Annotated in this window: 42 protein-coding genes and 1 pseudogene; 18 read left to right on the forward strand and 25 right to left on the reverse strand. The window is 61.4% G+C overall.

What is annotated here, in order from left to right; all coding sequences use genetic code 11:
- The 7 genes and pseudogenes from AAC126_RS07465 to AAC126_RS07495 all read left to right on the forward strand — a co-directional run.
- Positions 1-2,195 (forward strand): annotated as a pseudogene (locus tag AAC126_RS07465) (chromosome partitioning protein ParA); the annotation flags it as partial.
- Between the two features lie 181 nt (positions 2,196-2,376).
- On the forward strand, positions 2,377-2,748 hold the full coding sequence (locus AAC126_RS07470; RefSeq protein ID WP_339851687.1) for an AtpZ/AtpI family protein: 372 nt from the start codon (positions 2,377-2,379) through the stop codon (positions 2,746-2,748).
- Positions 2,749-2,759: 11 nt separating this feature from the next.
- On the forward strand, positions 2,760-3,494 hold the full coding sequence (locus AAC126_RS07475; RefSeq protein ID WP_339851689.1) for a F0F1 ATP synthase subunit A: 735 nt from the start codon (positions 2,760-2,762) through the stop codon (positions 3,492-3,494).
- 77 nt (positions 3,495-3,571) lie between these two features.
- On the forward strand, positions 3,572-3,796 hold the full coding sequence (locus AAC126_RS07480) for an ATP synthase subunit C family protein (protein ID WP_028466437.1): 225 nt from the start codon (positions 3,572-3,574) through the stop codon (positions 3,794-3,796).
- 88 nt (positions 3,797-3,884) lie between these two features.
- The gene (locus AAC126_RS07485; RefSeq protein WP_339851697.1) at positions 3,885-4,478 is read left to right on the forward strand and encodes a F0F1 ATP synthase subunit B'; all 594 of its coding nucleotides are present in this window, start codon (positions 3,885-3,887) and stop codon (positions 4,476-4,478) included.
- Positions 4,478-4,981 carry a F0F1 ATP synthase subunit B gene (locus AAC126_RS07490; RefSeq protein WP_339851700.1) on the forward strand — a complete coding sequence of 168 codons (504 nt, stop codon included), beginning with the start codon at positions 4,478-4,480 and terminating at the stop codon, positions 4,979-4,981. The genes AAC126_RS07485 and AAC126_RS07490 overlap by 1 nt, the downstream gene beginning before the upstream one ends.
- A 252-nt stretch (positions 4,982-5,233) precedes the next feature.
- On the forward strand, positions 5,234-7,078 hold the full coding sequence (locus tag AAC126_RS07495; RefSeq protein ID WP_339851702.1) for a methyl-accepting chemotaxis protein: 1,845 nt from the start codon (positions 5,234-5,236) through the stop codon (positions 7,076-7,078).
- 13 nt (positions 7,079-7,091) lie between these two features.
- Here the strand turns inward: AAC126_RS07495 and AAC126_RS07500 are convergent, their stop codons facing one another.
- The 5 genes from AAC126_RS07500 to AAC126_RS07520 are packed head-to-tail and all read right to left on the reverse strand — an operon-like array spanning position 7,092 to position 14,186.
- Positions 7,092-9,107 (reverse strand): CocE/NonD family hydrolase, encoded by a 2,016-nt coding sequence (locus AAC126_RS07500; RefSeq protein ID WP_339851703.1) that lies wholly within the window; start codon positions 9,105-9,107, stop codon positions 7,092-7,094.
- 22 nt (positions 9,108-9,129) lie between these two features.
- Positions 9,130-10,794 (reverse strand): ABC transporter ATP-binding protein, encoded by a 1,665-nt coding sequence (locus AAC126_RS07505; RefSeq protein WP_339851706.1) that lies wholly within the window; start codon positions 10,792-10,794, stop codon positions 9,130-9,132.
- On the reverse strand, positions 10,791-11,618 hold the full coding sequence (locus AAC126_RS07510) for an ABC transporter permease (protein ID WP_339851709.1): 828 nt from the start codon (positions 11,616-11,618) through the stop codon (positions 10,791-10,793). The genes AAC126_RS07505 and AAC126_RS07510 overlap by 4 nt, the downstream gene beginning before the upstream one ends.
- A 13-nt stretch (positions 11,619-11,631) precedes the next feature.
- Positions 11,632-12,588, reverse strand: a complete 957-nt coding sequence (locus AAC126_RS07515; protein WP_339851711.1) for an ABC transporter permease — start codon at positions 12,586-12,588, stop codon at positions 11,632-11,634.
- A 14-nt stretch (positions 12,589-12,602) separates the two neighbouring features.
- Positions 12,603-14,186 (reverse strand): ABC transporter substrate-binding protein, encoded by a 1,584-nt coding sequence (locus AAC126_RS07520; RefSeq protein WP_339851713.1) that lies wholly within the window; start codon positions 14,184-14,186, stop codon positions 12,603-12,605.
- Between the two features lie 236 nt (positions 14,187-14,422).
- Here AAC126_RS07520 and AAC126_RS07525 point away from each other — a divergent pair, with 236 nt between their 5' ends.
- From AAC126_RS07525 to AAC126_RS07535, 3 genes are all read left to right on the forward strand, one after another.
- On the forward strand, positions 14,423-16,255 hold the full coding sequence (locus AAC126_RS07525) for an ABC transporter transmembrane domain-containing protein (RefSeq protein WP_339851716.1): 1,833 nt from the start codon (positions 14,423-14,425) through the stop codon (positions 16,253-16,255).
- Positions 16,256-16,462: 207 nt separating this feature from the next.
- A complete protein-coding gene (locus tag AAC126_RS07530; protein ID WP_339851718.1) occupies positions 16,463-17,362 on the forward strand; it encodes an NrtA/SsuA/CpmA family ABC transporter substrate-binding protein in 900 nt (299 codons plus the stop codon).
- A gap of 42 nt (positions 17,363-17,404) precedes the next feature.
- Positions 17,405-19,318, forward strand: coding sequence for an ATP-binding protein (locus AAC126_RS07535; protein ID WP_339851720.1), 1,914 nt, complete (start codon positions 17,405-17,407; stop codon positions 19,316-19,318).
- Between the two features lie 12 nt (positions 19,319-19,330).
- On the opposite strand, the gene AAC126_RS07540 is transcribed toward AAC126_RS07535, so the two are convergent.
- The 4 genes from AAC126_RS07540 to AAC126_RS07555 all read right to left on the reverse strand — a co-directional run bounded on the left by AAC126_RS07540 (position 19,331) and on the right by AAC126_RS07555 (position 22,314).
- The gene (locus AAC126_RS07540; protein WP_339851722.1) at positions 19,331-20,215 is read right to left on the reverse strand and encodes a lipid A biosynthesis lauroyl acyltransferase; all 885 of its coding nucleotides are present in this window, start codon (positions 20,213-20,215) and stop codon (positions 19,331-19,333) included.
- Positions 20,216-20,307: 92 nt separating this feature from the next.
- The gene (locus AAC126_RS07545; protein ID WP_339851724.1) at positions 20,308-20,874 is read right to left on the reverse strand and encodes a peroxiredoxin-like family protein; all 567 of its coding nucleotides are present in this window, start codon (positions 20,872-20,874) and stop codon (positions 20,308-20,310) included.
- Positions 20,875-21,014: 140 nt separating this feature from the next.
- Entirely contained in the window at positions 21,015-21,629 is a 615-nt protein-coding gene (locus tag AAC126_RS07550; protein WP_339851726.1) for a TetR/AcrR family transcriptional regulator, read from the reverse strand.
- Between the two features lie 193 nt (positions 21,630-21,822).
- Positions 21,823-22,314 (reverse strand): tRNA (cytidine(34)-2'-O)-methyltransferase, encoded by a 492-nt coding sequence (locus tag AAC126_RS07555; RefSeq protein ID WP_339851728.1) that lies wholly within the window; start codon positions 22,312-22,314, stop codon positions 21,823-21,825.
- Positions 22,315-22,511: 197 nt separating this feature from the next.
- Between AAC126_RS07555 and petA the strand changes: the two genes are divergently transcribed.
- From petA to AAC126_RS07570, 3 genes are read left to right on the forward strand one after another with little or no spacing between them, the layout of a single operon-like run.
- On the forward strand, positions 22,512-23,042 hold the full coding sequence (gene petA, locus AAC126_RS07560; protein WP_339851729.1) for a ubiquinol-cytochrome c reductase iron-sulfur subunit: 531 nt from the start codon (positions 22,512-22,514) through the stop codon (positions 23,040-23,042).
- 12 nt (positions 23,043-23,054) lie between these two features.
- Positions 23,055-24,311: a cytochrome b/b6 gene (locus AAC126_RS07565; protein WP_339851731.1), complete on the forward strand. Its 1,257-nt coding sequence runs from the start codon at positions 23,055-23,057 to the stop codon at positions 24,309-24,311.
- A 5-nt stretch (positions 24,312-24,316) separates the two neighbouring features.
- Positions 24,317-25,081 (forward strand): cytochrome c1, encoded by a 765-nt coding sequence (locus AAC126_RS07570; protein ID WP_339851787.1) that lies wholly within the window; start codon positions 24,317-24,319, stop codon positions 25,079-25,081.
- A gap of 103 nt (positions 25,082-25,184) precedes the next feature.
- Here AAC126_RS07570 and AAC126_RS07575 read toward each other — a convergent pair whose 3' ends face one another.
- Positions 25,185-26,285 carry a two-component system response regulator gene (locus AAC126_RS07575; protein ID WP_339851732.1) on the reverse strand — a complete coding sequence of 367 codons (1,101 nt, stop codon included), beginning with the start codon at positions 26,283-26,285 and terminating at the stop codon, positions 25,185-25,187.
- Between the two features lie 8 nt (positions 26,286-26,293).
- Positions 26,294-29,758 carry a response regulator gene (locus AAC126_RS07580; protein WP_339851734.1) on the reverse strand — a complete coding sequence of 1,155 codons (3,465 nt, stop codon included), beginning with the start codon at positions 29,756-29,758 and terminating at the stop codon, positions 26,294-26,296.
- Between the two features lie 461 nt (positions 29,759-30,219).
- On the opposite strand from AAC126_RS07580, the gene AAC126_RS07585 reads away from it, so the two are divergent.
- Entirely contained in the window at positions 30,220-31,107 is an 888-nt protein-coding gene (locus tag AAC126_RS07585) for an S-methyl-5'-thioadenosine phosphorylase (RefSeq protein WP_339851736.1), read from the forward strand.
- Positions 31,108-31,155: 48 nt separating this feature from the next.
- Positions 31,156-31,614, forward strand: coding sequence for a tetratricopeptide repeat protein (locus AAC126_RS07590; RefSeq protein ID WP_339851739.1), 459 nt, complete (start codon positions 31,156-31,158; stop codon positions 31,612-31,614).
- A 195-nt stretch (positions 31,615-31,809) separates the two neighbouring features.
- On the opposite strand, the gene AAC126_RS07595 is transcribed toward AAC126_RS07590, so the two are convergent.
- The 12 genes from AAC126_RS07595 to AAC126_RS07650 all read right to left on the reverse strand — a co-directional run bounded on the left by AAC126_RS07595 (position 31,810) and on the right by AAC126_RS07650 (position 41,286).
- Positions 31,810-32,094 carry a GIY-YIG nuclease family protein gene (locus tag AAC126_RS07595; protein ID WP_339851742.1) on the reverse strand — a complete coding sequence of 95 codons (285 nt, stop codon included), beginning with the start codon at positions 32,092-32,094 and terminating at the stop codon, positions 31,810-31,812.
- 191 nt (positions 32,095-32,285) lie between these two features.
- On the reverse strand, positions 32,286-32,948 hold the full coding sequence (locus AAC126_RS07600; protein WP_339851746.1) for an HAD family phosphatase: 663 nt from the start codon (positions 32,946-32,948) through the stop codon (positions 32,286-32,288).
- Between the two features lie 255 nt (positions 32,949-33,203).
- A complete protein-coding gene (locus tag AAC126_RS07605) occupies positions 33,204-34,346 on the reverse strand; it encodes an acyl-CoA dehydrogenase family protein (protein WP_339851748.1) in 1,143 nt (380 codons plus the stop codon).
- Between the two features lie 12 nt (positions 34,347-34,358).
- Positions 34,359-35,558, reverse strand: coding sequence for an acyl-CoA dehydrogenase family protein (locus AAC126_RS07610; RefSeq protein WP_339851750.1), 1,200 nt, complete (start codon positions 35,556-35,558; stop codon positions 34,359-34,361).
- Between the two features lie 12 nt (positions 35,559-35,570).
- The gene (locus AAC126_RS07615; protein WP_339851753.1) at positions 35,571-36,752 is read right to left on the reverse strand and encodes an acetyl-CoA C-acyltransferase; all 1,182 of its coding nucleotides are present in this window, start codon (positions 36,750-36,752) and stop codon (positions 35,571-35,573) included.
- A gap of 101 nt (positions 36,753-36,853) precedes the next feature.
- A complete protein-coding gene (ppk2, locus tag AAC126_RS07620; protein WP_339851755.1) occupies positions 36,854-37,645 on the reverse strand; it encodes a polyphosphate kinase 2 in 792 nt (263 codons plus the stop codon).
- 82 nt (positions 37,646-37,727) lie between these two features.
- Complete coding sequence (locus AAC126_RS07625; RefSeq protein ID WP_339851757.1) at positions 37,728-38,000, reverse strand: hypothetical protein; 273 nt, start codon at positions 37,998-38,000, stop codon at positions 37,728-37,730.
- On the reverse strand, positions 38,000-38,761 hold the full coding sequence (locus AAC126_RS07630) for a hypothetical protein (protein ID WP_339851760.1): 762 nt from the start codon (positions 38,759-38,761) through the stop codon (positions 38,000-38,002). The genes AAC126_RS07625 and AAC126_RS07630 overlap by 1 nt, the downstream gene beginning before the upstream one ends.
- On the reverse strand, positions 38,758-39,813 hold the full coding sequence (locus AAC126_RS07635; RefSeq protein WP_339851763.1) for a Rieske 2Fe-2S domain-containing protein: 1,056 nt from the start codon (positions 39,811-39,813) through the stop codon (positions 38,758-38,760). Before AAC126_RS07635 ends, AAC126_RS07630 begins: the two co-directional genes overlap by 4 nt.
- Positions 39,810-39,956: a hypothetical protein gene (locus tag AAC126_RS07640; protein ID WP_339851766.1), complete on the reverse strand. Its 147-nt coding sequence runs from the start codon at positions 39,954-39,956 to the stop codon at positions 39,810-39,812. The genes AAC126_RS07635 and AAC126_RS07640 overlap by 4 nt, the downstream gene beginning before the upstream one ends.
- Entirely contained in the window at positions 39,953-40,189 is a 237-nt protein-coding gene (locus AAC126_RS07645) for a hypothetical protein (RefSeq protein ID WP_339851768.1), read from the reverse strand. The genes AAC126_RS07640 and AAC126_RS07645 overlap by 4 nt, the downstream gene beginning before the upstream one ends.
- Before the next feature lie 26 nt (positions 40,190-40,215).
- Positions 40,216-41,286, reverse strand: a complete 1,071-nt coding sequence (locus AAC126_RS07650; RefSeq protein WP_339851771.1) for a methyl-accepting chemotaxis protein — start codon at positions 41,284-41,286, stop codon at positions 40,216-40,218.
- 361 nt (positions 41,287-41,647) lie between these two features.
- On the opposite strand from AAC126_RS07650, the gene AAC126_RS07655 reads away from it, so the two are divergent.
- The gene (locus AAC126_RS07655; protein WP_339851774.1) at positions 41,648-41,875 is read left to right on the forward strand and encodes a hypothetical protein; all 228 of its coding nucleotides are present in this window, start codon (positions 41,648-41,650) and stop codon (positions 41,873-41,875) included.
- A 108-nt stretch (positions 41,876-41,983) separates the two neighbouring features.
- Here AAC126_RS07655 and AAC126_RS07660 read toward each other — a convergent pair whose 3' ends face one another.
- Both AAC126_RS07660 and AAC126_RS07665 read right to left on the reverse strand, forming a co-directional pair.
- Positions 41,984-44,155, reverse strand: coding sequence for a malate synthase G (locus AAC126_RS07660; RefSeq protein WP_339851777.1), 2,172 nt, complete (start codon positions 44,153-44,155; stop codon positions 41,984-41,986).
- A gap of 125 nt (positions 44,156-44,280) precedes the next feature.
- Positions 44,281-44,796, reverse strand: coding sequence for an HAD family hydrolase (locus AAC126_RS07665; RefSeq protein WP_339851779.1), 516 nt, complete (start codon positions 44,794-44,796; stop codon positions 44,281-44,283).
- Positions 44,797-45,354: 558 nt separating this feature from the next.
- Between AAC126_RS07665 and AAC126_RS07670 the strand changes: the two genes are divergently transcribed.
- Together AAC126_RS07670 and phaZ are read left to right on the forward strand one after the other, a co-directional pair.
- Entirely contained in the window at positions 45,355-46,311 is a 957-nt protein-coding gene (locus AAC126_RS07670) for a S1C family serine protease (RefSeq protein ID WP_339851781.1), read from the forward strand.
- A gap of 158 nt (positions 46,312-46,469) precedes the next feature.
- Positions 46,470-47,610 (forward strand): polyhydroxyalkanoate depolymerase (phaZ, locus tag AAC126_RS07675; protein WP_339851784.1); only part of this gene is annotated, 1,141 nt, incomplete at its 3' end.

Genomic DNA, 47,610 nt, shown 5'->3' on the forward strand with positions numbered 1-47,610 from the left:
CGGCGGGGCCGGGGGAAGTCGAGGCGGCGGAGCAGGCGGTGACGGCGGCCGAAGCGGCGCTGGAGGCGGCACGTGCGGCGGCAGACGGATCGGAAGCCGCCCGGGAAGCGGCTTCGGAAGCCGAAAGCGCCGCCCGGGAGGCCTTGCAGCAGATCGAAGCCGGGCTGGCGAAACTCACGGCGGAGGCCGGTGCACTCGAGCAATTGCTCTCCGGTGACGGTGAAGACGGGGGGGCAGCGCCGATTCTCGATTCCGTTTCGGCGGAACCCGGCTATGAAACCGCGCTCGGCGCGGCGCTGGGCGACGACCTGACAGCTCCGCTGGCCGAATCGGGCGGCGATCATGTGCGTTACTGGAGCGGGAAGATGGGGGCGGATGCCGCAAGCGCGTTGCCGGCCGGAAACTCACTGCCGGAGAGTGTGGAGCCTCTGGCAAAGCGTGTGACGGGACCGGCCGCATTGGCGCGCCGTCTCGCGGCAACCGGCGTGGTTGTGGATTACGAGAGCGCAAAGGCGCTGCAACCCGCTTTGAAGGATGGCCAGCGTCTGGTCAGCCGGGATGGCGGGCTGTGCCGCTGGGACGGGTTCGTTGTCGCGCCCGGTGCGCCGAGCAGTGCGGCCGTGCGGCTGCAGCAACGCAACCGGCTTGGTGCCCTGCAGTCTGAAATCGCGGTGGTGGAAAAGGACCGGGCCGGAGCGAGCGAGCGATTCGATGCCGCCCGCACTTCCCAGCGCGAAGCCGTGGAGGCCGAGAAGGCCGCGCGCGAAGCCATGCGGGCAGCCTTCACGGAAAGCGAGGTAGCCCGGACCCGGCGCTCCAAGCTGGCGGCTCTGCTGGCCGAGATCGACTCGAAGCTCTCCGCCATCGACGATACCAGGGCGCGGTACGAGGGCGAGATCGAGGAAGCCGAGCGCCAGCGTGTGTCCGCCGAGGCGGCGGAGGTCGAGCTGGACGATGTTGCCACCCTGCGGGCCGAGAGTGCCGCGCTGCGGCAGGAGCTGGCGGAGACCCGCAACGCCCTGGCGGAAGCCCGAAGCGCCCATGATCATCTGGTTCGGGAAGCGGAAGTCCGGCGCACCCGGCTGTCCGCCATCGAAGGCGAACTCCGTTCCTGGTCGGACCGGAACGAACGGGCGGCCTCACGCAAGGAAGAGCTGACCGAGCGGCAGATCGCGGAACGGACGGATATCGCCCGGCTGGACGCGCGCCCGGCGGAAATCGAGACCCAGCGCAAGGCGCTGATCGACCAGATCACCCAGTCCGAGGCCAAGCGGAAGCAGGCGGCGGATGTGTTGAGCGAGGCGGAGATCCGTCAGCGCTCGGCCGATGAGGTGGCGCGTCAGGCGGAGCGGGAACTGGCGGAAGCGCGTGAGACGCACATCCGGGCCGAGGGCGCGCTGGAGCAGATCAATCAGGCGACCAATGCCCTGCGGGAGAGGATTGCCGAGCGCCTGAAATGCCGTCCGGACGAGATTCTGACGAAAGCCGGGATCGATCCCGAGGGCCCGTTGCCGGACGCGGACGAGGTCAGCAACCGGCTGGAACGCCTCACCCGGGAGCGGGATCGGATCGGGGCTGTGAACCTGCGGGCGGAGCAGGAAGTCGAGGAGCTGGAGCAGAGAATCGCCGGGATGGAGAGCGAGCGGGACGATCTGATCCAGGCGATCTCCCGGCTGCGCGGCGCGATCCAGACCCTGAACCGGGAAGGCCGGGAGCGGTTGCTCGAATCCTTCGAGCGGGTGAACGCCCATTTCAAGGATCTGTTCAGCCGGCTGTTCGGTGGCGGGCAGGCGCATCTGAAGATGGTCGAGGATGACGATCCGCTCGATGCCGGGCTGGAAATCATGGCCAGCCCGCCGGGCAAGAAGATGCAGGTCATGTCCCTGCTGTCCGGCGGCGAGCAGGCCTTGACCGCGGTGGCCCTGGTTTTCGCGGCATTCCTGACCAATCCGTCGCCGATCTGCGTGCTCGACGAGGTCGACGCGCCGCTCGACGACACGAACGTGGACCGGTTCTGCACCCTGCTGCAGGAAATCAGCAAGACCACGGGGACCCGGTTTCTGGTCATTACCCACCACCGGCTGACCATGGCGCGGATGGACCGGCTGTTCGGAGTCACCATGGCTGAACGAGGTGTCAGCCAGCTCGTTTCCGTCGATTTGGCGGGCGCGGTGGAGCTTCGCGACGCGGTTTAGAAGAGCTCTTCATCGTCGCAATTGGAAAAATATATATAAATCAACAAATTAAGCGTGTTTTCGCAGTGCGGCTTCCGCCTTGACAGCGAAAGGACCCCTCCGTATGTTTGCGGCGCTTTCGCGGGCCTTGGCTGGCGGAGGTGGGGTACATCAACTGGCTTCGGCCAATCGGGCTCGCTTCATGACAGGTGACAAGCCTAGCGATCCTCCCTCACTCGACGATCTGGACACCAGATTAAGGCGAGCGCGTGGCGAGGATAAAAATGAAGGTGGTCCGAAAGGCAGTCGCGGTTCCATGGCTTCCGAAGGTCTCGGAATGGCGATGCGGATCGGGGTGGAGCTGGTTGCCGGAGTCGGTGTTGGCGCCGGTATCGGGTACTTCTTGGACAGATGGCTTGGGACCGGTCCCTGGCTGCTCATCCTGTTCTTCTTTCTGGGCGCTGCCGGCGGCATGATGAATGTCTACCGCGCCGCGACGGGAGAAGGATTGCAGATGGGTTACCGCCGGTCTCCGACAGACAAACGGCCCGATGATCGGGCCGGTGACGAATAGGGGAACGAGTCGTGGCATCACCGGTCGCACAGTTTGAGCTGAAATCTTACGGCCCCCAGATCGAGGTCGGCGGGATTGATCTCTCCTTCACCAATTCCGCGGCCATGATGGTCGTCGCGATTGTCGGCATTGTCGGATTCCTGACCCTGTCGATGAGCAGCCGGAAGTTGGTGCCGGGTCGCTGGCAGCTGATGGCCGAGCTCTCCTACGAATTCGTCGCCAACATGGTGAAAGAGAATGTCGGCAGCGAGGGACGCAAGTACTTCCCCTTCATTTTCTCCCTCTTCATGTTCATCCTGGCCTGTAACCTGTTCGGCATGATCCCGTTCCCCGGCATTCACTACACGCCGACGAGCCAGATCATCGTGACTTTTGCCATGGCATTCGTTGTGTTCATCGGCGTGACGCTGATCGCGCTGGCACGCCATGGCCTGAAATTCTTCACCTTCTTCTTCCCGTCCGGCGCGCCTGTCTACATGGCGCCGCTGTTGATCCCGATCGAGGTGATTTCCTATTTCGTGCGTCCGGTCAGCCTTTCTGTTCGTCTGTTCGCGAACATGATGGCCGGCCACACGATGCTGAAGGTGTTCGGCGGCTTTGTCGTCGCTCTCGGTGTCTTTGGGGTTGCGCCCCTTGCCTTGATTGTGGCACTGACCGCCTTCGAAATCCTGGTGGCGGTGCTCCAGGCCTATGTTTTCACCATTCTCACCTGCCTCTACCTGCACGATGCGATCCATCTGCACTGAGGCCTGAGGGAACCAGAAACCGGGCCGGATCTCCGGCCTGATATGTGCACTACCTGATCCAAAGGAAGGATTTGAACATGGACGTTGAAGCCGCGAAGATGATTGGCGCCGGTATCGCTGTTATTGCCCTTATGGGTGTCGGCGTTGGTATCGGAAATATCTTCTCCACCCTCGTTGCTTCCATCGCCCGCAACCCGGCGGCGCGTAGCGAAGTCTTCGGCATCGGCATTCTGGGCTTCGCCCTGACCGAAGCCGTGGCGCTCTTCGCGCTGCTGATCGCGTTCCTGATCCTGTTCTCCTAAGACCGGTTTGAGTGAGAGCCGCTGGCCGCGGATGCGGTGCGGCTCTCTCCGGTTTAACGAGAATCCTGGAACGGAATTGGACAGCGGTATGAAGCGCTTGCTCAGATTTTCGGCTGTGCTCGGTGGCACCAGCGCCCTTGCGCTGATTGCCAATGGAGCCATGGCTGCCAGCGAAAGTGGCGGCGGCGGTACCTTGCCGCAGCTCGATGTCGGCACGTTTCCGACCCAGATCTTCTGGCTCTTTGTCACGTTCATCGTGCTCTATATCGCGATGTCAAAGATTGCCATCCCGCGCATCGAGTATGTGCTGGAAGAACGGCATAGCCGGATTGCCGAGGATCTCGACAAGGCAGGGAAGCTCAAGGCGGATGCCGAAGAGGTTCAGGCCAACTACGAGAAAGCTCTGGCGGATGCCCGTGGCTCTGCCCAGAAGCTGATCGGCAAGACCAAGGACGAAGCTGCCGGCAAGAATGCGAAAGCAGAGGCGGAAGCCGATGCTGTCGCAGCCAAGCAGGTCAAGGAAGCCGAGGCCCGGATCGATGAAGCCCGCACCGAAGCTCTCGCGAACGTCAAGGACGTGGTGAGTGAGGTTGCTGGTGATGCGGTTGCCAAGCTGATTGGTGTCAAGGTGACCAAGACCGACCTCAAGAAGGCGGTTGCACTGGCCATGGAGACGAAGTGATGGAACATGATCCGACATTACTGGGCCTGGGTGCTTCAGGCTGGGTCGCTGTTGCCTTTATCATCTTCGTTATTGCCGCGATCAAGCCGGTCGTCTCGAAGGTCGGCGGCATGCTGGACGTTAAGTCCGCGGCCATCGGTGCCCAGCTGAAGGAAGCTGAAGCCCTGCGCGAAGAAGCACAGGCTGCTCTGGCGAACTATCAGCGCCTTCAGCGTGATGCGCTCAAGGAAGCCGAAGACATTGTTGCTCACGCCAAGGAAGAGGCTGCCCGTATCCGCAAGGACGCGAAGCAGCATCTGACGGAAACGCTGAAACGCCGTGAAGAACAGGCCGCCGAGAAAATCGCGCGCGCTGAAGCTCAGGCTCTTCAGGATGTTCGCAATCAGGCCGTCGAACTGGCAATGGTGGCGACCGGTAATCTGCTGGCCGAAAAGATGACGGCCGAGGTCAACGACAAGATCGTCAAGAACGCGGTCGCTGATCTTCCGGCCCGGCTTCAGTAGAACCCGGATCGCTTAAACGAACATAAAACGTTTCGAAAGACCCCGCTCCGGCGGGGTTTTTTGTTGTCAAATTTATGTAAATTAGCCGGGAATTGGCTGCTCTTTACATCAAACCGTCATTTGCTCTCGGTAGCAGCCGGAATTAACTCTCAAACGTTCATAACGCTGTGGCGGCCTGGTCCGTCATAACCCGTCTTCAGGCCCGGATGCCTGTTGCAGGTGTGGAACCCGTTACAAGCGCAAGAGAGTGTGATGTCGGACATTGCCTTCGAACAGCAGGATGTCGGGATGGAGACGGAGCCGCGCGAGTCCTCCTCGAGTCTCGGCTCCCGTATCAGCACGAAGCTGGTTCTGTCGGCCGCCGTGATGACGGCTCTGGTCTTCGCCGGATTTCTGGCCGCTATCTATATCGTCGTGTCGATGGTCGCCGAGAGAGAGGACCAGCGGGCGGCCTTGCTCCGGGCGATGAATCAGGACCTCCGGTCGCAGGTGATGATCCTGCAGCAGAACTATTTCCAGATCCCGCAAAGGCTTGAAGTAAACCCGTCGGCGGAACTGAAGAGCTGGGCCACCAAGAATGGCGCGACGGAGGTTCTGCATGCGGGCCGCGATGCCATCGTTGCCCGATACAAAAAACGCAAACAGCGCCGTGATCTCCAGAAGGAAGCGAAGTTCGTTGTCGAGGATGTGGATGGCGGCGCCGCTATCTCCTTCGGCGTGTTCGAAGGGGGCGAATACAGTGAAGCGGTGACCGAGCTGATCATCCCCGGTGTAAATGCCGACGCGGCCAACGGGAAGATCGCCGACCTCTTCAACGCGGCCAGCCTCGAGCAACGGCTGGCAATCGTGAAAGGGGAGCTGGCGGACGAAGCACTGGCGGCGGAGCAAATCCGCAACGCGATCGTGCAGGAGAATGAAAAGATCCTGGCCAAGGAAGACGAGTTGCAGGTTTTTGCCGCGCAGGCCCGGGGATTGCTGGCGATCATGGCCGCTGCCGGCACCTTGCTGGCCATTGCCGCCGCCTATGCGTCAAGCCGGATCATCGTCACCCGGCCGCTTGAGCGGGTGACGCAAGCGATCAGGGCCGTGTCTGCAATGGAGCCGGTGACGGTCCCCTATCTTGAGCGCAAGGATGAGATCGGCACGATCGCGCGCCGTGTCGGGCAGTTCCAGTCGGTGCTGGATGAGAACGCCCTGTTGCAGGAGCGTACAAGTGCGGCACATGATGCGCAGGCGCAGGAAGTCGAGCGCCGCGAGCTGATCCTGAAATCCTTCGAGAAGGAGATCGGGCAGATCCTCGCCGAGGTCGCGGACGCAACACAGCGAATGGAAGACGTTACCCGGACGATGAAGGATTCGGTTTCCGGCGCCGCCGGAAGCGCGGAGAAAGCCCGCTCGGCATCAGGCACGGCGGCGGCCGGTGCGGGCGGTGTATCTGATGCGGCGGCTTCTCTCGACCGCTCCATATCGGATCTCGGGCTTGTTATCCGTGCTGCTGCTGAATCCTCCGCCCTGGCCTCCCAGCGGGCGGAGAGCACGACCGCGACCGTGGGGCAGCTGACGGCACTGGCAGGCGAGGTCGGCGGTTTCGCCGATATCATCAGCTCGGTTGCCCATCAGACGAACCTGCTGGCCATGAACGCGACAATCGAGGCGGCACGGGCCGGTGAGATGGGGCGCGGCTTCGCGGTGGTTGCCGGCGAGGTGAAATCGCTCGCCGGGCAAACCGAAGATGCGGCTTTGCAGATTTCGCGTCAGGTTGCCGAAATGCGGTCCGTCATCGACGCCGCGGTGTCCGCCATCGGCGAGGCAATCGAAAGCGTCGCCTCGATTGACCGCAATACCCAGGATGCGGTTTCCGCCATGACGGCGCAAACGCAGGCAACCCGTGAGATCGCGAGCAGTGCCGACAGCGCGGCGGCGGCAAGCAACGAGGTCAATTCCGGCATTGCCAGTCTCGCCCAGGCGACGGTGCAGAGCGAGGACGCGGCGCGGGAGGTCGATGCGACGGCCGATGCCATGAGTGCCCTCAGCCGCCGCCTCCGCATGCTCAGTACGAGTTTCTTCCAGGATATCCGGGTTGCGCCCGCCGAGTAGGCGAGCGCCAGGATCAGAGCATGTTGCGGGGGATCGATTCTTCGAAATCCTTATCGAAGATCAACTTACCCGACTCGTATGCCTCGATCCGGCCGGTGACATGGAAATGGGTCGCATCACCGGTCAGCGTGCAATAGGTCTCCGTGCTGACGTTCCAGTCGCCTCGGGAGAGGCCCTGGCTCCAGTGGGTCTCCATCCGCGCGCTGAGCGGGTCGCCGGGCTGGATTGAGTAGGTCTCCCGCGCGACATGGTCGGTCGTCAGGTCGATCTCTACAATCCGGTCAGAGCCGAAATCGTCCAGGATCGAAATGCTCTGACGGCCTGTTTCCGCGTCGGTCGTGATCGTCCGCGTGTTCGTTGCAGGCCGGAGGATATCCTTCTGCAGCGGAGGAGCCGCCTCTGCTGCGGCAAAGGGCTCATAGGGGGCATCGGTGCCGTCCGTGGGGCGCAGGGGCAGGGAGAGGTTGCTGCTGCCTTCCTGGAGGGTTATTGTCGCGGCTTCCGGTGCAGGCCAGATCATCGGCCAGTAGTTGGTCGACAGGGCGATCCGTACCCGGTGGCCCGGAGGCACGGCATAGGCGATATCGTCCAGCCGGAGAGACACGCGATAGCGTTCGCCCGGTGAAAGCGATTCCGGATGCTCGTGGCTGTCCCTGTGGGTCAGGTTCAGCACGCCGTAGGTGATCCGGGTCGCCGATCCGTCCGGCGCGATGTCGTTCAGCCGGGCGATCAGATGGGCGACCGGCTTGTCCGACGAGATTTCCAGATCGAGTATGGGCGCGCCGAGAATTTCTATCCGGCCGTCCAGCGGCGCGGTCTCGAAACAGACGGAGCCCGCATCGTCTACCCGCTGATCCGTCGGCCCTTCGGGGCCAAGCCAGATCATGCAGTATTCCCCGCCAGCCTGCCCGACAGTCTCCGGCGAGCGGATCAGGGTTTCTGATGTGCCGCCAGCTGTGTCCTTCAGGCGGCCGTCTTGCAGATAGAAGCGCGTGGCCTCCACGTTAGGGCTGGGCCAGCTCTGCTCGCCGAGCCAGCGTCCGTCGCGGGTCTCGTAGGCGGCTTTCGGCGGCACGGAGTTCTGCATATAGACCCGGAAGGCCGGGTCCTGTTCGACGCCACGATCGATTCCCTTCAGCCAGTGATCCCACCAGCGCAGGCATTCCTGCAGGAAGCCGATGGCCGGGCCGGGAACGGCGAAATGCGGATACTTGTGTAACCAGGGCCCGACAATACCGCGCACGAAGCCCGGCAGGTTTTCCAGCATGCGCGGCACCGCGTTGCTGTAGGCATCGGACCAGCCGCCGACGGCCAGTACCGGGACGGTCATGCGGGAATAATCCTCGCAGACCGAGCCATGTTTCCAGAATGCGTCGCGGGTCTGGTGGTGCAGCCAGTTGGCGATCAGCAATGGTTCGGCCTCAAGCCGTTTCAGCCAGGTCTCGCGCCAGCTCTCGCCGACCAGCGCCGGGTCCGGCGGCCGCGAGGAATAGGACAGCATGGTCGAGGACCAGCCCATATTCTCGTTCAGCATCGCCCCGCCCTTGTAGTGGATGTCGTCCGCATAGCGGTCATCCGTGGAGCAGATGGTGATCACGGCCTTCAGGGCTTCGGGCTGGCGATAGGCGACCTGCAATCCGTTGAAGCCGCCCCAGGAGATGCCGATCATGCCGACGGCGCCGGAGCACCAGGGCTGGCTGGTGATCCAGTCGATCACCTCCAGCGCGTCGTCCTGTTCCTGCGCCAGATATTCGTCTTCCATGATGCCGTCGGACTCACCATTGCCACGCATGTCGACGCGGATGGCGGCATAGCCATGGCCGGCGAAATAGGGATGGGTCAGGGCATCGCGGACAGAGGTTCCGTCCCGCTTGCGGTAGGGGAGATATTCGAGGATCGCCGGGACCGGGGCATTCTCGGCCCCTTCCGGAAGCCAGATCCGCGCGGCCACGCGGCAGCCGTCACTGAGGGTAATCCAGCAGTTTTCGATTTCCCGCACGGCATGCGGAAATTGTCCGACAGTTTGCATTGAGGCTCCAGGCGCCTTCGGTTTAGTGGTCTGCGGCTTTCAGAACCCGGCCCTGTTTCGCCAGCTCGGCCCGTTCGGCCAGCAGGTTGTCGAGCCAGTCCGGATCCATCTCCGGCACGGAGGACAGCAGCAGGTCGGTATAATCATGGTGCGGCGGCTTGAACATTTCCGTCTTCGAGCCGTGCTCCACGACCTCACCCTGCAGCATCACCACAACCTCGTCCGCGATGGCGCGCACCGTCGCAAGGTCATGGGTGATGAACATGTAGGACAGGTCGAGCTCATCCTGCAGGCGTTGCAGCAGTTTCAGGATCTCTTCGGCGACAAGCTGGTCGAGCGCTGAGGTGACCTCGTCGCAGATGATCAGCTGCGGCTCGGCCGCAAGCGCGCGGGCGATGCAGATGCGCTGCTTCTGGCCGCCGGAAAGTTCCGTCGACAGCCGGTCGATATAGTCGTCCGGCTCCAGCTCGATCAGGGACAGCAGCTCGCGCACCCGGTCTTCCAGTTGCTTGCCGCTCAGCCCGAGATAGAAGGCGACCGGCCGGCCGATGATGTCCCGGATGCGCTGGCGTGGATTAAGCGCCGTGTCCGGCATCTGGTAGATCATCTGCATGCGGCGGAGCTGGCTCTTGTCGCGCTGCTTGTAGCTGAGAGGCAGGATCTCGCCATTATAGCTGACACTGCCGGACGAGGCCGGCAACAGACCGGTGATGACCCGGGCAAGCGTGCTCTTGCCGGAGCCCGATTCCCCGACAACCGCAACCGTCCGCTTCTTGTGAATATCGACGGACACGCCATGCAGGACCGGCACGTCGCCATAGCTTGCCGTGACGTTGTCGACCCGGAGCAGTGGCTCTTCACCGACCGGGTTGGCCATCTCCTCGCTCTTGAAGCTGCGCACGGCCAGAAGGTTCTGCGTATAGGCTTCCTTCGGGTCGGCCAGCATGGAGCGGGTTTCGCCTTCCTCGACTAGATTGCCGTGCCGCAGCACCATGATCCGGTCCGCCATCTGGGCGACGACGGCGAGATCGTGGGTGATGTAGATGGCGGCCGTATCGAAGGCCTCGACGGCATCGCGGATCGCGGCCAGGACCTCGATCTGGGTGGTCACATCGAGCGCGGTTGTCGGCTCGTCGAAGATGATCAGGTCCGGTTTGCAGGACATCGCCATGGCGGTCATGGCGCGCTGTAGCTGGCCGCCCGAGACCTGGTGCGGATAGCGCAGACCGATGCCATCCGGATCGGGCAGTTGCAACCGGGCGAAAAGCTCGCGGGCTTCTTCCTGAGAGGTGGACTTGTCCGAGAGGCCATGCTGCACCGGTGCTTCGGTGAACTGGTCGATCAACCGGTGCGCCGGGTTAAAGGCGGCTGCCGCACTCTGCGCGACATAGGCGATGCGGGATCCCCAGATATGCCGCTTTTCGGATTCCTCCATCGCAGCCAGATCCATGCCGTCGAACTGGATCTCGCCGCCGGTGATCCGGCAGCCGTCCCGGGCGTAGCCCATGGCGGCGAGGCCGATTGTGGATTTACCGGCCCCGGATTCGCCGATCAGGCCGAGAACCTCGCCCTTGCGCAGGTCGAGATCGACCCCGTGCACGATTTCCTGCCAGCTATCGCCGCTCATGCCCTCGATACGCAATCCGCGGATACGAAGGAGAATGTTTTGGTCGCTTTGCTCGCTCATTCTTTCAATCCGCTTGCCTTGTGAAGGAACCAGTCGACGACGAAATTCACGGCGACAGTCAGCAGCGCAATGGCCGCTGCCGGCACCAGAGGGGTGATGTCGCCGAAGGTCATGAGGGTGGCGTTGTCACGCACCATGCTGCCCCAGTCGGCTGTCGGCGGCTGAATGCCGAGGCCAAGGAAGCTGAGGGCGCTGATGAAGAGGAACACGAAGCAGAAGCGCAGGCCGAATTCCGCCACCAGCGGGGGCAGGGCATTCGGCAGCACTTCGCGGCTCATGATCCACCACAGACCTTCACCGCGCAGACGGGCCGCCTCGACGTAATCCATGACCACGACACCCATCGCCACCGCGCGGGCCAGACGGAACACACGGGTCGATTCAAGGACGGCGATGACCAGCACCATGTTGACGATCGAGGTGCCGACGATGGTGAGGACGAGGAGGCCGAAGATCAGGGCCGGGATCGCCATCAGCACATCGACGATGCGCGAGAGCAACTGGTCGACCCAGCCTGAAATGGCCGCCGCAAGAAAGCCCATCACGGAGCCCAGTGCGAAGGCGAGGCCGGTTGTCAGGAAGGCGATACCGATGGTGTTTCGCGCGCCGTAGATCAGCCGGGTCAGCATGTCCCGGCCGAGACTGTCGGTGCCGAGAATGAATTCCTCGCCCCAGAGCTCGAATTCCGCGCCGACGATTTCCGTTTCGCCATAAGGCGTCAGCACCGGTGCGAAGATGGCGACGAAGGCGTAGCCAAGAATGACGACAATGCCGAACTTGGCGCTCCATGGTGCGCCAGACAGCAGTTTGAGGGTGGCGTTCATTGGACTTCCTCCCTCAACGCGGATGCAACAGGCGCGGGTTTGTCAGGATCGACAAGATATCCGCGAGCAGGTTGAGCAAAACGTATGTGCCGGCAAAGATCATGGCGGATGCCTGCACCACGGGCAGGTCGCGCTTCGAGACCGAGTCGACCATGAGCTGGCCGAGACCCGGATAGACGAACACCACCTCGACCACGACCACGCCGACAATCAGATAGGCGAGGTTGATCACGACGACATTGATGATCGGCGCGAGCGCGTTCGGCAGGGCGTGCTTGACGATGACCCGTGCCCGGCTGAGGCCCTTCAAGTTTGCCATCTCGATATAGGGGCTGGCGAGCAGGTTGATGATTGCCGCACGTGTCATCCGCATCATGTGCGCGACAACGACGAGGGTGAGTGTCAGGGCGGGCAGCAGGACCTTGTAGACCTTTTCCCAGAAGGGGGTCGTATCGCTGATATTGGCGATGGAGGGGAAGATCGGGAAGGTCACTGAAAGCAGGAAGATCAGGATGTATGCGACAAAGAATTCAGGAAACGAAATGGAGCTCAGTGTCACCACGTTGACCGCGCGATCGTAGAAGGAATGGCGGTACAGCGCGGCCAGGACCCCGAGCGTCAGAGCGAGCGGTACGGATATCGCGGCAGCGGTAACGGCAAGGAACAGCGTGTTGCCGAAGCGCAGGCCGATCAGCTCGGATATCTCGCGCTTGTTGGCAAGGGAGCGGCCCATATCGCCCTGGAGCATGCCCCAGAGCCAGTCGAAATACCGGATATGTGCGGGGACATCGAGGCCGAGTTCAGCGCGGAACGCGGCAACGGTCTCGGGTGTGGCGCTCTGGCCGAGAATTTCTTCCGCGATATCGCCTGGAAGAAGCTCGATTCCGAGAAAAATAATGAGCGAAACAATAAAAAGCGTAAGGAAGCCCAGCGCAAAGCGCTGGGCAACCATTTTCAGGATTTGTGTCATGCGGGTGACCTCCTTCAGGCGAAGGACCACCGTTCCGCAAATTTACAGCCGTCGATTTCCCAGTTACCGGCCATCTGCTCGGACGGCACGATCTTGTCGGATGCGGCGAACACATAGTTGGCGAACATCGGGACGACAACGCCACCGTCATTGCTGACGATTTCCTGCATCTCGTAATACATGGTCCGGCGCTTGTCGCTGTCGAGCTCGGCGCGGGCCGCGAGGAGCAGCTCGTTGAACCGGTCATGTTTCCAGAACGTGTCGTTCCAGTCCGCGCCGGCGGCATAAGCCGTGGTGAACATCCAGTCTTCGGTCGGACGGCCGCCCCAATAGCAGGCGCACCAGCCCTTTTTCATCCAGACGTTCGACCAGTAGCCGTCATTCGGCTCGCGCACGACTTCGATATCGATGCCTGCCTTGGCCGCATGCTCCTTGTAGAGCACGGCAGCGTCGACGGCGCCCGGGAAAGCCGCGTCGGCGGCGGAAAGCTGGATCGTCGTGCCTTCCATGCCGGCTTTCTTGAAGTGGAACTTCGCCTTGTCCGGATCGTACATCCGCTGGGCAAGATCGCCCGCGTGATACTGGTTGGTCGGGCTGATCGGGTGGTCGTTACCGACAACGCCGTGGCCACGCAGGATCTTCTTCACCAGCTCTTCACGGTCGAGGGAATATTTCAGCGCCAGACGCAGGTCGTTCTTGTCGAAAGGCGCCGTGTCGGTTCGCATCGGCATGGTGTAGTGCTTGTAGCCCACCGTCTCCATGACATTGATGCCCTTCGACCGCTTCAGAAGGTGCACCGTCTTCAGGTCAGCCCGGTCCATCATGTCGATTTCACCGGTGGTCAGAGCGTTCTGACGGGCGGCGAGGTCGATGATGGTGATCAGCTCGACGGAGTCGAAATGGCCACGGTCGGACTTGAAGTAGTTCTTGTTCTTGGTCGCTTTCATCCGCACGCCCGGCTCGTAGCTCTCGAGCACGTACGGGCCGGTGCCGATGCCTTCGGTCGGGTCGATCTTGCCGTTCTTGGCCGGCTTGATGGCGATATGATAATCGCTGATCACATACGGGAAGTCGGCGTTGCCGGCCTTGAGTTCGATGATGACTTCATTCTTGCCATCGGACTTCATCGACGCGACCTGCGTCAGCAGGGATTTCGCCGCGGACTTGGTGTCTTCGCCCATGTGATATTCGATGGAGGCGATCACGTCGGAGGCTTCAAGGGTCTTGCCGTTGTGGAATTCGACATCCTTGCGCAGCTTGAAGGACCAGACCTTGGCGTCCGGGGAGGCTTCCCAGCTTTCCGCCAGTTCCGGCTGCACGGCGCCGGTGTGGTCGACTTCGCCGAGATGATTGAACAGGGTGTAGTCGAGGGACAGCGAGAAGCCGTTTTCCCAGGTCGCCGGATCGAGCGAATCAGTGGTCGAACCGTGCGCAATACCGGCCCGCAAATGGCCGCCCTTTTTGGCTGCGTAGGCTTTTTTACCCAGCAATGTTGAAGTGGATGCGGCTGTTACGCCGAGTGCTGCGGTGCCGCCAAGAAAACCTCGACGGGAAACGCCGGCACCCAGTGCTGACGCGAGCTTGTTGTTCGATTTCATTAGAGCCTCCTGTTTTGCCAAACCTGTGCGCCGATTATTATTCTTGCTTTGTTAGGCGCTTATCCGATTGATCGGATGAACTTGAATACGGTGACGCAATAGTACGGGATACCGAATTTAAATCAACATGGTCCGGTGGGGATTGTGGGCGCTGGCGTGATTTACGCCCTGCAAATCGGTGGCGATCAGGTGGTGCCATGCTATATGCAGGGCGCGTCTTACATGGATTGAACTGAATGGCCAAAAAATCGGACCGGACAAAAATCAGGATCACGGATGAAGCCAGTCTGTCGCTGCTGCGGCGCGTGGTTCGGGATCTTGTCAGGCCTTATACGGGACGATTGATCCTCGCGGTCATCTGCATGGTGCTGGTCGCCGGCGCGACCGCCGCATCGGCCTGGCTGATGGACCCGATGGTGAACAAGATTTTCATCGAAAAGGATCTGTCGGTGCTCTGGCTGGTCGCCGGTGCCGTGGTTGCGACCTTCTTCGTAAAGAGCGTTGCGACCTATGTGCAGGAAGTGCTCGTCGGCTATGTCGGCCAGCGTGTGGTCGCGGATACCCAGGCCCGGCTCTACCGGCATCTGATCCATCTCGATCTCGGCCTGTTCCAGGACCGGCACAGCGGCACTCTGATCTCGCATTTCACGTTCGATATCAATGCGATGCGCAATGCGGTGGCGAATGCTCTGGTCGGGCTTGGACGGGATACACTCTCCGTCATTTTCCTGGTCGCGGTGATGTTTTATCAGGAGTGGATGCTGGCCTGCATCACCTTCATCGTCGCTCCGCTCTCGGCCTATCCGATCCGGCAGCTCGGCAAGCGGATGCGCCGGGTCTCGGCCGACACGCAGATGGAAATGGGCGCGATGACCACCCTGCTGACCCAGGGATTCCAGGGCATCCGGATGATCAAGTCCTTTGGTCTGGAGGAGAATGAGACCGGCCGGATTCAGGGACTGGTGGAACGGATCTTCCGGCTGAATTACCGGGGTGTCCGGGTCAAGGCAGCTCCGCAGCCGATCATTGACTTTCTCGGCGGGGTCGCCGTGGCGGCGGTGATCGCCTATGGCGGCGCGCGGGTGATCGAGGGGCACACGTCCCCGGGCGCCTTTTTCTCGTTCATTGCGGCGACCCTGATGGCCTATCAGCCGCTGCGGGCGCTGGGCAAGATCAACACCAATCTCCAGGAAGGGCTCGCAGCCGCCCAGAGGATTTTCGCGCTGCTTGATCAGGAGCCGAGGATCAAGAACGCGCCGGGGGCCAGGCCACTGCCCCGGGCCGCCGGAGCGGTAAAGTTCGACGCCGTCCGGTTTACCTATGGCGCGGCGGCACCGGTTGAAGGCGGTGTGACGCCGGATGCGGCCCTCAATGGCGTCAGTTTCGAGGCGCCGGCCGGCAAGGTCACGGCGCTGGTGGGGCCTTCGGGCGCGGGCAAGAGCACGGTCTTGTCGATGATCCCCCGCTTCTACGATCCGGCGGGCGGAAGCGTCATGGTCAACGGGCTCGATATCCGGACCGTGACCATCGACAGTGTCCGCGAAGCGCTTGCCATCGTCAGCCAGGACGTCGTGCTGTTCGACGATTCCGTCATCAACAATATCCGTTTTGGGCGGCTCGGCGCGAGCGATGAGGAAGTGCGGGCCGCGGCCCGTGCGGCGGCGGCGGATGATTTCATCATGGCTTTGCCGAACGGTTATGAAACCGTGATCGGCGAGCAGGGCACGAAGCTCTCCGGCGGGCAGCGTCAGCGGCTTGCGATTGCCAGGGCCATCCTGAAGGATGCGCCGATCCTGCTGCTGGACGAGGCCACCAGCGCGCTGGATACCGAGTCCGAGCGGCAGATCCAGAATGCGCTGAAGGTCTTGATGAAGGGGCGGACAACCATCGTCATTGCCCACCGGCTTTCGACCATCCAGCACGCGGACGTGATCCATGTCTTCGATGGCGGGCGCGTGGTCGAAAGCGGGACCCACGATGCACTCATCGGTGATGCCGGTCTCTATGCGCATCTGCACGCACTGCAATTCGGGCCGGGCGATGTGGCGCAGAAAGAAAGCCCTGTCTAGCCGGACTGGTGTTTCGGAAATTTAACGAATTTTTAGCTGTATTTACCCCAGTGTGGGTCAATTGATCGTTGGTCAGTTGATCATTGCACAGCGTTGGCTGTTTGCGGGCGCTGTCAATTTACAAGGGGATCAAGAATGAGACGCCTATGCCTCATTTTGTTTCCGGCGCTTGTTTTCATTCTTGCTGTTGGCGGCCGGACATACTCAGTGCACGCAGCCCAACCGGTTATCGGAGCCACGAAAACCGCGATACTGTTCTGGCTCGCCGATGAGCTCGGCTATATCGAATCTGCGGGTTTCGAAGCCAGGATGTATCAGTCAGGAACCCTGACGACCCGGGATCTCGTGGAGGGCAAGATCCAGTTCGCGACCGGATCGCACGTGTCCTTCGTGGCGAACGCCCTGAAATCTCCCGATCTGCGCATCGTCAGCACGCTCTCCACGTCCCGGACGGCCAAGCTCGTCGGACGCAGGGATCAGGTGGATCAGAGCGTGGCATCCCTTGCCGGGAAAAAAGTCGGAATCACGCGGTCCAGTATCGGCGAATATTTTCTTGCGAGTTTTCTCGCCCTTAACGGCATGCGTCTGTCCGACCTCAATATTGTTGATCTGAAGCCGGGCGATATCGTTACGGGGCTTGCAAACGGAGATCTGGCCGCCGGGCTGACATGGGAGCCGTATGTCTATCAGGCACGGGAAGCTCTCGGCGATCTGGCTCTCGGTTATCCCGGGCAGGAGGGGCAGTATTATTATTTCCTGCTGGTTGGCCGCGATGACTGGCTGTCCGGGAACAGTGCCAAGACGGCCGAACTCATGCGGGCCCTTCTGAAGGCGGAGGCGTTCGCGCAGAGCAATCCGGATGAGGCCAAGAAAATGATCACGAAGAAGTACGGGCTGGACCCGGCATTCGTTGACTATCTGTGGCCGGAACACAGCCTTACAGTCGAGTTGCCCCAGGATCTGGTGCGGCTGATGGAAGAGGCTGTGGTCTGGCGCGCCGAGGCGCAAGGCGGAACGCCGGATGGCGGATTACCAAACATGCTTGGCTTCCTGCATAGCGCGCCTCTGCGTTCTGTCTCTCCGGAAGCTGTCGGGGTCTTCGAGTGACCTGGACGCGCAGATCCTGGGCATGCAGATAGAGACGCTCAGATGATCCGGAGACAGTCTCTTATCGCCATAGTGGTTTCGATGTTCCTGCTGACATTGGCAGGAGCGGTGGCTGTATGGTCATTTCTCGCAATTCACCGGACGTCCGAGCAGCTTGGCGAAATCTCCGAGCTTGAGCAGTCGGTGCTTGCCCTGAAGGATATTGTGGGAGAGTACGACCGCCGGTTTGATGACAGGTTCGCGCATCAATGGAACGCTATAGAAGGTAAAGCCGAGTCGTTCGTGAGCAGTCTGGACGAGGGTGATCTGTTCAATGCCGGTGTGCATTCGGAGCTTACGCGGCGGCTTCAACAGATGAGCGCCTTTTTCCAGCGCTTGCGGGCATTGACCGGAACACATGACGCCGACCATTCAGCGCGCGCCCACATTCGAAGCCGGATCAACAGCAACGCCGATGCCATCATCGGGCGGATGGAGAAGAACAAGCGCTTGCTCCGCTCCGAACAGGGAACGGCGGAAATCGCGACTTTCTCCGCCGTGCTGTTTTGCATCGTTATCGCCGCCGGCAATATCGGTCTTTTCTATGGCTGGATCATGCTTCCGATCCTCTCCGCCTTCGAGGCGCTGCGGGAAGAGGCGGGCCGGATCGGTAAAGGTGACCTGCAGGCTCCCGTCGTCATTCCCAAAGGTGGCGAGATCGGGCTGCTGTTCCAGTCTCTCGATGGCATGCGCGCGGCTCTGGAAGAGTTGACCCGGGACCTTGAGACGAAACGCGCGGATGCCGAAGCCGCGGCCAAGGCCAAAACAGAGTTCCTCGCCAATATGAGCCATGAGCTCCGCACGCCTCTCAATGCCGTTATCGGTTACGCGGACCTGTTGCTGGATCTGGATGGCAGGAATGATGCGGTTGAAAAGCACCAGGCATATGTCCGGGGGATCAGCGGGTCGAGCCGGCATCTTCTGGCCCTGATCAATGACGTTCTCGATTTCGCCAAGATAGATTCGGACAAGCTCACTATCAGTCTGGAGCGGTTTGATTTCCGTTCCGAAATCGAGAGTCTGGACTCCGCCTTTCACGATAAGGCACTGGAGAACAAGGTCAGGCTCGTCATCGACAGTGAAAATGCACCGCGCCTGATCGAAAGCGACCAGATGCGGGTGCGCCAGATTCTCTACAATCTGGTGGGCAACGCGGTGAAATTCACCCAAGACGGTGCCGTCCGGATATCCGTCACCAGGGAAAAGCGCGACGGGCGCCGGATCTTGCTCGGCATTCAGGTCGAGGATGAGGGGATCGGGGTTGAGCCGGAACGTCTGGCACAGATTTTCAGTCCCTTCGATCAGGCGGACAATTCGATTTCACGCCGTTTCGGCGGGACGGGGTTGGGGCTTCCGATTACCAAAAGCCTTGCGGAAGCGCTGGGCGGCGGCGTGTCCGTCACCAGCGAGCCCGGAAAAGGCTCCCGGTTTATCGCAACGATCGAGGTCGAGGATTATTCGGATCTCTTGGAGGAGGCGCCCGCAGGTGCCGAGGCAGAGCCCGCGGAAAGTGCGGCTGCATATGGCTTTCATGTTCTGGTGGCCGATGACGCGATGATCAATCGTGAAGTCGTCAGCGAGCTTCTGAAGCGCTTCGGATGCACGGTGGAGCTTGCCGAGAATGGCGCCGAGGCCGTGGAGAAGGCGCAAGCCGGTCCCTATGACCTGATCATGCTCGATGTGCATATGCCGGTGATGGACGGTGTGGAAGCGGCCCGGCAGATCCGTGCACAGGATGTGGCGCGGGACAAGCCCGCCCGCATCTTTGCCTGGACTGCGGATGTGCTGCAGCCCGGATCGCTCAAGGTCGGGCCGGGAGGGTGGAATGGCGTCGTCTTGAAGCCAGTCTCGAAGGACGACCTGGAAACGCTTCTGGTGACAGTCGCCAGGGATATGCAGGGGGACATGCAGGCTTAGCGTGGCGTCGTTTTAATCCGGCCAGCGCCGGTGTACCCAGAACCATTCCGACGGCCGTTCACGGATCCAGTCTTCGATCATGCTGGTTGCCGTCTGGGTCAGAAGGCGCACAGCCTCTTTCCGGTCGGCCGTGTCCGGCTTTGCCAGCGGCGGGTAGATCGTTGCCCGGAACCGGGCGCCGGGCAGCCGCTCGACCCGGGTCGGATAGATGTCGCAGTCGAGCATCTGGGCAAATTCGGCAAAGGCGCTGGGTGTCATGGCCTTCCGCCCGAAGAAGGTGGCGGGGATGCCCTCCCGCAATTTCTGATCGATCAGCAGGGCAACGGACCGGTTCTGCTTCAGGATTTTCAGCAACTCCCGCGCGGCACGCGGCCCCTTGGCGACCAGTTGCACGTCCGGGTGCGGCCTCCGGGCTTCGAACAGGTCGCTCATGTAGGGATTGTTCGGCCGCCGGAATACCGGGTTCACCGGAAGCCCCCTGAGAGCCGATGCGATCGGCAGGACCTCCCAGTTCGCCATATGGGCGGAGAAGAAGACGGCGGGGCGCGGGTTGGCCGCTATGTCTTCAAGCAACTCTCCACCATGGACTTCAAGGCGCGTGCCGGCCTCGGCCTTTATGGTGTCGTGGTGCGGGTATTCGGCGGCGGTGCGACCGAGATTATCCCACATGCCCCGCAGAATGCCGGCGATCTCGCCCGGATCCTTTTCCGGGAAAGCACGCTCCAGATTGGTGCGGGCGGTACGGTGCGCGGGCAGAAAGGGCCCCACGATCTGCAGCACTTTTCCGCCGATCCAGGAAGAAACCGTGAGCGGCAGCTGGCGGATCACGAAAAGCAGCCCGCCCACAAGGGTGGCTTCGGCACGGAAACGGAGTGTCTTTAGCGGATGATTTGTCACGCAGCCCTAGTAGCCCAAGCCCGGTGCCGGTGCCAGCCAAATTCGGGTGTGCAAGAGAGGGGAAGCCATGGACAGGCTTCCCCTGCTTGTCGTTACTCGGCTGCTTGAGCCAGGTGATCGACAATTTCGCCGCGACCCGGATAATTGTTCGCCAGCACGAAATCGAGCGCCTTCAGGATGGCCGCGAAATCCGGGCGGGCGAACGGCATGGTCTGGATGCTGGCGAAATAGAGCTCGCCGTTCGGCCGGACAAGAAACAGGCCCGGCTCGACGAACAGCTTCGGCTCTTCGATACCGACAGAGGTCTTGCCGCGTCCGGAGGAGATATACAGACCCCATTCCCGCGCCTTGTCGAGAGTCAGGCCGTACCCGAGTGTCAGGTTCTCCAGTTTCCAGTCTTCCCTGGACTGCCGGGCACGGTCGGCATCGTCACTGGACAGCGCGATAACCTCGACGCCGCGTTCCTTGAAGTCGGCGAGCTTGCGGTCGAGGTCCTTCAGATACATGCCGCAGATCGGGCAGTGCAGGCCGCGATAGACAACAATCAGGGTGAAGTTTTCCGGTTTTGCATCGGCAAGGCTCCAGCTTCCGCCGCCGACTGTATCGACGGAAAGGGCTGGAACCTGCTGGCGCGGAAAGAGCGGTGTGAGCTGTGTCATGGATGTTTTCCCGTGGCTGAATTCGATGAGATTAAATATGGAACGGATGTTCCAGAATGCAATATGAATAGTTACGCCTCAAGAAAACGTGTCCTGGGGATGTGCGGGCGCGGGGTGCTGGGGGATGAAGCGGGAGGAGCTTACTCGGCAGCGACCGGAAGGTCGGGCTGCTGGCCTTCGATGACGGATAGTGCGCTGCTGACCACATCGCGCAAGGTTTCGGCATTCGCGTCGGCGCGTGCGAATACACGAATGCCGTTCGTGGTCGCCGTCAGGAAGCGAGCCACTGCCCGGGCGTCGACCTTTGGGGAGATTTCGCCTTCGCTCTGCGCCCGCCGGAGGGTCTGGTGGAAAATTTCTTCAACCCGGGCGAAGCTGTCGCGAAGTATTCCGCCGATGACGGGGTCGTGCGGGGCGAGTTCCACCACGGAATTGGTGATCAGGCAGCCGAGCTTGCGGCCATCTCCGACGGAAAACGCGATCAGATCCTCGAAATAGGTGCGGATCGCCTCCAGGGCCGATTCCGTCTCGATCATCTTGCTGAGGCGTTTGGCGCTGACATTTGAAATGTAATAATCGACCGAGGCCTGAAAGAGACCGCGCTTGTCACCGAAGGTATCGTACATCGAACCCCGGTTGATGCCGGTCGCGTCGACCAGATCCTGCACGGACGTGGCCTCGTATCCGCGCCGCCAGAAAGCCTGCATTGCTTTCTCGAGGACTTCGGATCGGTCGAATTCTTTTTGCCTGGCCATGAGTTTAGGATGGTTGCTGCGCCTGGAATGTCAAGGTTTGGACTGCGTTAGAGGCAAGAATAGGTGCGATTCGGCTAAAATCAGGTTAACCGATATTGTCTCTCCCTTGCCCTTGCAGAGAGGATCTGCGGGGGAAGGAAATGAAGGAGGCGGGTTTTCTTGCAGAATGCTTGAAGACGATCCGGAAACACCGTCATGCAGGTTTCGCTTTATTCGCCATCTGGTCGGGCGGGGCAGCATGTTCAAATCCGGTTTGCCGTAACGCTTCCCAGGCAGCAATGGAAGCGCTGACCGCGAGATTGAGGGATCTGAGCCCGCTCTGCATCGGAATGGCGATGCGGGCATCTGCGTGAGTGTGAACCTCTTCCGGCACGCCGGCGGATTCCCGGCCGAACAGCAATATGTCGTTCGCCTTGAAGGTAAAATCCTGCAGCGCGGTATCGGCTTTTGTGGTCAGGAGAATCAGGCGCCCGGCTGTTCTCTGCTCCAGAAAACGCTCCCATGAATTATGCCGCATCCAGTCCACATGATCGATATAATCCATGCCGGCGCGGCGCATCCGGGCATCGCTCAGGGCGAAGCCGCAAGGCTCGATTATGTCGACGGGAAACCCGAAACAGGCGGCCAGACGGAGAATGGTACCGGTATTTTGTGGGATATCCGGTTGATACAGCGCTATTCGCACGGGCAGGGGCCTATTGCTGACAGGAGGCTAGGGAGGCTTTGCAATTGGTTTCTGGGTGCAGTATAGGACGATGCAATAGCGTCAGAGCAGGATTTTTGCCTGCGGGTAACGCGCGACCCTGTGTCGCACTCACAGCGGCGGGGGACGATATAAGTTCCTTGACGAATCAATAAGTGGGCGAGAGGTGCTGATTTACAATGGCTGAGGTAGAAGAAGGCGCGACACGGCGCGACTTTATCAATGTCGCCAGTGGCGCGGTTGGCGCGATTGGTATCGCGGCCGCGGCTTGGCCGTTCATCAACCAAATGAACCCGGCGGCCGACACGCTGGCTCTCTCGAGCACGGAGGTTGATATCTCCGGGGTCGAGGAAGGCATGTCGATCACTGTCGTGTGGCGCGGCAAGCCGGTCTTTGTCCGTCATCGCACGGCGAAGGAAATCGAAGAGGCAAAGGATGTCGATCTCGACGAGTTGCGAGACCCGACACCGGACGCCGATCGCGTGCAGAAGCCGGAATGGCTGATCCTGGTCGGGATCTGCACCCATCTTGGTTGCGTTCCGCTTGGTCAGAAGACGACCGAGCCGCGCGGCGATTACGATGGCTGGTTCTGCCCGTGCCATGGATCTCATTACGACAGCTCCGGACGGATTCGCAAAGGCCCGGCACCGCTGAACCTTGCCGTGCCGCCATACGTCTTTACCGGCGACACCGCGATTAAAATCGGTTGAGGAGCGTGATCGATGAGCACTGCTAATTTTACCAATCCGGTTGTCCGGTGGGTTGATCACCGTCTGCCGATCTTCAGTTTCCTGCACCATGAGGCGCACGAATATCCGACCCCGAAGAACCTCAGCTACTGGTGGAACTTCGGCTCGCTGGCCGGCATCATGCTGGTCATCATGCTGGTCACGGGCATCACGCTCGCCATGCACTACACGCCGCATGTTGACTATGCCTTCAATTCCGTCGAGCGCATCATGCGCGACGTCAATTCGGGCTGGCTGATTCGCTACATTCACATGAACGGCGCCAGCTTCTTCTTCATCGCCGTCTACATCCACATTTTCCGCGGTCTGTATTACGGGTCCTACAAGGCCCCGCGTGAGCTGCTCTGGATGCTGGGCGTGGTGATCATGCTGCTGATGATGGCAACCGCCTTCATGGGCTACGTGCTTCCCTGGGGCCAGATGAGCTTCTGGGGCGCCACCGTCATCACCAACCTGTTCTCCGCTATACCGATCGTCGGCGAGCATATCGTCACCTGGCTGTGGGGCGGTTTCTCCGTCGACAACCCGACCTTGAACCGGTTCTTCGCGCTGCATTACCTGCTGCCGTTCGTGATCTTCGCGGTCGTCGTGCTGCACATCATCGCGCTGCACCGTTTCGGCTCGAACAACCCGCTGGGTATCGACGTGAAGGGCCCGCAGGACACGATCCCGTTCCATCCGTACTACACCGTCAAGGATGCGTTCGGCCTCTTCGTCTTCCTGATCCCGTTCGCCTTCTTCGTGTTCTTCGCGCCGAACTTCATGGGCCATCCGGACAACTACATTCCGGCCAACCCGCTGGTCACACCGGCGCACATCGTACCTGAATGGTACTTCCTGCCGTTCTACGCGATCCTGCGCGCGGTTCCGGACAAGCTGTTCGGCGTGCTGGCCATGTTCGGTGCCATCGCGGTTCTGTTCATCCTGCCCTGGCTCGACCGGTCTCCGGTGCGCAGCGGCAGCTTCCGGCCGGTCTTCAAGATCTTCTTCTGGCTGCTGTTCGTTGACTGCATCGCGCTGACATGGCTCGGCGGCAAGCCGGCCGAAGGCTGGTACGTCACCGCGTCCCGGATCGCCACGGTCTATTACTTCTTCTACTTCCTCGTTGCGCTTCCGCTGCTCTCGATCTTCGAGACACCGAAACCGCTGCCGAAGAGCATCAGTGAATCCGTGCTCGGCGGCTCTGGTGGACCTGCCGCCGCGCCTGCTGCTGCGAAGGAGAAAGCATAATGGGTATGAAATCTCTGATCGCGGCGACGGTTGCTTTCGCGGCTCTCGCCATGAATGGTCCGGCGGCGCATGCCTCTGGTGAGGCCATTCACCTGGAAAAGCAGGACTGGTCCTTCTCAGGCCTGTTCGGCACCTTCGACCGGGCGGCCGCACAGCGCGGCCTCCAGGTCTACCGGGAAGTCTGCTCGACCTGCCACTCGCTGAACTTCATCTCCTTCCGGAATCTGGCCGATCTCGGCTATTCGGAAGAGGAAGTGAAAGCGATCGCGGCCGAATATGAAGTTGTCGATGGCCCGAACGACGATGGTGAGATGTTCACCCGCGCCGGCACCCCGTCGGATCGCTTCGTTCCGCCGTTCCCGAACGATAAGGCCGCACGGGCCGGTAATGGCGGCGCCCTGCCGCCGGACCTGTCCCTCATCGTCGAGGCGCGTGCCGGGTTCGAGGATTACATTTACGGCGTCCTGACCGGGTATGGCGAGGCGCCGGAAGGTGTCCACGTCGCGGACGGCATGCACTACAACAAGGCCTTCCCGGGTCACCAGATCGCCATGGGGCAGCCGCTCTATGAAGATGGCGTGACCTATTCGGACGGCACCAAGGCTTCAATCGAGCAGATGGCCAAGGATGTAACGACATTCCTGACCTGGGCGGCCGAGCCGAACCTGGAAGCGCGCAAGCGGACCGGTGTCGCAGTGATCCTGTTCCTGATCGTCGCTAGCGGCCTGTTCTATGCTTCCAAGCGGAAGATCTGGGCCAACGTGCATTAAGCATCCAGACATTGTTGCTAAAAAAGGCCGCGTCAGCAGACGCGGCCTTTTTTCATTTCAGCAATAATGGGTCAGCCGGAAATAGTTTAGTCCCGGAAACAGCTTAGTCAGCGTGAGAGGCGGCGATTTCCTGGAACCGGTCTGTCAGGGCAAGGAAGGTCTCTACAATGTCGGGATCGAACTGGGTGCCACTGCCCTTCCGGATCTCCTCCACGGCCGTCTCGTGCGGGAAGGCGGGCTTGTAGGCCCGTTTGGAGATCAGGGCGTCATAGACGTCCGCTACAGCCATCACACGGCCCGTAATGGGGATATCGTCCCCTGCCAGCCCTTGCGGGTATCCTGTGCCGTCCCAGCGTTCGTGGTGGGTCAGGGCAATTTCCCGGGCCAGGCGCAGGAATGACCGCTCGTCTCCCGATCCGGCAACCGTCTCCGCCCGCACCAGGGCCTCGTGGCCAAGCGTGGTATGGGTCTTCATCACCTCGAACTCTTCGGGCGTGAGGCGGCCGGGTTTCAGCAGGACCGAATCCGGCACACCGACTTTTCCGATATCGTGCAGCGGCGCGGAGCGGTACAGCAGGTCGATTGTCTCGGGCTGGAGAAAGTCCGAGAACCGCGGATGCTCCCTGAGTGCTTCGGCGAGCACCTTTACATAGTCCTGCGTGCGGCGAATATGGTTCCCGGTCTCATTGTCCCGTGTTTCGGCAAGTGACGCGAGTGCGACAATCGTGGCGTCGCGGATGGCCCTGATATCCTCCGTACGCTGGCGGACTTCGCTTTCCAGATAGCTGTTCTGGTCGCGCAGCACATCGGCGGCCCGCTTCAGCTGCAGGTGATTGCGGACGCGGGTCAGCACGATCGGCGGGCTGATCGGCTTGGAGATATAGTCCACCGCCCCAAGGTCGAGGCCGTAATGCTCGTCTTCCTGGTTGCTGCGGGCGGTCAGGAAGACGATTGGAATGTCGCGCGTGGCCGGATCCGCTTTCAGGCGGCGGCAAACCTCGTAGCCATCCATCTCCGGCATCATCACATCGAGAAGAATGAGATCCGGCTGGGGATCCGCCGCCGCTATGGTCAGGCCGCGCTGTCCGGAGTTCGCGATCTTCACCTTGTAACGGTCTTTCAGAAGGCGGCTCATCAAAGCCAGATTGTCCGGCGTGTCGTCGATGACGAGGATGGTTCTGAGGCGGGAGGTCGTATCCATCATTCTTCCGGTCATTGCCTCGCTGGAGAGGTGGTTTCCACTGCGGCACAGATCGAATGCGCCTGTTCGAAATCGAAGCGGCCGATCGCGGCTTCGACTTCCGAGAACCGGACGCCGCCCAGAATCGGACGCAGCGCGGCACCTTGTTCTGCCAGTACGTCCTGAGCTTCGGCATCGTCGTCCGCAAGCAGTGCGATAAGCTGGGCAAGAGCAGCGTGCCCGGCCTCGGTTGCTTCCGTCTCCGTGCCGTTCTGATGATCCGGAAGAATGGACAGCTCGGCGGCTTCCAGCGAGGCCAGAATCGGCTCCAGTTCCGCCGAGAACCGGTCGAGCCGCTCCGTGATGTCGCCTGCGCCGGCCTGTTCCCTGATAGCCGTTTCCAGAGCGCGCGCCGCTTCGGAGAGCGACAGGGCGCCGATATTTCCGGCGACAGACCGTGCTGTATGGGCTTCCCGCTCGGCGGTTTCAGTGTCGCCGGCCGCAAGGGCCTCGGTTATGCGATGAACGGCTGATGACTGGCCTTCAAGGAAACGGGCAAGCATCCGGGCATATTCCTGCCGGTCCCCCAGGACCCGCTTGAGCCCCGTCTCGACGTCAATACTGTCATGCAGGTCGAAGCCGGGACCGGTCTGGCTGTCATTGTCCTGGGAGGGCAGAGTGTGCGAAAGCGCCCCTTCAATGCCAAGAACGCGATGCAGAACGGAATAGAGAATGTCCGGGTCGATCGGCTTGGCGATATGGTCATCCATGCCGGCTTCCAGGCAACGCTCCCTGTCACCGCTCAGGGCATTCGCGGTCATCGCGACGATGGGCACCGGCCAATCCGGGAAACGCTGGCGGATTTCGCGTGTAGCGGTAAATCCGTCCATGACCGGCATCTGGATATCCATGAGGATGGCGTCATATTGGGTGCTTTCCACGAGAGCGACAGCCTCGGCACCATTTTCCGCGATTTCAGGTGTGGCGCCAAAGGCGCGCAGCAGGCCGAGAGCCACGTCCCGGTTCAGCTCATTGTCCTCGACGACAAGGATACGGCGGCGGGCGAGGAACAGCGGCACGGGGTTGCTGGCGCCGGAGGGGTGTTTGGGGTTGGCCTCCACGGGATCATGCCGCAGGACCCGGAGCGCGGAATTGAACAGCTCGGACGGGTTGAGGGGCTTGATCAGGATCTCGTCGATCTCGGCCTCTGCCGCGGCATTCATCACATCGTCGCGGCCATAGGCCGTGGCCAGGACATAACCGGTTTTCTTGCCCGACAGGTTTTCTCGCCGCAAATGACGGATTGTTTCTATCCCGTCCATCTCCGGCATGCGCCAGTCCGCGAAAACAAGATCGAAATGGGCGCCGCTCCTGACCAGCTCGATTGCCGCCGGGCCGTTATCGACGCTTTCGACCACGAAGGACATCGATTTCAGCATCTCGCAAATGGCGTGGTTTGCCGATGCATTGTCTTCAACGACAAGGACTTTACGGCCCCGGAGATCACGGCTCGACAGGCGCTTTGCGCTTGATCGCTCCGCCAGCTCCAGTCGGAGATCGAGCCAGAATGTGGTCCCTTTGCCGGGCTCGCTCTCGACCTGAACGGTTCCGCCCATCATACCGGCGAGCCTTTGCGAGATGGCAAGCCCAAGGCCGGTTCCGCCAAACTTGCGTGTGGTCGACTCGTCCGCCTGCTGGAAGGAACGGAACAGTTTCTTCAATTGCTCGTCGGTGATGCCGATACCGGTATCGCGGACGGAGAACCGCAAGAGGGCCGAGGTTTCCGATTTTTCCAGCAGTTTGGTGGCGATGCAGACTTCACCGGTTTCGGTGAATTTGACGGCGTTGTTCGCCAGATTGATCAGGATCTGGCTGAGGCGGAGAGGATCGCCGCGAAAATTGCGCGGCAGATCCGTCGGGACTTCAAAGATCAACTCCAGACACTTGGCGGCGCTGCGTTCGGCCACGACCGAGGAAATGCTTTCCAGGATCTCATCAAGCTCGAAGTCGGTTTCCTCCAGGACAAGCTCGCCGGCCTCGACCTTCGAGAAGTCGAGAATATCATTGATGATCTTCAGCAGGTGACCGCCGGACTGGTGGATCTTCCGGGCATATTCCGACTGTATCCGGTCGAGATTGGTCCTGAGGAGCAGGTGCGCCATGCCGATGATCGGGTTGAGCGGTGTCCGGATCTCGTGGCTCATATTCGCGAGGAACAGTGACTTGGCCTTGTTGGCGGCCTCGGCTTCCTCGCGGGCCTGCACGAGTTCGGCATGGTTTTGCTTGCGCTCGGTGATATCGTTCATCACGCCGATATAGAGCGGCTTGCCCTCAAGCTGGGTCTCGCTGATGGCGAGATCGATCGGTACGGGGCTGCCATCCTTGCGGCGGCCGGTGACTTCCCGGCCGATGCCTATGATCTTTCGCTCACCGGTCTGCAGGTAATGTGCGAGATAATTGTCATGATTGTCCGAATGCTCCGCCGGCATGATCATCGAGATGTTCTGCCCGAGGACTTCTTCGAGCGTGTATCCGAAAGTCGCCGTCGCGCCCGGGGACCAGTGCAGGATGGTGCCCTGCTGGTTGATGGTCACGATACCGGCATCGATATTGTCCATGATGGCCTGGAGGCGGGCATGGTTGGCCCGCGCCTCCAGCTCCAGGACCGCCCGGCGATCGATTTCCTGTCTGAGTTCCGAAGCTGTCTCGAACTGCCTGCCGGCGAAGGCGGCGGCCAGTGTGGCGGCACCAAAACAGACCACCAGCAGCGTGATGACAATGGCCATGGTCGTCGGATCAAGGGTGCTTTCCGTCCCGAGCACGTTGGTCAGGGGAAAGAACAGGGCTGCCTGCATCGCCGTGTAATGCATACCGGCGACGCTGCAGCCCATGACGATCGCGGCAACCGGAATGGCCAGTGGCCGGAACGCATCCACGCTGCGGAGCAGGACGAGAATGCCAAGAGAGACAAAGGCCAGGACAACGGCAACCAGAACCGAGAGCGCGACCGTATAGACATCATACAGGAGCAGGGCATCGAGCCGCATCGCGGCCATTCCGGCATAATGCATGGCGCCGATGCCGCCGCCTTGCAGAACGGCGCCGATGGAGAGTTCGCGGAATGTGATCCTGTCGCCCCGGCTGATCACCAGCAGGGAGACCGTGCTGGCGAGCATCCCGGGCACCATGGAGATGAGCGTGATGAGCGGATCGTAAGAAATACCGCAGGGCAGGGAGAAGGCGAGCATGCCGACAAAATGCATGCCCCAGATACCGCCGCCCATGCAGCCGCCACCCGCGGTCAGCCAGGCGGCGCGCGCGCGTTTGCTTTTTGCCGCGGCAATGCGGGCGGAGGTCGACAGGGCGACAATCGCCGCTATAACCGCAATGAATACTGACAGCGCCACGAGGCCGGGGCTATAGGTCCCTGGCAGGGCATTGGCTGGCTCAAAAGCCTCTTGGATCGGGGCAAAAAAACGATCGAGATACAGGTTCATGGCGCTCGTCAACGAAGGAGTCTTCGTGCAATGGGGCTGCTGCGTGGACTGGCGGGATAGGAGGGAAAGTTTTGGCCCGATGCCTGCCTGCTGCTGCGCTGGAAGTCTGTTTCAAAACTCCGGAAGTAGCGCTCCATATGGCTGGGCCGGGCCATCCGGGTAACACTACGTGGACTCAATTCCATATAGTTAAGCTAAAATCCCTAATAGAGAGTTATCGGGGAGCCTTTTAAATTGATCAACATCAATTTTTCTTCTCATAAAAGCGGTGCTTACGGGTGAAGGGCCCCGGATGCGGGGGGCTTGAAGCAGAGCTCTGCTGAATCTTTCCTGGTCTCCTGGTGGTCCGGTCATCGCGTTCCGGGAAAGCCTGCCCCCTCCGGAGGCGTTTTGCCGTTGGCAACGGCGCGGCCATCCGTTAGGCAGAGAGCCGAATAATTTCTGCAGAAAGGTTGCATCCCATGACGGCACTGACGCGTGACGCGGTTCTCGGCTTTATCGGTGGCAGTGGGATTTACGAGATAGACGGCCTTTCCAATACGCGCTGGGAGGAGGTCTCCTCGCCCTTCGGGACGCCGTCCGATCAACTTCTCTTTGGAGAACTGGATGGCCAGAAACTGGTCTTCCTGCCGCGCCATGGGCGTGGCCACAAGCTGAACCCGAGCGGGATCAACTACCGGGCCAATATCGACGCGATGAAGCGCGCCGGGGTGACGGACATCATCTCGCTCAGCGCCGTCGGATCGTTGAAGGAAGAATACGCGCCGGGCCATTTCGTGCTGATCGACCAGTTCATCGACCGCACCTTCGCCCGCGAGAAGACGTTCTTCACGAACGGATGCGCCGCCCATGTTTCCTTCTCCCATCCGGTCGCCGAAAGGCTCCAGGCGGCACTGGTCGAGGCTTGCAGGACGCTTGGCCTGCCGCACAGCGTGAACGGGACCTATATCTGTATGGAAGGCCCGCAATTCTCGACCTTCGCGGAGAGCACATTGTACCGTTCCTGGGGCTGTGATGTGGTCGGCATGACCAACATGCCGGAAGCCAAATTGGCCCGCGAGGCGGAGATCCCCTATGCCACCGTTGCCATGGTCACCGACTATGATTGCTGGCATCCGGAGCATGACAGCGTGACGGTCGAGCAGGTCATCAAGGTGCTGACCGGTAACGCGGAAAAGGCCCGCGACCTTGTGCGGGCCGTTGTCCCGATGCTGGCGAAGCGGCCTGAAGTGGACGAGCAGGGCGGCGACAATGCGTTGCAATATGCCCTGATCACGCATCCTGACGCGCGCGACCCGGAACTGGTCGCCAAGCTGGACGCCGTTGCGGGCCGGATTTTGGATGCCTGACGCTCTCCGGTGGTGCTATCGGCCGAGGCAGGGTAAGGTGGTTCCGTCATGGAACGAACCTCGCAAGACAGCTCGTCCCGAGTGGGGCGGGTGGTGAATATTGGCACGGCACGGCTGGAAAACCTTTATCGGCGGGTCACGAAAGACCAGCCGGAAAGCCCGCGCTCGCTCCACGTCAAGAGCATCCTGGCGATGCAGAACGGCCGGCATGACGAGGCCGCCCAGCTGGTTGGCCAGGCCGCCCTGCTTGATCCGGCGGACGCGGATCACCAGCGCCAGCTCGGCATGACCTGCTTCGAAGCAGGCTGGCTGGAACCCGCCGCTACCGCCCTGAACCGCGCCATCTATCTCAACCCCTCCGATCCGGAGCCGTGGTTCACCCTTGGCCAGGTTTTCGATGCCGCCAGCAACAAGGACCATGCCCGGACCTGCTACGAGCAATGCCTCGCCCTGAACCCGCGCTTCCACGATGCCCGCATCGCAATGGCTGAGATGGAGTTGGGGTAGGGATAACTCTTCCTCAATCGATAGCCCCGCGCGCCGATTACTCCTTCATTTACCGTTCATGTCTCAGCAGAGATTACCCTGTGATCCCTGGGTCCCCACGTGCGTGGGGATGACGGATTTTTGTATGGGGACCAGCTCTCCCTCAACCGTCATCCCCGCGCATGCGGGAACCCGGAAGATCGAAGGACTGAGCCTTTAAAACAGGTGTGCATAGAGATCGTGCCATCGCGGGTTGTGGCGTTCGATCATCTCGAGCTTCCAGCGCCGCCGCCATTTCTTCACCTGCCGTTCACGCCTGATCGCGCTGTCCATCGAGACGTGTTGTTCGAAATAAACAAGCGTCCGCACGCCGTACCGGGCGGTGAAACCGGGCACGTTGCCTGATCGGTGCTGGGATACCCTGCCGGCAAGATCCGAGGTCACTCCGGTATAGAGCGTCCCGTTCCGCTTGCTCGCAAGGATGTAGACGAAGGGCTGCATGGTTGAGACATGGAAGGGACAGCCGTTCTTTTTGCCTGTTTGTCGCAGGGTTGATTCTACGATCCCTGGGTCCCCGCGTTCGCGAGGATGACGAATTTTGTGTGAGGTCTCTCCTCCCCAGCCGTCATCCCCACGCACGTGGGGACCCAGGGAACACATGCTCGTCCGTCATCGCACCGTACAGAAAGAGCTCAGCCGAGGCGCTGCCGGAGCGCATCGTGATGGGAGAAGATCTCGCTTGCGCCGGCCTCCCGCAGCATGTCGGGCAGGTCCGGATCGCCGCCGCTTTCCCCGACATAGCCCCAGACCGTTATACCGGCCGCCGCTCCGGCGGTGACGCCCGTCACGCTATCCTCAATGACGAGGCATTCTCCGGGGGCGGCGCCGAGTTGCGCGGCGGCGAAGAGGAACATGTCGGGCGCGGGCTTGCCGTTCTTGACATCCTCAAGGGAGATCACGTGCGGAGCGAAATGCTTGTAGAGGCCGGTGTGGCGCAGCTTGCGTTCCAGTGAGGCGGCGTGGCTGTTCGAGGCGACGGCCTTGGGGCGTGTGATGCTGTCCAGCAGGGCCTCGATGCCGTCGGTGGGTTTCAGCGCGCGCTGATACTCCGCCCAGGTTCCGTCCTTGACGCCGTCATAGCTGCCTGCGGGCAGCGGTTTGCCGAAGGTTTCCAGATATTCCTGCTCGACCAGTTCCGCGAATTGCGGCCAGGCCTTGCCCTTGAAGCGCTTGCTGTAGGCGTGCGGATCGTAATGCAGCCCGAGCCTGGCGAGGAAGCCTCTGTAGTAGGTCCGGAGTATCGACTCTGAATTGATGAGGACGCCGTCGCAGTCGAAGATGATGGCGGAGAACATGGGAGCATCCGGTCAGAAGAAGGGAGCTCCGGTTTACGCAATTACGGTGCGGCTGTCACCGCTGGATGGGCCGTTGCCGCTAACCTAAACAAAACTGTCATCCCGCTCCCGTTCGTCACCCCGGCGCAGGCCGGGGCCCAGTGATCGTGGAGCACGGCCAGTCATCCCCTGGGTCCCGTCCTTCGACGGGATGACGAAGAAGGAACGGGACGACGAAGGGGGGATGACGGGCCTATATCGGGATACGCGGAGCGCTTAGGCCGCCGCGTCGGCCAGGATGGCGAAGCGTTCCTGGTGGTGATCGGTATCGCCGAACAGGTGGTCGAGCATAACCAGCCGCTTGGCATAATGCGCGACCGGGACTTCCCAGGTCATGCCGATGCCGCCATGCAACTGGATGGCCTGCTCGCCGACGAAGCGGGCGTGACGGCCGATGCCGGACTTGGCGGCACTCACGGCAAGCTCACGCACGTCCCGGGGCTCGCCCAGACGGGCAGCGGCCAGGATGGCCAGCGAACGGGCTTCCTCAAGTGCGATCCGCATCTCGACGGCCCGGTGCTGCAGCACCTGGAACTGGCTGAGAGCCTTGCCGAACTGCTTGCGGGTCTTCAGATATTCGACCGTTGTATCGACCGCCATGTTCATGGCTCCGACGGCTTCTCCGGAGAGCAGGATGATGGCCCGGGCGAGAACTTCCTCGATGGCCTGGAAACAGGCGCCCGGCGTGCCGAGGACCGCGTCCGCGCCAACCTCGACGCCGTCGAGCGCGATTTCGGCGACACGGGTGCCGTCGATAGCCGGCGTGCTGTGCAGCTTCATGTTCGCCGCCCCCTTGTCGACCAGGAACAGGCCGATGCCGTCCTCGTCGTCATGGGCGCCGCTGACGCGGGCGGAAACGATCAGGGTGTCTGCCTCGCCGCCATTGAGCACCACGGACTTGCGTCCGGTGAGCTTCCAGCCGCCGCCGACTTTCTCGGCCGTGGCCCGGACATGGGCTGTCTCGTAGCGGCCGTCCGGCTCGCCATGGGCGAAGGCCAGCAGTTTCTCGCCGCCGACAACAGCACCGAGGATCTCTTCCTTCTGGGCATCGGAGCCGAGCAGTTCGACCAGCCCGCCGCCGAGCACCACGGTCGAGAGATAGGGCTCGACAACCAGGCCCTGGCCTATTGCCTCACCGACGATCATCAGATCGATGCCGCCGCCGCCGAGGCCGCCGAAATCTTCCGGGAACGGCACGCCGAGCAGGCCGAGTTCGGCAAGCTGGCCCCAGACCTCGCGGGAGAAGCCTTCCTCTGACTCGGAAATCTTCTGCCGCTTTTCGAAATCATAGGTCTCGCGTACCAGGCGCTCGACCGTGTCCTTGAGCATCCGCTGCTCTTCGCTGAGCGAAAAATCCATGTTCCTGATCCCTTAGAGTCCGAGCCCGGCCTTGGCGATGATGTTCTTCTGGATCTCGTTCGATCCGCCATAGATGCTGAGCTTGCGCATGTTGAAATATTGCTGGGCCTTCGGCGCCGCGTAATCGGGGCCGACAGGCTCACCGTTGAAGCCCTCGTCAAGCGCTTCCGACTGGAACGGCAGCGCGTAGGGGCCGAGGGCACGGCGGCTGAGGTCGGTGATCTCCTGGCGGATTTCGGTGCCCCGGATCTTCAGGATCGAGCTTTCGAGACCCGGTGCGCCGCCGGACTGGACTTCGGCCAGTACGCGGAGATTGGTCATTTCCAGCGCCAGCAGGTCGATCTCCACCTTGGCGAGGCGATTGCGGAACAGCGGATCCTCGAGCAGCGGGCGGCCGTTCTTCATCTGGTCGCGGGCGATCGCCTTCAGATGCAGCAGACCGGCCTTGGAGGCGCCGACATTGGCGATGCCGGTGCGCTCATGGGTCAGCAGATACTTGGCGTAAGTCCAGCCCTTGTTCTCCTCGCCAACGATGTTTTCTGCGGGCACCTTCACATCGTCGAACCAGACCTCGTTCACCTCATGCTCGCCTTCGAGCAGGATGATCGGGCGGACGGTGATGCCCGGCGTCTTCATGTCGATCAGCAGGAAGGAGATGCCTTGCTGGGGCTTGGCCGCATCCGGATCGGTGCGGACCAGGCAGAAGATGTGGTCCGCATACTGGCCGAGCGTGGTCCAGGTCTTCTGGCCGTTGACGATATAATGATCGCCTTCGCGTTTCGCGCTGCAGCGCAGGGAGGCAAGGTCGGAGCCGGAGCCGGGTTCGGAATAGCCCTGGCACCACCAGTCGGTCAGGTCGAGGATGCGCGGCAGGTAATAGTCCTTCTGCTCCTGGCTGCCGAACTTCATGATCACCGGGGCGACCATGTTGACGCCGAAGGGCAGGATGCGCGGGGCGCCCGCGGAATAGCATTCCTCGTCGAAGATATGCTTCTGCACGGGCGTCCAGCCGGGGCCGCCATATTCCTTCGGCCAGTTCGTGGCCAGCCAGCCGCGCTTCGACAGCGCCTGGTGCCAGCGGAAATGATCGTCTTTGACCAGGCGTTTTCCGCCCTTCATCTTGGCCCGGATATCGTCCGGGAGATCGGACTGCAGGAAGGCGCGTACCTCTTCACGGAACGCCTGTTCCTCCGGGGTGAAATTCAAGTCCATTTTCCTGCTCCCTTATGCCACTTCAAAGAGCCCGGCGACGCCCATTCCGCCGCCGACGCACATCGTGGTCACTACATATTTCGCGCCGCGGCGCTTTCCTTCGATCAGGGCGTGCCCGACCATGCGCGCGCCGGTCATCCCGTAGGGATGGCCGATCGAGATCGAGCCGCCGTTTACGTTCAGTATATCGTCCGGAATGCCAAGTTTATCGCGGCAATAGAGAACCTGCGAGGCGAAGGCCTCGTTCAGCTCCCAAAGGCCGATATCCTCCAGCTTGACGCCGGTCCGCTCCAACAGGCGCGGTACGGCGAAGACCGGGCCAATGCCCATCTCGTCCGGCTCGCAACCGGCGGTGGCGAGGCCGCGAAAAATGCCGAGCGGCTCAAGTCCGCGCTGCTCCGCCAGCTTGCCGTCCATGATGATGCAGGCGGACGCGCCGTCGGAAAGCTGGCTGGAATTGCCGGCGGTGATGAAATGCCCGTCGCCGCGCACCGGAGCGAGGCCCGCGAGGCCCTCCTGTGTGGTGCCGGGCCGGTTGCATTCATCTTTTGTCAGGGTGACGGTCTCCCGGCTGACCTCGCCGGTTTCCTTGTTCTTCACCAGCTTCTCGACGGTGATCGGGACGATCTCGTCATCGAATTTACCGGCGCCTTGGGCGGCCGCCGTGCGCTGCTGGCTTTGTACGGAATAAGCGTCCTGGGCCTCGCGGCTGATGCCGTAGCGGGAGGCCACCAGATCCGCCGTCTCGATCATGGAATGATAGAGCTCGGGCTTATGCTCCATCAGCCAGGGCTCTTCCAGCCGTGTCTGGTTCAGATTGGCTTGTGTCAGGCTGATGGATTCAACGCCGCCCGCTGCCATCACCGGCACGCCATCGACGATGACGCGCTGGGCCGCCATGGCAATGGCCTGCAAGCCGGACGAGCAGAACCGGTTGACGGTAACGCCGCCGGCGGAAACCGGCAGACCGGCGCGGATCGCCGAGAGCCGTGCGATATTCTTGCCCGTTGCCGCTTCCGGCAGGCCGCAGCCAAGGATCACATCCTCGATCTCGCCCGGCTCGACACCGGCGCGCGTGACCGCATGTTCGAGCGCATGCCCGGCCATGGTCGCGCCGTGGGTGTCGTTAAAGGCGCCGCGAAAGGATTTTGCCAGTCCCGTGCGGGCGGTCGAAAGGACGACTGCCTCTTTCACTCTTCATTCCTCCCAAATGCTTTTCCTATGTCATATCGAACAGCCGGGGAGGCCGACAAGTTTTTTCGAAATTCGATTTCGCTTGGCGAAACTGGTGGCGGTCAGAAGGGTTCCGGGATCGTCGTGCCGTAGCGTGGCCGGTCCGGCGGGGGATCCGGTAAATGTTCGCGGGGCGGAAGGTCCGGTGCCTTGAACGGAATTCTCTCATAGTCGAACTGGCTGAGCAGGTGGGAAATGCAGTTCAGCCGGGCCCGTTTCTTGTCGTCGGCATCGACGATGAACCAGGGCGCCTCGAGGGTGTGCGTCGCGCCGATCATGTCGTCATAGGCGGCCGAATACTGGTCCCAGAGTCGGTATGAATCGAGATCCATGCCGCTCAGTTTCCAGTGTTTGACAGGATCGGTCATGCGGGAGAGGAAACGCTTCTCCTGCTCGTCCTTGCCGACATGCAGGAAATACTTGATCAGCTTGATCCCGGCCGAGGCGATCTCCCGCTCGAAAAACACGGTGCTTTCGAGGAACCGGTCGACCGACGCCTGATCGGTGAAACCCATGACCCGTTCAACCCCGGCCCGGTTGTACCAGGAGCGGTCGAATAGCACGATCTCGCCGGCGGCCGGAAAGTGCTGGATATAGCGCTGGGCATAGAGCTGGGTCTTTTCCCGCTCGCTCGGCGCGGGCAGGGCGACGGTGCGGAAGACGCGCGGGCTGACCCGCTCGGTGATCCGCTTGATCACGCCACCTTTCCCGGCGGCGTCCCGGCCTTCGAACACCACGATCGCACTTTCTCCGGAGGCCTTGAGCCATGCCTGCAGATGGCACAGCTCGACCTGCAGCTCATAGAGCGCGTGCTGATAGACCTTCTTCGAAAGGCCGTCGTCTTTCTTGGGCATGGTTTTTCCCGGGCGATGAGAAGCGGATTAGATCATGCCGCCCCGCCGCGTGCCAGCCCCGGCCGTTGACAAAGGAGGAGGTTCAGTGAGGTTCGCGCGGCAAGAGGGCGGACAACCGCTGCCAGATCCGCTCGGCAATCCAGAGGCCGAGCACGGCATAGAGCGGCACGGCAATGATCCTCAGGTCGTAAAGCCAGCTTACCCGGATTACCGTCTCCGCACCGGGCCAAAGTTCCTTCAGCCATCGCCCGCGCAGCAGCGATGCTGCTTCGTCCGAATAGTCGTAGAGCAGCCAACCGGCGGTGGCGGCATAAGCCAGTCCGAGCAGGAGCCTGAGGAGGGTCGCCGGGCGCATCAGATAAACCCGATCCGGCTGGCGTCGGTCCGCAGCATCAACAGATCGCCCCGGCGGTAAAGCTCGCCCGTGACGGACACATAGGGCGCGACATAATCGAGGATATCCGCATCGAAGGCGTTGCCCTCCGCATCCGTCAAGAGCAGCAGGGTCGGTGCCTCGTTTTCGTGAAAGACCGCCAGCATCGGCGGGATGCCGCCCATCAGGCAGAGATTGGCGCAGGCCCGGTGCACCTTGCCTTCGCCGGGACGCATGGCGCCGAGATAGCATTTCGTATCGACGATCTCTCCGCGCAGTGTCACCGGGCCGAGCGGGACGTCCGCCGGCGGCACGAACCCGGCGACGGGTGCCGGATCTACCGCATCGCGGATCTTCGCGGCGCCGCCGACTTGCAGGAGACGTGTTCCCTCGCGGGTGATGAACACGCCGCCGACATCGACGATCTTGCCGTCATGCTGCGCCGCCCGTTGTTGTGCGCCGCGCTTGCCGGGGTCGGAAAGCAGGATGGTCTGGCCGTCGGGATGCGCTTCGTCGGGCGGCAACCGCAGCATGGGGTAGGGGGCGGTTTGCAGGATGCCGAGATGCTCCTGGTAGCCGCCCTTGAAACCGCCATCGCCATAATCCGGCTGTCCTGCCAGCAGGGCGAAGCCGCCACCGATGCCGAGGCCGGTCAGCAGCACGGTGACGACGGCGATGAAGGCCGCGAGTTTCGGCGGGGTTTTAAGGTAGCCGACGAAGAAGTCTCCGGAGGGGGGGCTCATGCGCTCTGCTCCAGCTGGATGGGCGGCACCGGCGTGCCCGGCGGCAGGGCGTTCGCGTCGATCAGGAGGCGGTCCCCGTCCCGGCGCAGCCGGTAGGTCGCCACCTTTTCGGTGAAGGGCGCGGGCGAGCAGCCATCTTCCGGCCGGTACTGGTAGCCGTGCCAGGGACAGGTGACGCAACCGTCGATGATCCGGCCTTCGGCCAGCGGGCCGTTCTGATGCGCGCAGGCGTTGGAGAGCGCGGATACCTTGCCGTCATAACGGAACAGAGCGGCTTTCTCGCCGGTCGGCAGGAAGACCGTGACGCCGCCTTCGTCGGGTAGCTCGCCAATATAGGCGGCGTGCACCCAGTGTCCGTCCGTATCATTTGCACGTTCCGCATCCGCTGTATCCCGCTCGCGCAATCCCGCCGCGATGTGCAGGCCGCAGACAAGACACACGCTGGCGCCGGTCAGGCCGAGCAGCCAGGGAGAGTGTTCCGTTTGCAAAACGCCCAGCGCGATATGGCCGATGATCGCGGCGTAGGCCGCGTAAACGGTCATGTGGATGGCCTTCCAGAGCGGGGCGCCAAGGAAGTTCAACCAGAAATCATGGCTGGTCGCGGCCATGGTGAAGAGGATGCCGAGAGCGAAGATACCGAGATATTCGAACGGGAAGGCCTGCCAGGACGTGACAGCACTGCTCGATGCCAGCAAGGCGACATAGCGGTCGAGCGGACCGAAGGCCTGATACCAGCCGGTCACGGCAAGGGCGTGCGCCAGCGCGACGAAGAAGATGGCGACGCCGAAATGCCGGCGGTTATAGAGTAGCGGCAGGAAACGGCTGTCCAGCCGGGCCAGCGGTCCGATGCTGAGAAGGATGGTCAGCAGCAGGAAGGCGCAGGTGCCGAAGGCCCGCATACGGAGTTGCGGGCCGCTGATCCGGGGGCTTTCCAGCCAGCCCGGCGCATAGCGCAGAAACAGGATGATGAAGGCGGCGATACCGAACCCGAGCACGAGATCGTAGGTGATTTTGTTCCGGGTCCAGGTGACGGGGCGGTACTGCACGCTCATTGCGCCGCTCCCTTGCTGAGCTGCAACGGCGGCTCGATCGGGCGCTCCTGGCGCTGAAGCACGGTGACCAGCAGAAAGGCAGGCAGCAGGATGGCGAGCGCGATCCAGATCCGCAGATGCCAACGCTGATGGCGGCGCTTCATGGCTCAATCCTCGCCCGCATAACATGCGCCCAGCGCCAGAGGATAACCGGCCAGAACACGACCGCCGCCGGGATCAGGAACAGTCGGAAGAGATAGCTTCCCCGCGCGCCTGGATCGATCCTGTCGACCCCGTAGAGCAGGAAGACCGCCGCCACCGCGATGCCGATATAGCCGTAATAGCTGGCGGCTGCGAACATGCCCTGAACTGTTGCGACGGCTGGAACCTCGATCATCCGCTTGCTCTCCCTGCCGCCGTGCGTCAGCCGTAATGCCGGCGGATGCCCGAGATCGACTCGTCGATTTCCTGTCCGAGCCGGGCCATGCGGTCCGCGATCTCTCCGGTTGCCCGATACTGCTCCTCGGCAGCCGCGCCGTTCTCCTCGATGGAGCGGACCATGGTTGAAACCCGCTCCGTGATGTCTGCAAACCCGGTCTGGATCATGCCCAGCGTCTCGCTGAGACGGGTCGTCATACCGGCGATGCCATCGGCGGCTTCACGGCTGTCTGTCGCCAACATTTTCACTTCACGGGCGACCACGGCGAAGCCGAGTCCGGCTTCGCCCGCTCGGGCGGCTTCGATCGTTGCGTTCAACGCCAGCATGTTTGTCTGCCCGGCAATCAGCTTGATGCCGTCAAGCAGCTTCAGGATGCCGTCGATGGCCGAGGACAGTTCGGACAGTTTTGTGACGGCTGAGTTAACAGTGCCGGAGATACCGGTTGCGTGATCGAGATTGCGCCCGACATTCTCGCGGATCGTGGCCATGCTGGAGGAGAGCTTGTCGGAAGCGCCGGCCACGCCGCCGATAATGTCGCCGACATTCTGGCCCATCATGCCGGTAAGCTCTTCGATGGTGGACTGGTTCTTTTCCGTCTGCGCCTCGCTGTAGGCGGAGGAGGCGATGGTCGCCTCGGCGTTCATCAGCGTGCCGATCAGGAGCGCGGCCTCGTGCGATTCCGGCGAGCCTTTTCCGGTCGCGAGAACACGGGCCGTCAACTCGCGGCCGAGACAGGCAAAGAACTGTCCGTAGACCGCAGGGTTCATCGCACTTTCGAGATCGCCCCGGGCGAATTCCCGGACCTGGTCTACATGAGCCACCCCGATGCCTTCGTTGAAGACGGCTTTCCAACGGTCTTTCTGACTGGCAACCCAGGTAGCCTCGTCTTGCCCCCATAGAAAACCGGTCAGGCCTTTATAAGATGTGCAGAATTTGTGAGTCGCTTTCAGGGAGCCCTCAAGCTCCCGTTCGACATGATTTTCCCATGTCTGCGGTAGCGCATTGCCCCGTTCTGTTGTCAGGCCGCAGCCGGCGATCAGTTCAGTCACATCCATTGAGTCACAATCCAATATGTTTTCGCCTGCCTAGCTGCAACCTATAGCTAGTGTATTAATAGGAACCTAAGAGCAGATTGTTAGCGGGATCTGCATTCAAATGTGGCATCAAAGGGTTGTGATCAAATGTTAGGAAGAAGCCGTGCCGGAGGCTTCGCAATCACCCGACGATGTGCGCCGGAGCTGACATGCGGTCGCAAATGACCAGGATGCGGACGGCTATTGGTTGATTATTCTGCTTTTGACGATTTCTTGCCGGAGCCACGCGCCGGGATCCTGTCTATTTTTTCCGAAAAGTGACTATTTTCTCGGGTAAGCGCGTTGCAAAGAGAGGCGCGACGGAATAGGCCTTGAATTGTTCTTGCCGACAGAGGTCACCGTGGACGACAGCACCAGAAGCATGATCGAAGATGCCTATCTTGAGACGGTTGAGGAATCCTTCGAGCGCGGACTGTCACCTCTGAAAGCGCATATGGAAGGGATCGTCGCCGCCGCAATGCTGCTGTCCGCCATGGGCGGCGTTGAGGACGAGGAAGCCCGCAAGCAGGTCATGGATCTCGGTTTGCGGCCACCGACGGACGAAGACTAGGCACAGATCTTTTCATGCCAGGCCTGACACCAGCACCGCCCACATAGACAAAGAGACCGGCGCATAATCGCCAGTCTCTTTTCCGGATGTGTTTAACCGTGGTCGCTCTTAACCCTGAGCCTTCACTTCCTGACGGCGGCCATGCAGCACCGGCTCGGTATAGCCGCTCGGCTGCTCCCGGCCCTTGAAGACCAGATCACAGGCGGCCTGGAAGGCGATGCTCTTGTCGAAGTCGGGGGCCATCGGCGTATAGACCGGATCGTCGGCATTCTGGCCGTCCACCACCTTGGCCATCCGCTTCATGGTCTCCTCGACCTGGGCCGCATCGCAGACACCGTGATGCAGCCAGTTGGCGATATGCTGGCTGGAAATCCGCAGGGTCGCGCGGTCTTCCATCAGGCCGACATTGTTGATGTCCGGCACCTTGGAGCAGCCGACACCCTGATCGACCCAGCGGACCACATAGCCAAGGATACCCTGGGCATTGTTGTCGAGTTCCTGCTGGATGGTCTCCGCATCCCAGTTCGGGCGCGTGGCCACCGGGATGGACAGGATATCGTCCAGATTGGCCCGGCCACGGGTCTTCAACTCATCCTGCCGCTGCTTCACATTCAGCTCGTGATAATGCGTGGCGTGCAGCACGGCGGCGGTAGGGGACGGCACCCAGGCGGTGTTCGCGCCCGCTTCCGGATGGCCCTTCTTCTGCTTCAGCATTTCCGCCATCAGATCCGGCATGGCCCACATGCCCTTGCCGATCTGGGCATGGCCCTGCAGACCGCATTCCAGCCCGATATCGACGTTCCAGTCCTCGTAGGCCTTGATCCAGGGAGACGCCTTCATGTCGCCCTTGCGGATCATCGGGCCGGCTTCCATGGAGGTGTGCATCTCGTCGCCGGTGCGGTCGAGGAAGCCGGTATTGATGAAGACCACCCGGTCCTTGGCGGCCCGGATGCATTCCTTGAGGTTCACCGTGGTCCGGCGCTCCTCGTCCATGATGCCCATTTTCAGGGTGTTCGGCGCGAGGTCGAGCAGCTTCTCGGTCTCGGTGAAGAGCGCCTCTATGAAGGCGACCTCCTCGGGGCCATGCATCTTCGGGTTCACGGTATAAACGGAACCGGCGCGGCTGTTGCCACCCTTGGTGGCGCCGCGCAGGTCATGCAGGGCGATGGCGGCGTTGAACACGCCATCCATCAGGCATTCCGGAATTTCCTTGCCGCCGTCATAGAGGATGGCCGGGTTGGTCATCAGCAGGCCGACATTGCGGACCAGCATCAGGCTGCGCCCGTGCAGCGTGACGGTGCCTCCGTCCGGTGCGGTATAGGTGCGGTCCGGGTTCAGCTTGCGAATGACTTCGACGCCGTTCTTCTGGAAGACCTCGGTCAGATCGCCCTTCGCGAGGCCGAGCCAGTTCCGGTAGGCCAGCACCTTGTCCTCGGCATCGACCGCCGCGACCGAATCCTCGCAATCCATGATCGTGGTCAGGGCCGCTTCGACGACAATGTCGGCAATGCCCGCAGGATCGCCTTTGCCGATCGGATGGTCCTTGTTGATGACTATCTCGAAATGCAGCTCGTTATTGCGGATCAGGATGTCGTCCGGGGCACTCGCATCACCGTTATAACCGGCGAACTGGAACGGGGCTTTCAGGCCGGTCGTCATGCCGTCTTTCAACGTCACGGAAAGCTGGCCGTCGACGATGCTGTAGCCGACGGAATCCGCATGGCTGCCGCTGGAGAGCGGTGCCGCCATGTCCAGGAAATCCCGGGCCCAGGCGATAACCTTGGCGCCGCGCGCCGGATTGTAGGCGCCCCCTGCGGCAGCGCCGCCTTCGTCGGAGATCGCGTCGGTGCCGTAAAGCGCGTCATAGAGGCTGCCCCAGCGGGCGTTCGCGGCGTTCAGCGCGTAGCGTGCATTCATCACCGGGACGACGAGCTGCGGGCCGGCGACCGTGGCAATTTCCGCATCGACATTCGCCGTGCCGACGGAGAAGGCGGGGCCTTCCGGCACGATATAGCCGATATCCTTCAGGAAGAGCTTGTAGGCTTCGAGATCGAAACCGGCGGCGCGATTGGCCTTGTGCCAGGTGTCGATCTTTTCCTGCAGCACATCGCGCTTGGCGACGAGCGCCCGGTTTTTCGGGGCGAAATCGGACACGATACGCTCGAACCCGGTCCAGAAGGCCTCCGGTGCGACACCGGTGTCTGGAAGGGCCTCTTCGTTCATGAAGTCATAGAGCGTCTGGTCGATCTGCAGAGCGCCGATCTGGATCCGGCTGGTCATCGCGAGGCCCTTTCCGCGTAGGTTTCAATGTTCAGAAATCGAGGCGCATCCTCTTGATCCGCCTTCCGGCACGCAAGCGGCGGTTCCGCAATGCGGAATTCAAAACCATTTTATTGTGCGCTCGCTCAATTCGGTGCGGCGGGCAGCAATCCGTTCACAAGTTGCAGCAGACTTCCGCCTTCAAAGAGATGGCCCGGCAGACCGGCCGCTTCGGCGGCTTCCATGTCCGTCATGCGATCACCGATCATGAAGGAGCGGGAGAGGTCGATATCCCAATGACCGATAAGATCGAGAATCATTCCCGGCTTCGGCTTGCGCCAGTCCGCGAGGCCGGTGAAGCGGCCATCGTCGAAATCAGGATGATAGGGGCTGATGCGGAAATCGTCGATCCCTCCGCCCTGCGCACGCAGCTGCGCATCCATCCACTGATGCAGGGCCTCGACATCCGCCACATCGTAATAGCCTCTGGCAATGCCGGCCTGGTTGGTCACGACGAAAACAAGATATCCGCGCTTCTTCAGCAGGGAGATCGCCTCCATCGCACCGTCGATCCATTCGATCTGATCCGGGCGATGCGCATAGCCGGTATCCCGGTTGAGAACGCCGTCGCGATCAAGGAAGGCTGCCGGTCTTTTGCTCATTCTTTAGCCAGTATGCTGATCAATTGGTCAAATTCGTGTCGTGCGTTGTTCATTCCGAATTCCACAGGCGCGGGAGTGACATTGTTCACAACCCGTCCGCAATGTGCGTTTTTTGGTCAATGGCACGGGGTTCTTTACGATATTTTCATTCCTATATCGCATTCTGAGCACCGTGATGCAGCGACCATCTCTTGGCCCGCCTATTGCATTGCACTGAAACAGTTCAAACCCGGATTGGATCAGACGGCCGCGCGAGCGGGCGCTTCGGATCCATCCAGCAGACGGAGTTGGACAGAATGGTCCGCTTTATGGAAATCGTTCGCAAGTCGGTACATGCCTTGTTGCATCCGTATCGTCCTGAAAGACGCTACATGCGCGGCCGCTAGGCCGGACGCAGTGCCTCTATACTGACCTTTGCCCGTAGAGTTCCCCATCGGCGTTGACCGGTGCTGTTTAAGACGGGGGATGCTCTTCCAACAGCGAAGCGGCTCTGTATACTGAACACATACAGGGGCGACACCGCCGCGCTGCCAGGACAGAGAGTGCCAGGACTATTAGATGGAACAAGAACGCGCACATTCGCCGAGACAGGAAGATTACGGATACGATCTTGATCGTATTTACGCTTCCCTCGTTGGCGTTCGCACAGCAATTCCTGACGATGCTTATACGGCCGACCTGCTTGGCACGGAGCGCAGCGGCAATGGCGTTGTCATCCGGGAAGACGGCCTGGTTCTGACCATCGGCTATCTCGTGACAGAAGCCGAGCAAGTGTGGATTACCGACAATTTCGGGCGTGCGGTCGCCGGCCATGTGATGGGGTATGATCAGGAAACCGGGTTTGGTCTGATCCAGGCCCTCGGCCACCTCGACCTGCCGGCCTTGCCGCTGGGTGATTCGGATGTCCTGAATGAGGGCGATTCTGTTGTGATCGGCGGTCTCGGCGGCCGCAAGGGGGCGATCGCGGCCGAAGTGATGGCCATTCGCGAATTCGCCGGATACTGGGAATATCTTCTCGATAAAGCGATTTTCACGGCGCCCGCGCACCCGAACTGGGGCGGCTGCGGGCTGATCGGCCCGGACGGCAGTCTGCTCGGCATCGGCTCGCTGATGGTGCAGCAGACGGGCGAGGACACGGCGATTGACGGGAACATGGTGGTCCCTATCAATCTGCTGAAACCCATTCTCGAGCAATTGTCGACCTATGGCCGGGTGGAAAAGCCGTCACGTCCCTGGCTCGGGCTGTTTGGCACGGAAGTCCAGGACCAGGTGGTGGTGGCCGCGCTCAGCGCGAACGGCCCCGCGGATGAAGCCGATATCAAGGTTGGCGACATTGTCGTTGCCGTGGACGATGAGCAGGTCAAATCCCTGGCGGAGTTCTTCCGCCATGTCTGGTCGCTTGGAGATGCCGGGGTGACGGTGCCGCTGTCGCTTGCCCGGAACGGCGAAATTCTGAGCACCAATGTCCGGTCGATCGCGCGGGATGCGCTGCTGAAGTCGCCGGCTCTGCATTAAGGCCGCTGTCTATACATTTCGACAGGCGGGAATGGCCGCGCACTTTCTTTGGTGCAATGCAGCAATTTGAATGCCAGTATTGTGTAGTTATTGTGCGGACTTTACGGCGGGCGATCGTGCCCGGCCGTTCGCGCCCGCCGGAACGCGGAGCTTAAGCGATGCTGTATCACATGTATGAAGCGACCCGCATGGCGATCATGCCATGGCGGATGGGAGCGCAGGCCGTGCGTAACACGGTGATGGCGCCCTGGAGTCCGCTCTCCTATACACCGTTAGGAAAGCAGATCGGCTCAGCCGCGGAACTGTTCGAGCGGGTTACCCGGCGCTACGGCAAACCCGAGTGGGGGCTGGACAAGACGGTGATCGACGGCAAGGAAGTCGCGATCGAGGAAGAGACCGTCATTCACCGGACTTACTGCAGCCTGGTGAATTTCAAACGCGACACCAAACGCAACGATCCGAAGCTTCTGGTGGTGGCGCCGGTTTCAGGGCATTACGCAACTCTGTTGCGGGGTACCGTGGAAGCGATGTTACCGGACCATGATGTCTACGTGACGGACTGGAACGATTGCCGTTATGTGCCGATCACGGCCGACCGGTTCAATCTCAGTGACTATATCGATTACATCATCGATTTCCTGCATTACCTCGGCCCGAACACCCACGTCCTGGCGGTTTGCCAGCCGAGTGTGCCGGTGCTGGCCGCTGTTTCCGTGATGTCCGGCTGGGGCGATAATTGCGCGCCGGCCTCGATGACGCTGATGGGCGGTCCGATCGATACCCGGCGCAATCCGACGGCGGTGAACAAGCTGGCCAAGGAGCATTCGATCGAATGGTTCGAGCGCCATGTCGTCACCGTTGTGCCGCCGCCCTATCCGGGCATGGGACGCCGGGTTTATCCGGGCTTCATCCAGCTCACCAACTTCATCTCGATGAATCTCGACAAGCACATGATCTCGCTCAACGAGCTGTTCGATCATCTGGTCCAGGGCGACGAGGAGGAGGCGGACAAGAAGAAAGCCTTCTACGAGGAATATCTGGCGGTCATGGATCTGCCGGCGGAGTTCTATCTGGAGACGGTGGAAGCCGTGTTCCAGAAGCATTCCCTGCCGAAGGGCGAGATGATGGCGCGCTGGAATCCGGTGAAAACCGAGCAGATCACCAGAACCGCCATTCTCTGCGTTGAAGGCGAGCTCGACGACATTTCCGGTGTCGGCCAGACCCAGGCGGCGCTGGATATGACACCGAACCTGCCGGACTCCATGAAGCATTATCACCTGCAGAAGAATGTCGGCCATT

The sequence above is a fragment of the uncultured Nisaea sp. genome, from assembly GCF_963974195.1.
Taxonomy (GTDB): domain Bacteria; phylum Pseudomonadota; class Alphaproteobacteria; order Thalassobaculales; family Thalassobaculaceae; genus Nisaea.

What these genes read in the sequence shown, in the direction of transcription:
- AAC126_RS07470 (WP_339851687.1), top strand. Translation starts at nt 2,377, where the DNA reads ATGACAGGTGACAAGCCTAGCGATCCTCCCTCACTCGACGATCTGGAC.
- AAC126_RS07480 (WP_028466437.1), top strand. Translation starts at nt 3,572, where the DNA reads ATGGACGTTGAAGCCGCGAAGATGATTGGCGCCGGTATCGCTGTTATT.
- AAC126_RS07485 (WP_339851697.1), top strand. Translation starts at nt 3,885, where the DNA reads ATGAAGCGCTTGCTCAGATTTTCGGCTGTGCTCGGTGGCACCAGCGCC.
- AAC126_RS07490 (WP_339851700.1), top strand. Translation starts at nt 4,478, where the DNA reads ATGGAACATGATCCGACATTACTGGGCCTGGGTGCTTCAGGCTGGGTC.
- AAC126_RS07495 (WP_339851702.1), top strand. Translation starts at nt 5,234, where the DNA reads ATGTCGGACATTGCCTTCGAACAGCAGGATGTCGGGATGGAGACGGAG.
- AAC126_RS07500 (WP_339851703.1), bottom strand. Translation starts at nt 9,107, where the DNA reads ATGCAAACTGTCGGACAATTTCCGCATGCCGTGCGGGAAATCGAAAAC.
- AAC126_RS07505 (WP_339851706.1), bottom strand. Translation starts at nt 10,794, where the DNA reads ATGAGCGAGCAAAGCGACCAAAACATTCTCCTTCGTATCCGCGGATTG.
- AAC126_RS07510 (WP_339851709.1), bottom strand. Translation starts at nt 11,618, where the DNA reads ATGAACGCCACCCTCAAACTGCTGTCTGGCGCACCATGGAGCGCCAAG.
- AAC126_RS07515 (WP_339851711.1), bottom strand. Translation starts at nt 12,588, where the DNA reads ATGACACAAATCCTGAAAATGGTTGCCCAGCGCTTTGCGCTGGGCTTC.
- AAC126_RS07520 (WP_339851713.1), bottom strand. Translation starts at nt 14,186, where the DNA reads ATGAAATCGAACAACAAGCTCGCGTCAGCACTGGGTGCCGGCGTTTCC.
- AAC126_RS07525 (WP_339851716.1), top strand. Translation starts at nt 14,423, where the DNA reads ATGGCCAAAAAATCGGACCGGACAAAAATCAGGATCACGGATGAAGCC.
- AAC126_RS07535 (WP_339851720.1), top strand. Translation starts at nt 17,405, where the DNA reads ATGATCCGGAGACAGTCTCTTATCGCCATAGTGGTTTCGATGTTCCTG.
- AAC126_RS07545 (WP_339851724.1), bottom strand. Translation starts at nt 20,874, where the DNA reads ATGACACAGCTCACACCGCTCTTTCCGCGCCAGCAGGTTCCAGCCCTT.
- AAC126_RS07550 (WP_339851726.1), bottom strand. Translation starts at nt 21,629, where the DNA reads ATGGCCAGGCAAAAAGAATTCGACCGATCCGAAGTCCTCGAGAAAGCA.
- petA (WP_339851729.1), top strand. Translation starts at nt 22,512, where the DNA reads ATGGCTGAGGTAGAAGAAGGCGCGACACGGCGCGACTTTATCAATGTC.
- AAC126_RS07565 (WP_339851731.1), top strand. Translation starts at nt 23,055, where the DNA reads ATGAGCACTGCTAATTTTACCAATCCGGTTGTCCGGTGGGTTGATCAC.
- AAC126_RS07570 (WP_339851787.1), top strand. Translation starts at nt 24,317, where the DNA reads ATGAAATCTCTGATCGCGGCGACGGTTGCTTTCGCGGCTCTCGCCATG.
- AAC126_RS07575 (WP_339851732.1), bottom strand. Translation starts at nt 26,285, where the DNA reads ATGATGGATACGACCTCCCGCCTCAGAACCATCCTCGTCATCGACGAC.
- AAC126_RS07580 (WP_339851734.1), bottom strand. Translation starts at nt 29,758, where the DNA reads ATGAACCTGTATCTCGATCGTTTTTTTGCCCCGATCCAAGAGGCTTTT.
- AAC126_RS07585 (WP_339851736.1), top strand. Translation starts at nt 30,220, where the DNA reads ATGACGGCACTGACGCGTGACGCGGTTCTCGGCTTTATCGGTGGCAGT.
- AAC126_RS07590 (WP_339851739.1), top strand. Translation starts at nt 31,156, where the DNA reads ATGGAACGAACCTCGCAAGACAGCTCGTCCCGAGTGGGGCGGGTGGTG.
- AAC126_RS07595 (WP_339851742.1), bottom strand. Translation starts at nt 32,094, where the DNA reads ATGCAGCCCTTCGTCTACATCCTTGCGAGCAAGCGGAACGGGACGCTC.
- AAC126_RS07600 (WP_339851746.1), bottom strand. Translation starts at nt 32,948, where the DNA reads ATGTTCTCCGCCATCATCTTCGACTGCGACGGCGTCCTCATCAATTCA.
- AAC126_RS07605 (WP_339851748.1), bottom strand. Translation starts at nt 34,346, where the DNA reads ATGGATTTTTCGCTCAGCGAAGAGCAGCGGATGCTCAAGGACACGGTC.
- AAC126_RS07610 (WP_339851750.1), bottom strand. Translation starts at nt 35,558, where the DNA reads ATGGACTTGAATTTCACCCCGGAGGAACAGGCGTTCCGTGAAGAGGTA.
- ppk2 (WP_339851755.1), bottom strand. Translation starts at nt 37,645, where the DNA reads ATGCCCAAGAAAGACGACGGCCTTTCGAAGAAGGTCTATCAGCACGCG.
- AAC126_RS07625 (WP_339851757.1), bottom strand. Translation starts at nt 38,000, where the DNA reads ATGCGCCCGGCGACCCTCCTCAGGCTCCTGCTCGGACTGGCTTATGCC.
- AAC126_RS07630 (WP_339851760.1), bottom strand. Translation starts at nt 38,761, where the DNA reads ATGAGCCCCCCCTCCGGAGACTTCTTCGTCGGCTACCTTAAAACCCCG.
- AAC126_RS07635 (WP_339851763.1), bottom strand. Translation starts at nt 39,813, where the DNA reads ATGAGCGTGCAGTACCGCCCCGTCACCTGGACCCGGAACAAAATCACC.
- AAC126_RS07640 (WP_339851766.1), bottom strand. Translation starts at nt 39,956, where the DNA reads ATGAAGCGCCGCCATCAGCGTTGGCATCTGCGGATCTGGATCGCGCTC.
- AAC126_RS07645 (WP_339851768.1), bottom strand. Translation starts at nt 40,189, where the DNA reads ATGATCGAGGTTCCAGCCGTCGCAACAGTTCAGGGCATGTTCGCAGCC.
- AAC126_RS07650 (WP_339851771.1), bottom strand. Translation starts at nt 41,286, where the DNA reads ATGGATGTGACTGAACTGATCGCCGGCTGCGGCCTGACAACAGAACGG.
- AAC126_RS07660 (WP_339851777.1), bottom strand. Translation starts at nt 44,155, where the DNA reads ATGACCAGCCGGATCCAGATCGGCGCTCTGCAGATCGACCAGACGCTC.
- AAC126_RS07665 (WP_339851779.1), bottom strand. Translation starts at nt 44,796, where the DNA reads ATGAGCAAAAGACCGGCAGCCTTCCTTGATCGCGACGGCGTTCTCAAC.
- AAC126_RS07670 (WP_339851781.1), top strand. Translation starts at nt 45,355, where the DNA reads ATGGAACAAGAACGCGCACATTCGCCGAGACAGGAAGATTACGGATAC.